50 protein-coding genes are annotated in these 57,671 nt (G+C 64.6%); 27 read left to right on the forward strand and 23 right to left on the reverse strand.

Annotated elements, in window-relative coordinates; all coding sequences use genetic code 11:
- Positions 1 to 2,684 (reverse strand): type I polyketide synthase (locus ACHQ4I_RS41745; RefSeq protein ID WP_420777463.1); only part of this gene is annotated, 2,684 nt, incomplete at its 3' end.
- A 413-nt stretch (positions 2,685 to 3,097) separates the two neighbouring features.
- Here ACHQ4I_RS41745 and ACHQ4I_RS41750 point away from each other — a divergent pair.
- A complete protein-coding gene (locus ACHQ4I_RS41750) occupies positions 3,098 to 3,667 on the forward strand; it encodes a hypothetical protein (protein ID WP_420777464.1) in 570 nt (189 codons plus the stop codon).
- A 334-nt stretch (positions 3,668 to 4,001) separates the two neighbouring features.
- Here ACHQ4I_RS41750 and sauS read toward each other — a convergent pair whose 3' ends face one another.
- Genes sauS through ACHQ4I_RS41770 form a run of 4 tightly spaced genes read right to left on the reverse strand, consistent with a single transcriptional unit; the run spans position 4,002 to position 9,970 of the window.
- Positions 4,002 to 5,444, reverse strand: coding sequence for an acylating sulfoacetaldehyde dehydrogenase (gene sauS / locus ACHQ4I_RS41755; RefSeq protein ID WP_420777465.1), 1,443 nt, complete (start codon positions 5,442 to 5,444; stop codon positions 4,002 to 4,004).
- Positions 5,445 to 5,472: 28 nt separating this feature from the next.
- The gene (locus ACHQ4I_RS41760; protein ID WP_420777466.1) at positions 5,473 to 6,792 is read right to left on the reverse strand and encodes an aspartate aminotransferase family protein; all 1,320 of its coding nucleotides are present in this window, start codon (positions 6,790 to 6,792) and stop codon (positions 5,473 to 5,475) included.
- 38 nt (positions 6,793 to 6,830) lie between these two features.
- Positions 6,831 to 9,308 carry an FtsX-like permease family protein gene (locus ACHQ4I_RS41765; protein ID WP_420777467.1) on the reverse strand — a complete coding sequence of 826 codons (2,478 nt, stop codon included), beginning with the start codon at positions 9,306 to 9,308 and terminating at the stop codon, positions 6,831 to 6,833.
- The gene (locus ACHQ4I_RS41770; protein ID WP_420777740.1) at positions 9,305 to 9,970 is read right to left on the reverse strand and encodes an ABC transporter ATP-binding protein; all 666 of its coding nucleotides are present in this window, start codon (positions 9,968 to 9,970) and stop codon (positions 9,305 to 9,307) included. The genes ACHQ4I_RS41765 and ACHQ4I_RS41770 overlap by 4 nt, the downstream gene beginning before the upstream one ends.
- A gap of 504 nt (positions 9,971 to 10,474) precedes the next feature.
- On the opposite strand from ACHQ4I_RS41770, the gene ACHQ4I_RS41775 reads away from it, so the two are divergent.
- Entirely contained in the window at positions 10,475 to 10,963 is a 489-nt protein-coding gene (locus ACHQ4I_RS41775) for a hypothetical protein (RefSeq protein ID WP_420777468.1), read from the forward strand.
- Positions 10,964 to 10,975: 12 nt separating this feature from the next.
- Here ACHQ4I_RS41775 and ACHQ4I_RS41780 read toward each other — a convergent pair whose 3' ends face one another.
- From ACHQ4I_RS41780 to ACHQ4I_RS41810, 7 genes are all read right to left on the reverse strand, one after another.
- Complete coding sequence (locus ACHQ4I_RS41780) at positions 10,976 to 11,170, reverse strand: hypothetical protein (protein WP_420777469.1); 195 nt, start codon at positions 11,168 to 11,170, stop codon at positions 10,976 to 10,978.
- A 180-nt stretch (positions 11,171 to 11,350) separates the two neighbouring features.
- Positions 11,351 to 11,779: a hypothetical protein gene (locus ACHQ4I_RS41785; RefSeq protein WP_420777470.1), complete on the reverse strand. Its 429-nt coding sequence runs from the start codon at positions 11,777 to 11,779 to the stop codon at positions 11,351 to 11,353.
- Between the two features lie 296 nt (positions 11,780 to 12,075).
- Positions 12,076 to 12,297, reverse strand: coding sequence for a DUF6374 family protein (locus ACHQ4I_RS41790; RefSeq protein ID WP_420777471.1), 222 nt, complete (start codon positions 12,295 to 12,297; stop codon positions 12,076 to 12,078).
- 112 nt (positions 12,298 to 12,409) lie between these two features.
- Positions 12,410 to 13,324: an SUMF1/EgtB/PvdO family nonheme iron enzyme gene (locus ACHQ4I_RS41795; RefSeq protein ID WP_420777472.1), complete on the reverse strand. Its 915-nt coding sequence runs from the start codon at positions 13,322 to 13,324 to the stop codon at positions 12,410 to 12,412.
- A 67-nt stretch (positions 13,325 to 13,391) separates the two neighbouring features.
- Positions 13,392 to 14,174, reverse strand: coding sequence for an aminotransferase class IV family protein (locus ACHQ4I_RS41800; protein WP_420777473.1), 783 nt, complete (start codon positions 14,172 to 14,174; stop codon positions 13,392 to 13,394).
- Positions 14,175 to 14,464: 290 nt separating this feature from the next.
- A complete protein-coding gene (locus tag ACHQ4I_RS41805; protein WP_420777474.1) occupies positions 14,465 to 14,836 on the reverse strand; it encodes a DUF397 domain-containing protein in 372 nt (123 codons plus the stop codon).
- 9 nt (positions 14,837 to 14,845) lie between these two features.
- Complete coding sequence (locus ACHQ4I_RS41810; RefSeq protein ID WP_420777475.1) at positions 14,846 to 15,703, reverse strand: helix-turn-helix domain-containing protein; 858 nt, start codon at positions 15,701 to 15,703, stop codon at positions 14,846 to 14,848.
- A 615-nt stretch (positions 15,704 to 16,318) separates the two neighbouring features.
- On the opposite strand from ACHQ4I_RS41810, the gene ACHQ4I_RS41815 reads away from it, so the two are divergent.
- The 8 genes from ACHQ4I_RS41815 (at position 16,319) to ACHQ4I_RS41850 (ending at position 20,536) form a co-directional block, all read left to right on the forward strand.
- Positions 16,319 to 17,308: a hypothetical protein gene (locus tag ACHQ4I_RS41815; protein WP_420777476.1), complete on the forward strand. Its 990-nt coding sequence runs from the start codon at positions 16,319 to 16,321 to the stop codon at positions 17,306 to 17,308.
- A gap of 26 nt (positions 17,309 to 17,334) precedes the next feature.
- Positions 17,335 to 17,646, forward strand: coding sequence for a hypothetical protein (locus ACHQ4I_RS41820; protein ID WP_420777477.1), 312 nt, complete (start codon positions 17,335 to 17,337; stop codon positions 17,644 to 17,646).
- On the forward strand, positions 17,646 to 17,846 hold the full coding sequence (locus ACHQ4I_RS41825) for a hypothetical protein (protein WP_420777478.1): 201 nt from the start codon (positions 17,646 to 17,648) through the stop codon (positions 17,844 to 17,846). The genes ACHQ4I_RS41820 and ACHQ4I_RS41825 overlap by 1 nt, the downstream gene beginning before the upstream one ends.
- 107 nt (positions 17,847 to 17,953) lie before the next feature.
- Complete coding sequence (locus ACHQ4I_RS41830) at positions 17,954 to 18,442, forward strand: hypothetical protein (protein ID WP_420777479.1); 489 nt, start codon at positions 17,954 to 17,956, stop codon at positions 18,440 to 18,442.
- Complete coding sequence (locus ACHQ4I_RS41835; RefSeq protein ID WP_420777480.1) at positions 18,439 to 18,939, forward strand: hypothetical protein; 501 nt, start codon at positions 18,439 to 18,441, stop codon at positions 18,937 to 18,939. Before ACHQ4I_RS41830 ends, ACHQ4I_RS41835 begins: the two co-directional genes overlap by 4 nt.
- Before the next feature lie 98 nt (positions 18,940 to 19,037).
- The gene (locus ACHQ4I_RS41840) at positions 19,038 to 19,520 is read left to right on the forward strand and encodes a hypothetical protein (protein ID WP_420777481.1); all 483 of its coding nucleotides are present in this window, start codon (positions 19,038 to 19,040) and stop codon (positions 19,518 to 19,520) included.
- Positions 19,521 to 19,640: 120 nt separating this feature from the next.
- The gene (locus ACHQ4I_RS41845) at positions 19,641 to 20,075 is read left to right on the forward strand and encodes a hypothetical protein (protein ID WP_420777482.1); all 435 of its coding nucleotides are present in this window, start codon (positions 19,641 to 19,643) and stop codon (positions 20,073 to 20,075) included.
- A gap of 50 nt (positions 20,076 to 20,125) precedes the next feature.
- Entirely contained in the window at positions 20,126 to 20,536 is a 411-nt protein-coding gene (locus ACHQ4I_RS41850) for a hypothetical protein (RefSeq protein WP_420777483.1), read from the forward strand.
- Between the two features lie 489 nt (positions 20,537 to 21,025).
- Here the strand turns inward: ACHQ4I_RS41850 and ACHQ4I_RS41855 are convergent, their stop codons facing one another.
- Both ACHQ4I_RS41855 and ACHQ4I_RS41860 read right to left on the reverse strand, forming a co-directional pair.
- Positions 21,026 to 21,994, reverse strand: coding sequence for a TRM11 family SAM-dependent methyltransferase (locus ACHQ4I_RS41855; protein ID WP_420777484.1), 969 nt, complete (start codon positions 21,992 to 21,994; stop codon positions 21,026 to 21,028).
- A gap of 47 nt (positions 21,995 to 22,041) precedes the next feature.
- A complete protein-coding gene (locus tag ACHQ4I_RS41860) occupies positions 22,042 to 22,746 on the reverse strand; it encodes a hypothetical protein (protein ID WP_420777485.1) in 705 nt (234 codons plus the stop codon).
- A gap of 456 nt (positions 22,747 to 23,202) precedes the next feature.
- Between ACHQ4I_RS41860 and ACHQ4I_RS41865 the strand changes: the two genes are divergently transcribed.
- The 7 genes from ACHQ4I_RS41865 to ACHQ4I_RS41895 all read left to right on the forward strand — a co-directional run bounded on the left by ACHQ4I_RS41865 (position 23,203) and on the right by ACHQ4I_RS41895 (position 34,014).
- Positions 23,203 to 24,195: a hypothetical protein gene (locus ACHQ4I_RS41865; protein WP_420777486.1), complete on the forward strand. Its 993-nt coding sequence runs from the start codon at positions 23,203 to 23,205 to the stop codon at positions 24,193 to 24,195.
- Positions 24,186 to 24,563, forward strand: a complete 378-nt coding sequence (locus ACHQ4I_RS41870; RefSeq protein ID WP_420777487.1) for a pilin — start codon at positions 24,186 to 24,188, stop codon at positions 24,561 to 24,563. The genes ACHQ4I_RS41865 and ACHQ4I_RS41870 overlap by 10 nt, the downstream gene beginning before the upstream one ends.
- 2 nt (positions 24,564 to 24,565) lie before the next feature.
- The gene (locus ACHQ4I_RS41875; protein ID WP_420777488.1) at positions 24,566 to 26,398 is read left to right on the forward strand and encodes a TrbL/VirB6 family protein; all 1,833 of its coding nucleotides are present in this window, start codon (positions 24,566 to 24,568) and stop codon (positions 26,396 to 26,398) included.
- Entirely contained in the window at positions 26,395 to 29,415 is a 3,021-nt protein-coding gene (locus ACHQ4I_RS41880; protein WP_420777489.1) for a TraG/VirB4 family ATPase, read from the forward strand. Before ACHQ4I_RS41875 ends, ACHQ4I_RS41880 begins: the two co-directional genes overlap by 4 nt.
- Positions 29,412 to 31,922: a type IV secretory system conjugative DNA transfer family protein gene (locus ACHQ4I_RS41885; protein ID WP_420777490.1), complete on the forward strand. Its 2,511-nt coding sequence runs from the start codon at positions 29,412 to 29,414 to the stop codon at positions 31,920 to 31,922. Before ACHQ4I_RS41880 ends, ACHQ4I_RS41885 begins: the two co-directional genes overlap by 4 nt.
- 71 nt (positions 31,923 to 31,993) lie before the next feature.
- Positions 31,994 to 33,016, forward strand: a complete 1,023-nt coding sequence (locus ACHQ4I_RS41890; RefSeq protein ID WP_420777491.1) for a replication-relaxation family protein — start codon at positions 31,994 to 31,996, stop codon at positions 33,014 to 33,016.
- Between the two features lie 20 nt (positions 33,017 to 33,036).
- Positions 33,037 to 34,014 (forward strand): C40 family peptidase, encoded by a 978-nt coding sequence (locus tag ACHQ4I_RS41895; protein ID WP_420777492.1) that lies wholly within the window; start codon positions 33,037 to 33,039, stop codon positions 34,012 to 34,014.
- Positions 34,015 to 34,072: 58 nt separating this feature from the next.
- Here ACHQ4I_RS41895 and ACHQ4I_RS41900 read toward each other — a convergent pair whose 3' ends face one another.
- A complete protein-coding gene (locus ACHQ4I_RS41900; RefSeq protein WP_420777493.1) occupies positions 34,073 to 34,447 on the reverse strand; it encodes a GNAT family N-acetyltransferase in 375 nt (124 codons plus the stop codon).
- A 186-nt stretch (positions 34,448 to 34,633) separates the two neighbouring features.
- Here ACHQ4I_RS41900 and ACHQ4I_RS41905 point away from each other — a divergent pair, with 186 nt between their 5' ends.
- The 5 genes from ACHQ4I_RS41905 to ACHQ4I_RS41925 all read left to right on the forward strand — a co-directional run bounded on the left by ACHQ4I_RS41905 (position 34,634) and on the right by ACHQ4I_RS41925 (position 42,450).
- Positions 34,634 to 35,665 (forward strand): hypothetical protein, encoded by a 1,032-nt coding sequence (locus ACHQ4I_RS41905; protein WP_420777494.1) that lies wholly within the window; start codon positions 34,634 to 34,636, stop codon positions 35,663 to 35,665.
- Positions 35,662 to 36,162, forward strand: a complete 501-nt coding sequence (locus ACHQ4I_RS41910) for a hypothetical protein (RefSeq protein ID WP_420777495.1) — start codon at positions 35,662 to 35,664, stop codon at positions 36,160 to 36,162. The genes ACHQ4I_RS41905 and ACHQ4I_RS41910 overlap by 4 nt, the downstream gene beginning before the upstream one ends.
- A gap of 1,075 nt (positions 36,163 to 37,237) precedes the next feature.
- A complete protein-coding gene (locus ACHQ4I_RS41915) occupies positions 37,238 to 37,648 on the forward strand; it encodes a hypothetical protein (RefSeq protein WP_420777496.1) in 411 nt (136 codons plus the stop codon).
- A 14-nt stretch (positions 37,649 to 37,662) separates the two neighbouring features.
- The gene (locus ACHQ4I_RS41920; RefSeq protein WP_420777497.1) at positions 37,663 to 40,827 is read left to right on the forward strand and encodes a tetratricopeptide repeat protein; all 3,165 of its coding nucleotides are present in this window, start codon (positions 37,663 to 37,665) and stop codon (positions 40,825 to 40,827) included.
- A 198-nt stretch (positions 40,828 to 41,025) separates the two neighbouring features.
- Complete coding sequence (locus tag ACHQ4I_RS41925; RefSeq protein ID WP_420777498.1) at positions 41,026 to 42,450, forward strand: cutinase family protein; 1,425 nt, start codon at positions 41,026 to 41,028, stop codon at positions 42,448 to 42,450.
- Positions 42,451 to 43,130: 680 nt separating this feature from the next.
- Here the strand turns inward: ACHQ4I_RS41925 and ACHQ4I_RS41930 are convergent.
- The 8 genes from ACHQ4I_RS41930 to ACHQ4I_RS41965 form a co-directional block, all read right to left on the reverse strand.
- Entirely contained in the window at positions 43,131 to 43,682 is a 552-nt protein-coding gene (locus tag ACHQ4I_RS41930) for a hypothetical protein (protein WP_420777499.1), read from the reverse strand.
- Between the two features lie 572 nt (positions 43,683 to 44,254).
- A complete protein-coding gene (locus ACHQ4I_RS41935) occupies positions 44,255 to 44,791 on the reverse strand; it encodes an SLATT domain-containing protein (protein ID WP_420777500.1) in 537 nt (178 codons plus the stop codon).
- A gap of 449 nt (positions 44,792 to 45,240) precedes the next feature.
- Positions 45,241 to 45,546, reverse strand: a complete 306-nt coding sequence (locus ACHQ4I_RS41940; protein ID WP_420777501.1) for a hypothetical protein — start codon at positions 45,544 to 45,546, stop codon at positions 45,241 to 45,243.
- 46 nt (positions 45,547 to 45,592) lie between these two features.
- Positions 45,593 to 47,287 (reverse strand): vWA domain-containing protein, encoded by a 1,695-nt coding sequence (locus tag ACHQ4I_RS41945; RefSeq protein ID WP_420777502.1) that lies wholly within the window; start codon positions 47,285 to 47,287, stop codon positions 45,593 to 45,595.
- Positions 47,288 to 47,315: 28 nt separating this feature from the next.
- Entirely contained in the window at positions 47,316 to 48,500 is a 1,185-nt protein-coding gene (locus ACHQ4I_RS41950; RefSeq protein WP_420777503.1) for an AAA family ATPase, read from the reverse strand.
- 913 nt (positions 48,501 to 49,413) lie between these two features.
- Positions 49,414 to 51,030: an AfsR/SARP family transcriptional regulator gene (locus tag ACHQ4I_RS41955; RefSeq protein WP_420777504.1), complete on the reverse strand. Its 1,617-nt coding sequence runs from the start codon at positions 51,028 to 51,030 to the stop codon at positions 49,414 to 49,416.
- A 234-nt stretch (positions 51,031 to 51,264) separates the two neighbouring features.
- Positions 51,265 to 51,990 (reverse strand): DUF8176 domain-containing protein, encoded by a 726-nt coding sequence (locus tag ACHQ4I_RS41960; RefSeq protein ID WP_420777505.1) that lies wholly within the window; start codon positions 51,988 to 51,990, stop codon positions 51,265 to 51,267.
- A 12-nt stretch (positions 51,991 to 52,002) separates the two neighbouring features.
- Positions 52,003 to 53,325, reverse strand: coding sequence for a hypothetical protein (locus ACHQ4I_RS41965; RefSeq protein WP_420777506.1), 1,323 nt, complete (start codon positions 53,323 to 53,325; stop codon positions 52,003 to 52,005).
- A gap of 8 nt (positions 53,326 to 53,333) precedes the next feature.
- Between ACHQ4I_RS41965 and ACHQ4I_RS41970 the strand changes: the two genes are divergently transcribed.
- The 5 genes from ACHQ4I_RS41970 (at position 53,334) to ACHQ4I_RS41990 (ending at position 57,266) form a co-directional block, all read left to right on the forward strand.
- A complete protein-coding gene (locus ACHQ4I_RS41970) occupies positions 53,334 to 53,981 on the forward strand; it encodes a hypothetical protein (protein WP_420777507.1) in 648 nt (215 codons plus the stop codon).
- Positions 53,982 to 54,120: 139 nt separating this feature from the next.
- On the forward strand, positions 54,121 to 54,564 hold the full coding sequence (locus ACHQ4I_RS41975; RefSeq protein ID WP_420777508.1) for a hypothetical protein: 444 nt from the start codon (positions 54,121 to 54,123) through the stop codon (positions 54,562 to 54,564).
- A gap of 37 nt (positions 54,565 to 54,601) precedes the next feature.
- Positions 54,602 to 55,120, forward strand: a complete 519-nt coding sequence (locus ACHQ4I_RS41980) for a hypothetical protein (protein WP_420777509.1) — start codon at positions 54,602 to 54,604, stop codon at positions 55,118 to 55,120.
- A complete protein-coding gene (locus ACHQ4I_RS41985) occupies positions 55,117 to 56,220 on the forward strand; it encodes a hypothetical protein (RefSeq protein ID WP_420777510.1) in 1,104 nt (367 codons plus the stop codon). The genes ACHQ4I_RS41980 and ACHQ4I_RS41985 overlap by 4 nt, the downstream gene beginning before the upstream one ends.
- A gap of 14 nt (positions 56,221 to 56,234) precedes the next feature.
- Positions 56,235 to 57,266: an FAD-dependent monooxygenase gene (locus ACHQ4I_RS41990; RefSeq protein ID WP_420777511.1), complete on the forward strand. Its 1,032-nt coding sequence runs from the start codon at positions 56,235 to 56,237 to the stop codon at positions 57,264 to 57,266.
- Positions 57,267 to 57,671: the final 405 nt, after the last annotated feature.

Consider the following 57,671-nt stretch of genomic DNA (forward strand, 5'->3'; position numbering starts at 1 on the left):
TCGACAGGCGCCCCCGCGACGTAGGCGTGGCCCACCGATTTCCAGAACCGATCCAGCCCACCCTCGTCACGACGCAGTGATCCGGTCACGGTCACCGCGGTCTCGAGACCGGCGGCGGTGTCTTCCATCGCCAACGCCAACAACGGGTGCGGACTGCACTCGATGAACGTGGTGAACCCGGCCCCGATCAACGACTGCGCGGCCTGACCGAACAGGACGGGTTCACGCACGTTGTCGAACCAGTAGCGGGTGTTCAATCCCGTGGTGTCGAACAGCTCACCGGTCACCGTCGAATAGAACGGGATCTTCGACGGTGTCGGGGTCAGATCCGCGAGCAGTTCGAACAGTTCCTCGCGCAGCGCGTCGACCTTGGCGGTGTGTGCCGCGAAATTGACCTCGGGCACCACCCAACGCAACACTTTTTGCTCGGACAGGGTGCGTTGGAGCCGCTCCAACGCGTCGGGGGAACCAGAAACGACAACCGACCGTGGCCCGTTGATCGCAGCAATGGACACCTCGTTGGCGAGGGGCTCGATCCATTGACGGACCCGTTCGACCGAATCGACGATCGACACCATCTCCCCCGCGCCCGACAACTGCACCAGCAATCGACTGCGCAGTGCCACGATCATGGCGGCCTCGCGCAGCGTGAGCGCTCCGGCCACATAGGCGGCAGCGACTTCACCTTGGGAGTGTCCGACCACGGCATCGGGAGTGACACCGGCCGATTGCCACATCTGTGCCAGCGACACCATGATCGCCCACAACACCGGTTGGACCACATCGACCCGGTCGAGCCCGGGAGCGTGGTCGGCCCCGGTGATCACATCGGTCAGCGACCAGTCCACGAACTCCGCCAACGCTTCCTCACAGCAGCGGATCTGCTCGGCGAACACCGGTGAGGACTGCAACAACTCCGCACCCATCCCGACCCATTGCGAGCCCTGCCCGGGGAACACCAACACAGTTTTGCCCGGTGTGGTGGTGCGACCGGTGACCACATCAGGTCCCGGTTGCCCCGAAGCCAACCCGGCCAACCCGGCCAGCAGGGCCTCACGATCAGCACCCACCACCACCGCACGATGCTCGAACACCGTACGGGTGGTCGCCAACGCAGACCCCACCTCACCGAGGTCGAGGTCCTCCTCGGCACGCACCCACTGCGCCAACCGAGCAGCCTGCCCAGCCAAAGCCTGAGCGGTCTTGCCCGATACCAGCCACGGCACCACCCCCAACCCCACACCCACACCCGAATCCGCTACGGAATCAGGGGAATCGAGGGCACCTACCGGTTCGAGGGTGTCGGCTTGTTCGAGGATGACGTGGGCGTTGGTGCCACTGATCCCGAAGGAGGACACCGCGGCCCGGCGCGGCCGACCGTCGCTGACCGGCCACGGTCGGGCGTCGGTGAGCAGTGACACCGCGCCGGTGGTCCAGTCCACGTGGGGGCTGGGTGCGTCGACGTGCAGTGTTTTGGGCATCGTTTCGTGCCGCATGGCCTGCACCATCTTGATCACGCCGGCGACACCGGCCGCGGCCGAGGTGTGGCCCATGTTGGATTTGATCGACCCCAGCCAAACGGGTCGATCCGTGGGCCGGTTCTGCCCGTAGGTCGCCAACAGGGCTTGGGCTTCGATGGGATCACCCAGGACCGTGCCGGTGCCGTGGCCTTCCACCACATCGACCCCGCTCGCGTCGATGCCCGCGCTGGCCAACGCGGCACGGATCACCCGCTGCTGGGAGGGCCCGTTGGGTGCGGTCAACCCGTTGGAGGCACCGTCCTGATTGACCGCCGACCCACGCACCACCGCCAACACCTGATGGCCCTTGGCACGGGCATCGGCCAACCGCTCGACCACGAGCACCCCGACGCCTTCGGAGAAACCGGTGCCGTCAGCGGCACCGGCGTAGGACTTGCAACGTCCATCGGCGGACAGGCCCCGCTGCCGGCTGAATTCGACGAACATCGCCGGGGACGCCATCACGGTCACACCACCGGCCAAGGCCAGGTCGCATTCCCCGGCCCGCAGTGACTGCACGGCCAGGTGCAATGCCACCAGCGACGACGAACACGCCGTGTCCACCGACACCGCCGGGCCCTCCAAACCCAACACATAGGCCACCCGACCCGACGCCACACTCGGGACCTGGCCGGTCACCCCGAACCCCTCGATGTCTTCGGCGGCGGCGCCGACCCCATACCCCTGGGCGAAGATCCCGGTGAACACCCCGGTGGCCGAACCAACCAGTGTTGTGGGGTCGATTCCGGCGTCTTCGAGTGCTTCCCAGGAGGTTTCCAGCAGCAGTCGCTGCTGGGGGTCCATCGCCAACGCTTCGCGGGGGCTGATCCCGAAGAACCCGGCATCGAAATCGCCTGCGGCATCCAGGAATCCACCCGAGCGGGTGTAGGACTTACCCGCCACGGCCGGATCGGGATCGAACAGACCCTCCACATCCCAGCCGCGATCGGTCGGGAAACCCGACACCACGTCGCGGCCGTCGGCCACCATCTCCCACAGGCCCTGCCCGGAGTCCACTCCGCCGGGGAACCGGCAGCCGATCCCCACGATCGCGACCGGCGCAGACTGTTCCGCAAACATGGTGTCGATGCGTGCCCGCAGGCGCTCATTCTCCTTCAAGGAGGTTCGGAGCGCTCTTACCAAATCGTCGTCATCAGAGGTCATTCGACGTTACTTTCGTTCAACGAATACGTTCGCGTCCAGGCCACCAACCAATTTCGGCGTCTAGCGAGCGCGAGATTTGCTGGAGTCCCCCGGTGAGCCTCGGATGCTCCCCGCGTCCATCTTGGCACGACGAGAACCTTTTGGGGAGACCAGAGGAACCGTTTCTGGCCGAATTCCGTGCTTTAGTCATCGCTTTGGTCTATAAGTGCCCGTGTACGAACGAATCGCGCAGCGGCTCGGCGGTTTTGAGTCGTGATAGTGCGCGAGGGCCTATCCTCGCATCGAGGGTCGGTGCAGTGAAGGTGGCGACGGGGTCCTGGCGTGAGGTACTGAACCGGCGTGAGGTCGTGACCACGGAGCAGATCGTGGTGTTGCGCTAACACATCGCTGGGCTGAGCGAACAGCGCGAGGTCGTGAAGCAGGGATTGTCGTGGGTGCAGATCACACGCGAGACGATGGACGAGATCCGCAGCGAGACTACCGAAGTCGGCAAACAGCGCACGAGAACGAGCGGACCCGAGTCTGACGGTGAGATGAAAGGTGCTGTGTCGCAGCATGTTCCTGCCGCGAGGCAGGATGATCAGGGCGGCGCTGGTGCCGCAGCGAGCAGCGGAATAGACCCGGAAGCGGCGCTACCGGAAGAACATGCGCATCGGAGCACCACCAAGATCTACATCTCGCGCCCAAGCGGATCAAGGAGGAATTCGAAGCCTCACGCGCACGTATTCGCTGGCAAGTCTCACGCCGACCGCTGCTACCACCGGTATTTGGCCGAGCTGGCCCGAACCAGGCCGCGGCAGCACCCCTACTACGGCGCCACGCGCACGCGCTGGCCCGACCGGCAGGCTGGGCGCCTTCGAACCCCTCGGGGTCCTGTTGTCGGCGAGTTCGACGGCCCGACCGATCATCAGGTCCCTGATGCTGCACCGCTTCCTGTACTGGGCTACGACTATCTGATTGAACGCAGGATCTCGAGCCTCTGACGCGAACCCGACGCTTCCCCGATCACAGCCGATCTGCCCCGATTCCTTACCACCGCAAGGTAACTCGGAATCAGCGAACGTGTCCGCTCGGCCACCGGATCCTAAACACCGGCGAGGTTGCTGATCCAGACCGGCGCCCGACTCGATCAGGTCACCGAAGTTGATCTCGACGAGCTCGCTGACACCTGTCGCGAACACCAACATCGAACCCTGGCTCATCAGCCCGTTCAACACCCTCAACGCAGCTGCCCAATTACGCTATGTGGCATTGACTCAGGCTGAGTCAACGATTCCCATCAAGTAGCTGTCCAAACCCACACTAATAGCCGAAACGCTAAACTGAAATCATTTGATTCAACCCCTCGGCCCCGAGATACCGATCGAAGAGCAGTGCTTCATTCGGAGCAGTAGCAGCGATCGTATGCACCAATCTGGTATAGTTCATGAAATGCCGGTAATTAATATTGTCGCAAGTGCTGTTGCCGGCCCAACTTCCACCACCTACAGACAGCGTGCATTCCAGCCCATTGTCATACGAACCGCTGTTCCCGATGACGTGTGGCTGGTTAAGGATTACGCGGGCGACCTTCAATGCTGCAGCAACCCTTTCGGCATTCTCGGCGCTGGACGTATGAATTCCACAAGAATGCCCTGCGCCCTGGAAGTCCAGAATTTCCTGGACACGATATAGCACCTCATCCATTGACTCAAAGGAATACAGCGAAACAATGGGCGACATCTTTTCACCGCTGAAAGGGTGCGCAGCCCCGTATTCACTCTGCTCAACCATCAGAAATTTCGTCGCCTCGTCGGAACTGATGCCAGCGGCCGCCATTAGCTCCGAAGCCGACTTCCCGACCAGCGCACGATTGAGCGAGCCATTGCTCCACATAGCGTCACGCAGACGACGCGCATCGACGGTATCGAGCAGTTGGCCCCCACGAAGCGATAGCGCGGCGATCACATCTCGGTATATAGACCGATGGATATGCAAACCGCTCTCGGACGAGCAACTTATTCCATTATCGAAGGTCTTACTACCTGCGATCTTGTCGGCGGCCGCGGAGATATCGGCATCCCTGCAGACGATGATCTGAGGATTTCCCCGGCCGACGCCGCTCACCGGGGTCCCGCTGCGGTACGCCGACCGAACATTTGCCTCAGAACCGGTGACAACCGCAAAATCGGAGAGTCTTACCAATTCATCCGAACGTGCCTTGGTAACCGGTTCGAGAAGCTGGACGAGATCGGTTGGGGCCCCAAGTGCTCGTAGTTCCGCCTTGATATATCCGATCAGCGCGCGACACGGGGATAGCGCGCGGGGCGACGGCGATATGATCACCGCGTTCCGACCCTTGACTATGTGCATCGCAATATTGGCCGGTGCGGCAGCAGCATTGGTCGACGGGCAGATAGCGGCGACTACCCCCATCGGTTTTGCGTACTCCACGATGCCGGCGTCGTCATCTCGACGGATCTCGCCGACGGAGCGTGCTCCAATCAGATCGGCCAGGGTACCGACGGTCTTCCTTCTGTTCTTGTCGAACTTGTCGGAAATATTTCCCATTCCGGTCGACTCGACAGCCAATTCTGCCAGCCTGCGCGCACGATTCGGCTCATATATTGCCCACGCAATCGCGGTAACTACGCTGTCCACCTCAGATTGCGTGAAGGACTCATATTCTAGCTGCGCAGCTCGAGCACGAGCAACAAGCTCAGAAACACTCGTTTCAATGGAATCTCGGTGATCGCTCTCGGTCAATTCCTGTACCGCCATACGACGACTTCCTGTAGAAAGAAGAATGTTACTTCTGGTCAATGCATCGATCGATTACCGAAACTGCCTTGTCGATTATCTCAAGCCCCGTTCCGAGTTCTTCGCGAGTGATAGTCAGTGGAGGGACGATATGGAGTCGATTCATCTGGATGAACGGCCACATCCCCAGCTCCAATAACGCCGCACCAAGTTCATGCATCGGCATCGCCGCATCACCCGTGGCATTGAACGGGACCAGCGGCGTGCGAGATACCCGATCTTTGACGAATTCAAGTGCCCACATCATCCCGGCACCGCGAACATCACCGATCACTGGATGCTCATCAAGCATTCGGCGTAGCTGCGGGCCAATGAAATCATCGCCATCGCGGCGGACCTTCTCGATAACTCCTTCGTCTTCGATGTACTCGATCGAGGCAACACCGACTGCGCACGCAAGTGGATGCCCGGAGTAGGTGAGTCCCCCCGGGTAGGTCCGCTCGCGAAAGGTCTCGACAATATGGTCGGCGATTATTACCCCGCCGAGGGGCACATATCCAGAGTTCACGCCCTTCGCGAACGTGATCAAATCCGGAACAACTCTCCATCTGTCTACAGCAAACCACTCGCCCAGGCGGCCGAATCCGGTCATCACCTCGTCCGCGATCATGACGATTCCATACTCGTCACACAATTGACGAATACCCGCCAGATAGCCATCCGGCGGCACGATCACACCATTCGTTCCGACCACCGGTTCGATAATTATGGCAGCGACGGTTTCAGGTCCTTCAAGTCGCAGCACTTCGGACAGATGGTTTAGCGCACGGACCGATTCCTCTTCCTCGTTGTCCGACAAGAATGGCGATCGGTATGGGTAGGGGCCAAGAAAATGCACTGCTCCCGTGACCGCAGGCTCATTCGCCCAACGCCGCGGATCGCCGGTAATCGATATCGCACCGGCCGTTGCTCCATGATAGGAGCGGTATGCGGATAGGGTTTTGAGCCGCCCCGTGTGTAGCTTCGCCAATCGAATGGCGTTCTCGTTTGCCTCCGCGCCACCGGAAGTGAAGAATATTCGACTCAGAGGCATTGGCGCATGGGCGGCTATGCGGCTCGCAAGCTCACTTCGGACACCATTGTCAAACTGCGGGGATACTGTGCATAGTATCTCGGATTGCTTCCGTAAAGCGTTCAGCAGAGCCGGGTTCTGATGACCCAGGTTGACATTAACCAGCTGGGAAGAGAAGTCGAGATATCGCTTCCCTTTACCATCCCAGAACCAGCTACCCTGGGCACCCGCAATCTCTGGCCTGACAGTCGTCGACTGGATGGACCAAGAATGAAACACCGGATCGTATTTGTTCATAGGTCAACTTCATTCTGGTAGCGATAAGTTTGCTGACTTCAGTCCAGCGCAATGGCTTGGGCGATATTCATACGGCCGGCGTATCTGGCAGGCGGGATGGCGCCGAGCAAACACAGGGCCAGCGCGCCAGCGGCGTACACGATTATCCATGGCGTGAGCGTGTAGGTGACCGGGATAGTCGCGATCGATTCGAACGCGCGGGTGCCGAGGTAGTGCGCAATCAAGCCGACCACGGTGCCGACTACTGCACCGGCCATGCCGATAGCTGCGGCTTCGGCGAGCACCATCCGAACCGCAGATTTTCGGCTCGATCCGATAGCGCGGAGGACTCCGATTTCTCTGCCGCGCTCCAGCACCGACAACATCAGCGTGTTGAGTAGCGCAACCGCGGCGACGATTGCGATGATCCATTGCACGCCAGCAAAGACGGCGGCCATCTGTTTTATTGCACCAGCACCTGCTTCTACGGCCTGCTTGCCCGTAACGACGAACACCGACGTCGGCACCGCGTGGCGGACCGCATCGGCGACGACCGCGCGATCGGTTCCAGGCGCCAAGCCGAGTTCGTAGTTATTCACCCCGGGACGGTCGTACCACTGCTGCACGTACGGCAGTGAGATCGCGATCGTACTGACACCGGACGACAACACATCTACGACCGCGAGCACCCGCACCCGCTTGGCGCCGGTCGGAGTTGGCAGTTCCAGGGTGTCGCCCGCATCGACCCGCCAGCTGCGCCCAAGGTCACGGGACAATGCCACCCCCTGGCCGTCGAAAAGCAGCATGCGATCGTGTTCGCTCATTGCGGAAGTGATAAGCGAGTTCGTCCCTGACGCGACACCCTGGAGCATTACCCGACGGTCCCGCATGGTTGCCCACACCCATAGGTTGGGCACGACCCTGGCGACACCGTCGATCTCGGTCAGGCGCTGTCCCGTGTCGGCGGGCAGGATGGGGCCCGCCGGCAGCTGGTCGGGCGGCGTCGTGCTTACCCCCAGGTCAATTCGCGCCACCGGCGCGAAACTCCTTGTCGCCGAATCGATCAGGTTGTTGTTGAGGCCAGTCAACGCAACGACCAATGATATCGCGATCGCTACGGTGACGGATGCCGCCCAGACCCGCCGCGGCGAGCGTTGCACCGACGCAGACCCGAGACGACCGGCCTGACCGAACAATACGGCCACGCGGGCAGCACTGCTGACGATCACCTCTTTGAGCGCCACGCAAAGCGGGACGCTCGCAAGGAACACGAACGGCACTGCGCTGGCTGCTACCAGGCCCTCACCCCGTAGCGCTAAGAACACTGCCACCGCGAGTAGAACGATCCCGACGACTGCCGCCGCGATCCGCAACGACGGGTTCATGCGGTCGAGCGACGAAACCTCTACCGGGGCAAGCGCTTCGATCGGCGACACCCGGTAAGCCTGCCGGGCTGCGACGACAGCCGCGATGGCCGCGGTACCCATGCAGGCCAGGATCGCCAGCGGGACCGCGTAACTTGGCATCTGGTAGACGATGCGGGCGTCGACTTGTTCGGTGATTAGTGGTGGCAATCCCCCCAGCGCCCAGCGCCCGGCCAGCACGCCGATCGGTGCTCCGACTAAGGCACCGGCCAGGCCGGTTGCCGCAGCTTCGACCAACAAATCCATGGCGACGTTCCGCCGCCGCCCTCCTAACGCCCGCAACATTGAGATCTGCGGCCGCCGCCTCGTGACGGTCATACTCATTGTGTTGAACACCAGGAACGCGGCCACGACAAACGCGACCCCCGCAAACGTCAGCAGCGTGGATTGGATCAACGCAAAGCTCTGCCTTGCCTGCTGCCCCTGGAAACCTGGGTTTGCGACCACCGCCCGGCCGCCGATCGCCGACTCGACGGCCGCGCGAACGTTGGCGCGGTCGGTGTCCCGCTTCGCGACTACTAGCACCGAGTCGATCCGGCCTACACGATCCGTCAACCGTTGCGCCAACGGCAACGGTGCCACAACGAATCGGCCCCCGTTTAGGTCTGTATCAAGGACCGCGGCGACGGTTACGGTACTGGTCCCCACTTGCACCCGCTGACCTCGCGACCACCCCATTCCACTTCCGACCGCGATTCCATCCGGCACGCTGAGAACTGCTGCAGGGGCAGCACCGGCCTTGGCTTGCAGGTCACTGCGCACAGCGGTGATCTCGGAAGTAATGCCGAAAAGCAAGTATTTGCTGCTGCCGGAGCCCTGTGCCTGCCACAGCAGCGGCACAGCCGCGGCAACGCCCGGCACTGCGGAGATCCCGGCTGTCAGCGACTGGTCAAAGCCCGTGTCGGTGATGCCGGCGACCTCGAAGTCGGCATCACCTGCGACACCCGCGGTCACCCTATCGACCGACCCAGTTAGCGAGCCATAGATGCCGGTAACCGCGACCAGCAGCGCTGCCGCAGCGGCGATCACGCAGATCGTCACGATGGATCGACGCGCATGGGTGCGGGATTCACGAAACGTCAACAGCTGCAATCGGTCCCACGTGACGGTCATGTGAGCGACTCGTCCGCGTCGATCCGTCCGTCACGCAGCGTGATGATCCGGTCGCTGCATTTCGCCGCGTCCAGATCATGGGTGACCATTACAACCAGCCGCTGCGCACCTTCGGCGTGTGCGATCTCGCCCAGCAACTCAAGCACCGCGGCGCCGGAGGCTGAGTCGAGATTGCCGGTCGGCTCGTCAGCCAACACCAACGGTGGATCCATTGCCAACGCCCGTGCGAGCGCCACGCGCTGCATCTGCCCGCCGGACAGCTCGGACGGGCGATGCTCGGCACGGTTGCTGAGCCCGACTAGATCGAGCAGCGCCAGCGCTGCAGGTTTGGCCTTCTTCAGTGCAACGCCGTCGAGCAGCTTCGGGATTGCGACGTTCTCCCAGGCTGACAGAGTCGGGAGTAGGTTGAAGAACTGGAATACGAATCCGACTTGGTGGCGTCGGAATTCGGATTGGCGGTCGTCATCGAGCGAGGCGATCTCTTCGCCGCCGAACCGGATCGAGCCCGAGTCAGGCGAGTCGAGCGCACCTAGCAGATGTAATAGCGTGCTCTTACCTGCACCAGACGGCCCGACGATAGAAACGAACCCGCCCCCGTCAAGAGTAAGGTCAATGTCGTCAACTGCACGGACTTGCTGGCCGCCGACCTGATAGGTACGCATCACACTGCGGAGCTGGATGCGAAACGGCTCGCTCGCGCGGATTCCCTTGGAATGTTCCATAGCGTCGTCCCCCATGGCGGCACATTATCACGAGTCGTCGCGGGTGGGCGAGATGACTTCAGCGCCAGTCATGACCCGGTTAGGCCTGGCGTGTCCCGCGTGAATGAGTACGGTTTTCGCTTGACTCTGTCATTGATCTTGTGAATCTCAAGATCAGCCTTTTGAGAGCCCGACACGACCGCGATCGGGAATTCCCTTCTGGACCAGGTGATTCTGGATCGCGGACCAGCTACAGCTGAACCGCTTCGGCGCACTCGGAGTCTCCCGGCGGTGGTCCCTACGCGCTGGCCATGCGCGTACAACGCGCCTGAACGCGCGAGCCGGGCGGTCGTGGTCAGCTCGCCCGCCCCGTTCGGCGATCACACGAGAAGCGAAGGGGCGGAAGGGGTCAAGCATTCTGATGGGCTGATGGTGTTGCGCCGGTTTCCGATTCTTGCGTGACCGGTGGCCGCGCAGATGGCCCGAGCGGTCCGCAAGCCTCGCGGTCTGTCGGCCTGGATCGCGGGGATGTCGCCGATCGACAGGTATCGAATTGCAGATGATGAGCTGCGGGGCAAGATCGCTGACAACATCCAAATGGCACTCAAGCAGGGCAGCCGAGGGGTCGCAGTGGACATGCAGGTGTTGTTCGCGCGATCATGGTGCTTCGATCCCGCCGATATCGCTGTCCCTGTCGATATTTGGCATGGGAGACGCGGACGCCAACCTTCCAACAGACGATGGTCGACGCCTCGCCCCCTGATCTCGAACAGTCGGCTCGAAGTAGTTCAAACGCTGGTCATCTGCTCTTCATCGATCGTGCCGACGATATCCTGGGCGCGTTGCATCGCGCCGCCCCTCCGCGAGATCGATGAGCAGTCACGGGATCTGGTGCAGATGGTGAGTCCAGTTCGGGTCGTAGTCGGCTTGATGACCGTACACGGTGAGCGCTAGGTAGAGGGCGGTTCACAGCGCCTTCTCGCGTGCGTCGGCTTCGACCCACTGCGGCGCGGCATGGTTGTCGCCGAAGATGGCGCAGACCTCGTCGAAGTCCGTGCGCGCTTGCTGGTACAAGGCGAGCACAGTGGCCTTCGCCTGCGTTTCGGTGAACCGGCGTAGCTGATCTTCGGCTGCCCCGTCGGGCGCCTGACGCTCCGCCATGAGCCTATTCTCGAGGAAGGATTCAGCTTCTGAAGGGAACGCAGGACCCGATTTGATTTGGAGGTACATGATGACCGCCTTCATAGTCGGTGCGAGTGAATCGAAATTCGGTTGGGAGCGTGCTCTTTTGCGCATTCTTCACGGTGGCCGGTTCGATGCCGCCGAGGCGATGTCGGCTCGTCACTGGTCGTCTTGTTCCGCGGCCGGATTGTCGAACTCAGCGCCACGTGCCGCGGGAGTCGGGCGGTGCACGAGATCCTGGCAGACTCGGCATCCTCTGATCATCGGCGCCGGGTTCGGAGATACAGGCGTGATGTCGATGAGCGCTTGAGGACGGCCACGTCCCTTGAGGCGAGTCCATCTGGCTTCCAACAGCATCCATTCGTCATTCGGTGAGAAGCGCAGGTGTGCTTGCATCTTCGCCTCGTTGCGTGCACCGGAGGCACGGGCATAGCAGGTTTCAGCGGCGAGAAGTCTGCTGTTGTAGTCGAATTCGGGTTGATGATGACGCCAGCCTGCGAAGGCTGTGTGGTCTTCGGCCACCCATTCGTGGACGAAGCCGCTGGGCAGGTCCACCAATGCCAGCGCGTGACCGGCCGGGATGGGCATGTGCCGGAATGCCAGTGTGCGCGGGTCGGCGCAGGCGGCGGTGGGATCTGTTGCGGATTCGAAGACGATCGCCCGGACCGTGCGGTCGGAACCGTAGCCGCTGGCTCGTGACAGGGACACCCCGAACCGGTGAGCCGGCGGTGAACCCTTGCGGCACGCCCTCCGCCCGATACAACCGACGATCTCAGCCCAGTTCTCCATAGCAATCACCCCGCAAGCGTCAACCCCCGACAAGGGGCAAGGTTCGGAATTCTCCAGACCAGCCACGAATCCACAATCCCTTGACCTCGCGACGGTCAAGGTGCCGATTGCGAGCTTGCTGAGCGATCGGCGGCCAGCTCGCATGCGCCGACTTCGACTGCAACGTCGAGTGCCCGCACTCCCATTGCTAGCTTGCTCGCCATACGTTCCAGCTGGTCGGGTGTGACGTGCTTGCCGAACGCCGCGGAGTCGAGCAACTGTCGGCGAACCTCATCGATCTGCCGCCTCGCGAACGCGACCGAACGACCTGCAGACATGGAGAGACTCTAACAGTAATCGAATATGTGTTCGATACTGGGATCTCGGCGATGCCGCCGATTCGACTCGTTGCCAGATAGCGCGCCGTCGACACGTCGACCCGCTGAACGTTCATGGGCTCAAAGACATTGTGATGCAACGGAACCCAGTGTCGTCGTCGAGCATCGCTTGGTCTGCGTCGTTGAGAGCTGAAGGCAGTGCGCGGTCGAACGGGGATGTGAAGGCGCTGCCTTTGAGTTCATAGCGGTCCGTGGTCGTGGAGGTTGCGCACCATTCCCATACGTTTCCGCACATGTCGTAGACACCGTATGGGCTCACGCCGCTCTTGTACCGATCGACCGGAGTAGTGGAATTCGGACCGGATCCGCGAACGTTGCACTTCGCGGGCGTGGGCTGGTTTCCCCATGGCCAAGCATTGCCGCGAGTTCCACGGGCGGCTTTCTCCCACTGCTGGCTTGACGGCAGTTCCTTTTCGGCCCAATTCGCGTAGGCGACAGCGTCATCCCACGTCACCCACACCACCGGGCGATCTGCGATGTCGTGCGAGGGAACCGAAGCATTCCAATGACGAGGCGGAGGATGGTTGGTTGCGATCACGAAACGTGAGTAATCGGCGTTGGTTGTCGGGAAGATGTCGATGTAGAACCCATCGGTCCAGAGCGGTTCGTTCTGAAGACCAGCCAGATAGATGCCTCGCGGGATCCAGGTCATCAGCTTGCCGTCGGCGGGATGACGAATGCTGGTAGGTGGTTCGGGGACGTCGACATCGCGGGATTCGCTGAGCACTCCAGGCCCGGCGAACTCGGCGAACCGGGTGCGCTCGTCGCCAGTCATTCGGGAGAAGGAGGTGTCGAGCGCAAGCTGGTTGACCGGCCGGGGGCAGGTATTGCAGCCGCCTGCTTCCCATTTCGACACCAGGCGGTCGCTTACGCCGAGATGGGCGGCGAACCCCTTGAGGCTCATCCGCCGTGCCTCGCGCAAGGCTCGGACTTCGGCTCCGGTCCAGCGCTTCACCACCGTGATCATTGCGCGTGTTCTCCCTTTCCCCTCTTGGTGGCAATTGAGCCTAGCCAACAGGGCATCGGGATGTGTGTCAGATCGGTTGTGGCGGTATGGATTCGTACTCCTTGCGGAGGATATCGATGAGTTCGTGTTCGACGGGCCATTGCGTGTCGTCGATCCGGGAGACAGGCCGTAGGCCGACGGCAGCGTTGGTCGCCACCGCTGCGGCGAACTGTGGAAGCTGAGCCAGGGTGATCGCCTGCGACAGGACTTCCTCATCACGGGTCTGGCTGATCAACCGCATGGTGGTTCCGGGGAGAACATCGGCTTGTGGCCAGATCAATTGTCCGTCGGCGCTGATGAATCCGATGTTGGAGGTCGCGATCTCAGTGACAGTGCCGTCTGCTGTTGTGAATAGGACATCGTCGAAGCCGTTGCGTTGCGCGTTGCGTCGTTGGTGGAGCGCGCCGAAGAGGCCGACGTGCTTCACCCGGGGCAGATCACGTGAGTACACCGCGGATTGCAAGCTGAGTGGGCCCAGTGGAGTGACCGGGGCTCGACGCTTGGTGACCAGCACATGGGGCTGCGCGTCGGCGCCGGGTTTGCCGAGTTCAAGGTTCGGGTCGAATACAGTCACCCGGACAATAACGGTTTCGTCCTTGCCACACAGGATTTGGCGGACGAGGTCTCGGACAAGGCCGGAATCGAGATCGGCCTCGAAAACCGTTCGGCAGTCGCGGATCAGTCGGTCCAAGTGCAGCTGCAGACCACGGACACCACCGCCTTCGACGCGCATCGACGTGAAGTGCCCATATCCGACCAGTCCCAAGGCACCGATCTGATCGACCGTAACCGGGACTCCGTTGAGTTCCATAGCGGTCAGTGTTTCACCCGCAGCGCTCGACGCAATGTCCCGCAGTGCCGAAAGTTCGGTGAAAGGGCGGTGCAACGCGCTGTCACGGCAGTTCCGAGCTCACGCGGCTGCGTCAATGCTGACCGTATGGACGAAAACCAGCGAACCGCCTGGACGACCTGCTCGCCACCGGAGAGCTTTCCCAAGTGAAGACGGGCGTGGGTGTGCAGTTGACATTCGGGCGTCGCCGAGTTGTGGCGCTGCTCAACGCACCAACGCACATGATGGTGAGCAAGTGCTGCCGGCCTCGATCAGGCGGCTGCGAACTCCCCGTCCTGAACGCCTGCGGTGAAGGCGGTCCATTCGCCCTGGGTGAAGGTCAATGCTGTTCCGTCAGTTGCTCGGACGACCACTTCGCCCGATGGTTGCCGCTCGATCGTGGGAATCCGGTACTCGGTATCCCTGTTTTCACCCGCCGCCGCGGCAAGGAATGGAGCCCAGTCTTCGGTGCGGATCGCGATCATCGGTTGGTTTGCGGGATCGTTCGCAGGGTTGCGCCGGTATTTGCTGTCGCGGATCAACAAAGTGTCGGACTCGGCGTCGAACGCTACCTCTACGCACTGTCCACCGTTCGTGCCGCTGTAGCTGGAGGTCCGCCAGGTCAGGCGGTCCTGGGAAATCATTCGATGCTCCTACGCTCGTTCAAGACGATCGACATAGCCCCGGATGACCTGGGCCGACTCGTCGGCGGTCAAGGCCAACGCCTGAAGTCGATCAGCAATCATTTTATACAGCGCGACTTGGTCCGGATCCTGCACGTATACCGCGCCGGTTTGGTACTCGATATAGCCGATGCTCTGGGCTTCGGCGAAGCTCAGCAGCGTGAAGTCGCCGTCGAGACCGACGTGGACCGCGACGTTCTTCGGCATGACGTTCAGCTCGACGTTGTCTCGCTCCATCAGCCGGAGCAGATGGCGGAGCTGCGCCACCATCACCTCGGGACCGCCGACCAACCGTCCGAGAGTGTCTTCCTCGATTACCGCTTGCAAGCTCAGAGGATTCGATTCATCGGTCAGTCTCTGCCGTGCCAGCCGAGCCTTGATGGCCTGCGGCAGATCCAACGGTGCGATCTGCAGACCACCGCTGAGCAAGGCGGTGGCGTATCCCTCGGTCTGGAGCTGGCCGGTCAGAGCCATCGCCTGATACGTGAACTGGCTGGTCGCCAACGCTTCAAGCCCGGCAAAGGTGCGAAACCAGTCGGGCAGTACCTCACTGTATGGAGCCAACTGGGTGCCTTCGTCGGCACGTTTCGCGAGCGACTCTATGCGCTCGATCTGGTCCGGCGTGGCGCCGTAAAGGCGCATCAGCTTCGCCACATCCTCCGGTTGCTGCTGATACTTGCCGGTCTCGATGTTGTTGATCTTCGGCTGCGTGCAGCCGAGTTCTTGGGCCGCAGCGGCTTGGCTGACGCGTGCGCGGATCCGCGCCGTTCTCAGTTCATGCCCGATCAGGAATCGCAGCGCGGACGGGTGCGAGCGGCTGACGGTCACTGTCGGTCCTCCAGCGGGTCGATGTTGGCCGTCCAAGTATTCACCACTCCCTGAGCCTACCCACCGATCGCTCCATATTGGCTGTTGTATAAGCTTATATATTTGCTTATGATCGGACCACGGCGGATGCAGCCGCAACGGACGATCGGGAGCGAGGACCAGAGATGGCCGTTCTCCAAGGCTCGACACTGATACACAGCGACCAAACCGGGCACCAAGCTCGAAGCGTCGGACAGGGCGGCTGGGTCGTCAGCTTCCTGCCCGGCCGCACCCTCACTGAGGATCAAGCAATCGCAGCCCTCCGCGCTGCCGATGGCGTCCTCGAAATCCAAAGGTATGCAACACTTCTCGGACTGACAGCGCTTGAAGTTGTCGGGCTCGCCGCCACAGAATCCCCATGGCTGCCCACACCGCGACCTGCATCAAAACGCTGGCCTTGGTCGAGGGGAGCTTCGCAATGATGCTCGGCTGGGCACTGGTAAGCGGGTGCGCCGGTATGGGCGGAACGGACATCGCACCGCCGCCATCGACCGATGAGCGATCTGGGTACTGGGCCTGGATGCGGCAGGCGGGCTGGTGCCACCGACGCGAATTGATGTTGGCGGTGAGTCGGCGATGACCGCTCGCATGTACGGATATCTACAGCTGTCGCTGGTCGGAACAGGAAAGGCGCTCGCCGAGCAGCAGATCGAGGCATTCGCTGCCAGTCGGGGCGGTGTCGTCGACAGGTGCTTCTATGAGTTGGCACCGCGGGTTGGTGTGTTGTGGTCTCTGCTGGAAGCGGTGGATCGCCGATCGAGTGAGCCGGTGGCGCCCGCGCTCGCTGAGGTCGCGCACCGGCAGGGAATCAGTCTGGACCGGTTGCTCGACAGTCCGCCTTCGACGGCAGCGTTCTGGGCGGCGGTCGCGGAGCTGGATCGGGTAGGCGGCGGCTACATCATCACACTGTCGCCGGAGCATCTGGATGGGCTTGGCGCGCCGAGATCCATACTGCTAGACCGGATCTCACGGACGCATCCCTCGATCGAAATCCTGTATGCCACCGCCATCACCGAACCGGCGCGACCAGACGAGCGGCTCGCATCGAATCGGAGGGAAGTCGTTTCGAGCAGTTCGGGGGTGGTGGGTGAGTTCCATGTGGCGGCGCTGGGGTGTGCTGTGGAGGTCGCCAGTCTGACCGTGCACATGGATTTGTCGCGGGCCGGGCTCGTGGACATGGTCGACCATGTCGATGCGTTGCTGCGCGAAATCATCGGCAGTGCAGTGGCATTCGATGCCCAGACAGTGCCCGAGACTACGAATCAGTTGTCGATCCGGCTGGTTCGCGATCACCAGCGGCTGCGGGTGCTGGTCCACGAGACCCGAGAACACGCCCGCGAGCCGATCAGTCACACCGTTGAGGCGCTGTGTGGTTTGACGGGCCGGGCTGTGCGGACCAGATCAGCGAGCGGCGGGACCATCACCTGCTGCGAGTTGCCGCTGGAGGATTACGGCGGGCCCGTCGAGCGGGTTCGGTCCGATCTGCCAGGCGAGGATCCGCACGATCATGCACCTGCGTTGCGCGGGCGGAGTCTGCCTGGTTCGAGCGTTGGGCGTCGGTCGTGACAGGGCGGGCGCGGGCGTACGGGATCGTGAGCAGGGACCGATCCGGGGAACATGCCTCCGCCGAAGTGGCGACGATCCGTGAGGCTGCTCGCTACGCCAGGCTGGATTTGCGTGCAGTCTCGGTCGTGCGTTCGGCGAACCTCAGTGTGCTGCTGGCCAGCTTCGCGACGTCGGGAATCAATGTGGTGATCGTGCCGAGCGTGTTGCATCTGACCGGATGGCTCGATGCGGTGCGCCGTGACTGCGATGTGTGGACATTGTCTCCGCCCGGCTACTGGCCCCGCATTCATGCTTCGGGGCTGCCGGGTGAGTTCATCGCCAGCTCGGGATTGTGCTGATGAAATCCCCACGCCGTGTCCGGCATATCCACATCGAATCTGGGCCGCTCGCGCTGGATTTCCAGGGCAGCGCTGAGCAGATCGGCAGTGTCGCCGCGCAACTGGCCACCGCCGCTGATGCCGTCAACCTCACTTTCACCGTGGACAACGAAGTCGGCCCGGACCTTCCCGAACTCCCCTGCGGCGAGCTCTGGGAATAGCCGCCCACCGGTCGCGAAGCGACCAGTTCCCCCTCCACGGCACGAAGTCGTTCTACCCGCGCGGTACGCGCAGCCCGTGAATTCCGATCAACGAGAGGCAGATCCACATGGCCACAGCGACAATTTCCATCCCCGCGACCATCACTGAAACAACCGCCGAGAGCGAACTCGCGATCATTGATGAGCGCCGCCGGGTGTATCAGGACGAGTTCGGGTTCAACACCTTCCGCGACCCACGCACCAACGCGATCACGATGGTCGCCGGGCGCGTGTCCGCGGTGATCACAACAAACACCCTCGGCCCACAGGTCAGAACCCTGCTCGACGCCGCGCCGGTGCCGGTGTTCTCGGTCGGGCATCGCGTGTGGGTGTTCCTGACCGACAGTCCGACACCGACGGACAACACCGCCCAGCTGAGCGTCGAATTGTTCAAACACAGTGCGGTCCCGCTGTTCCCGGGCGCTCTGATCGTTCTGCCGACCCCAGGCAACGAGAAGCGGTGCTGGCTGCACCTGCCCGACGGTAAAACCCGGCCGTCTTTCACCGCCGTGGTCGATGCGGTCGAAACCGCTGCGGCCCAGGCGGGTTCGCAATGAACACCGCCGATTCGACCACGCCGCGCCGGTTGCTCGATGACCAGCTCGCCCCGGCATGGATGGAATGGCTGGCCCATAAGACCGACGCCCTCGACCGATTCTTCACCCACGACGTGCCACAGATGCCGCCGGACCGATACTCCGAGAACGGAATCCGTCTCGCCGAACACGCGCTGCTCACCCGATTCACCGTCCTGGGCACCGCCGATCCCGACGATCCGCTGCTCGCGCGGTTCGGCTGCTACCTCGGCGAAGTCTTCACCCAATCCCTCGACGGGTACTGGATCAACGAGCCCTTCCCCAACCCTTGCCTGCCCCGGGCGACGGTTCGGTTCCCCTACACCGACCTCCGGCTGTGCGTCCAAGAACAGGTCGCACTTGCCCTGCACCACCGATCCGGCACCTGCTGGTCGCAGACATACCTCGCACTGTCCGGTCTGTGCGCGGCGTGGTGGGAATCCGGACACAGCCGCCGGTTAGAGCGGCACACCCTGTGACGCCGCGACTCAGAACCGCCTTGGGCGGCACAGATTCACGGCAAACCACATTCGAACTCGGAGGAGCTGGAGAGAGTTATGGCTGAGGGAGCCATCAAATGGTTCGACGCAACCAACATGGACCGTTTCGCGTCACCGCCACCGACCACACCAGAAACACCCGCACCGTCGAACACCCCTGGGGGAGTGAATCGCTGATGTTGCGGTCCAAACGCAAACCCGTCTCCGAGCCGCGTCCGGTCGTCCTCGGCTACATCAATGCCGCCCGAATCCCTGCCGGGCAGAACGAAATCCACGTCGGCGCGCCGATGCGTGCCCGCGCCGCCGAGTGCGGATACACCTGGGGCGGAACCTATCTCGACCGGGGCACGCATGGTGAAACCGTCGCCGCGCTCACGCGCGCCGCTAACGCCAACCCGGCCGTGGTTGCGGTGATCGTCCCCGACGACACCCACCGACCGGGCGGCCAACAAACGATCACCGCCAGCACACGCCAGATCCGTGTCGTCACCACCGACACGATCGACGCAGCGCCCAGCGCCCGGACCCGCCTCGACGAGGAAGCCGGTCGTGATGGCTGACGACACCGCCCGAACTCCCTCGATAATCTGCTCTCCCGCCGATTCGGCAGGCAGTCGGATCAGCGATCCGCTCGCTGTCGCCGACGCCGCTGGCCAGTTACGTGTTGTCGGGGATTGCGGGTGACCGGCCTTCCCGACAAGGACATGCTGCTGGCCGCGTGCCGAGGGGTCCCGGTCATCACCGACCACCCGATGCTCGACGCGGCCGGGGAACTCGCTGGCCTGCACGAGACCCGAGAGAACACTCCATGGTGCGCACTCGAGGACATCGATTGGCACCGCGCCAGGTTGATGCGCGACATCGACCAGTGGGTCCAGCTCGCGACACCGGTCCCCTTCCCCGCCGCCAAATTGCACACCCACACGATGGGCCAAGTCGTCGACCAAATCGCGCAGCTGACCGCCCAAACCTATATCGCACTCGCCGCCGCACCGGACCAGCTGTTCGACGACGCCCGCACCCAACTCGACGAACTCGGTGACGCCTACCAGGACTTGGCCGACGACCTTGCCCGCGGTATCCGTCGCCTTCCCCAACTCACCACACCGTGGTGACAAGCACTGTCCGCCAACACCTTCCCGGCCAACAACGACAGGCGATTGTCATGAACGCTGTAATCCCACCCGGACCCGACGATCTGCGGCAACCAGGCCACGCCGAGGGAGCCATCTTCGGTGACTGCCTCACCGACCCCGGCGAACTCGGCACCAACGACGCGATCCACGCGATGAGCGTCCACCACAGTTGCCCACCACAGTGCTTGCCCCTCGGCCGGGCGATGGACACCCTCAGCGTCGAGTTCGTCTCCACCGCGATGCCATCACCGGACCTGCTCACCGGCGGCGGGTCCGCACAGCAATCGGCCACTGAGGCGCAGCCATCGGTCGAGATCGACGAGCAAGACCAAATCCTCGCCGACACAATCCGTTCGCACCAACGGCTTGCCAGGCCGCGCCGAGCCGACAACCTGGCCGGCCCGCACGCTATCCACACAAACTCGGCCACCAATGAGTAATCCGGCATATCTGCACCCCGGCCCGAGTCGAATATCGACAAGGCCGACCCACACCCCGACATCCCTTCGTATCGCGGCCCGCGCCCCATAGGACGCGGGCCGCGATACGAAGGCGAGACCGGTTGCGTCAGTTCAGGTGTCGCATGGGTCGTCGCCGAGGCGAGCGGCCATGAGGCTGGACAGATCACCCTGGGGCCAGCACCCACGGTGTGGGCTGTGGTGGGTCTACTGTCGCAGCCCACCTCATCAGACGCGTTTGCAGCAGTAGCGCGGGTCGTCGCACCGGTGGCCGTCACAGTCGTCGAACGGCCAAGGCGGCCAGTACCGGGAGGCTGCGATCGTTACGTCGATGGTGCTGTGAGGCGCGGGTGCCACAGCCGTGGCTAGAGCCGTTCCACTGATCGAGCCGAGTGCGATTGCCAGGACGGCGGTCATTTTGACCAACATGTCAGAACCCTTTCGATGTGCTGGGTTTCGGAGATCGCGTGGTCACGCGGCCAGGGTGGTCGGGGTGTGCGGATAGCGCGGAAGCCCATGAGTGGAAATGGCACTGCGTTCGCCGGTGCCCGCCTCGGTGTTGGCGCGCGGCGGCACCCTGAAAATCAGCACGTCCTCATGTGCGATGAGGTGCACCGGCAATCCCGCCGCCCGTTGCTTCACGACGAAGTCGCGTTGGAAGAAGCTGCTGCGGCCGATGATGTCGTCCTCGGCCAAGCGTCCGAGCAGGGCGACACAGCGTTCGACGGGGATGAGCCCGGCCAGGGTGCCGCAGGTGATGATGTGGGCGGGCAGGTCGATGAGTTCGGCGTGCTGCCGCCACGGTCGGGCGGTGACGATCACGTGTCCGCCAGGGCGCAGCAGTGTGGTGGTGGCGGTGAGGATGCGGGTGAATCCAGTCAGCAGCCGTCCGAGGCCGAGGTTGGCGAGGTTGCCGCGGTCGAGTGTCGCGCCGTAGCGGTGGTTGTGTTTGTGCACGCCCTCGCCGGGGCGGACGGAGACGTGGCCGTGGGTGGAGTCGCCGTATGGGGGTGAGGTGATCACGAGGTCGACGGCGCCGAGATAGTCGGCGGGCACCACGGTGCTCAGTCGTCGTGCGTCGCCGGTGAATACCGCGGCGTCGTGCTCGATGCCCGCTTCGCGGGCGAGCTGCAGGTTGGTGCGGGCAACGTTCACCCAGCGCGGCTCATACTCGACGCCGATAGCGCGCCGACCTTGGTGAAGGGCCTCAATGAGGGTGGTCCCGATTCCGCACATCGGGTCCAGCACGAGGTCGCCGGGCTTCGTGTAGTGGGCGATGGCATGGGCGGCGATGGCAGGCAGCATTTTGGCGGGGTGTGGGGTCCCATCAGGGCTGTAGCGGCCCAAGCGCTGCTTGGCGGGTGAGGATTGCGCGGTCGCCCACACCGACAGCGGCAACATGGGTGTGGCCGAGCCGGAGTGGGTGTCGGGGGTGCTCATCGTGAGCCTTCTTCCTGTCGTGGGGACGCGGCGGCGAGGGCTGGCGTTTACGGGAGAGTTCGCGGGTTGAGCTGGAGAACCTGCTGGTCGCGGTCGTTAGGTTGGGTAAACACCAGGACGTCGGTATGGACCCGGTCGTGGCCGCGTCGTCGGGCTGCGGCGGTCGGCGTGGTGGTGTCGGCGACGATGGCGTCGCCTCGGATCGCGACAGCGGCGATGTGCTGGAGGTAGAGCAGGTCCGCGGCCTGGGCATCGGCGACGATCGCTCCGGTGGGATCGTTGAGGACACCGTGGGTCCAGTCGCAGCGGGTGAGGACGACGAGTACCCCGCCCGCCCGCAGCCGGGTCGCGGCGAAGCCCATCAGACGAGGGCCCGCGTCGGGGTTGTGGTGGCCGGGCATCTGGGTGGTGATGATCAGATCCACGACGGCCGGATCGCCGACGGACGGGTCGAGGATCCGGACGGATCGTCCGAAGCCCTGGATGTGGCTGAGGGCGTCGGTGATGTCGGATCCGCAGCGGCCCGTGGCCTCGTGCGGGTGGGTGGGCCAATCCAGCAGCAGAATCTGATCACCGGCGGTGCTGAACTCACCGACTGCCCTGGCGACGATCGAGGTCGGCCACAGGTGGGCCGCGTCGATCGGCTCGGTGCCAGCAGCCCAGATGGTCGTCGGGATCACCTTCTCCGGCCGGATGTACCCCGGGCCGGTCGTGTGGCGGCGTGATCGGCGGGCGGGTCGGGGTGCGGTCATGAGAAACGTCCTCTCCCTGGAGTGAATAGTTCTGCATCTGTCCACTCCGCCCGCGAATTCGTTTTTCAACACACGAATCCGAAACGGTCGAAAATAAGAACGACTCGAAATATCAGCCGGGCACCAACGGCTGAAACACTCGCCGGACTCAGGGCAAGAAAATTCTTCGGCACGTTTGCAAGAGACAACCCCTCAGATCACCCGTCGCGCCAGGGAGGGCGCGCCACCGAATCGCCACCAGATCTACACATCTCCTGATAGATGCCCTAACCGACACCCTGACCCAGTCGCCGACTTCGGCGGCGAACCGTGGCCTCGGCGGACCTGAAGTGGCGGCTGAACGGGTTCGGAGGTTGTTTGGAGGTCGTTTGGAATTAGTTCGGTGGCGTTTTGGTGGCGGCGGTTCTTTTTCCTTTTCTCAACGCTTCTTCTCGCGTCGAGCAAAGGAGTCCGGCAATGAATTCTTTGAATACCGCAGAACTGTCGCTGGGTCGCGGGCCGTGTTCGCCGTTGGATGTAGTGCGTGCAAGTTTCGAGGCGATGGCCGCCGAGCCGGTCATACGCGAAGCCGTCCTCGCGGCTGGTTTGGAGTTACGGGAGCTACGCCTGGATGGGCTGCGGGATGTGCTGCTCGATCCGGGGTTGCCGATCGCGACGGTCGATGCGGTGTGGGTCTGTCTGGTTGAGCGGTCGCGTGTCCATGGCGGGAACGCGACTATGGCGTGCGCGGGCCTCGCACTGCCGGTGCTGGCCGCGATCTCGGCGCGGCTGTCGTCGCGGTGGGCAGGTGATCGCGCCGATATCGAGGCGGCGGTGTTGTGCGGTTTCCTCGCCGAGCTGGGTCGCATCGATCTGTCGCGGCCGTGGGTGCTGCACCGGTTGCGGTGGGCGGCCTACCGCAGCGGGTACGCGTGCATGCGCGAGCGCCAGGACGCCCCGGCACCAGCCCATTGGGTAGGCAGGCCCACCTCCGACGAAAGCAGCACACGGCAGCGACGGCTGATGCGTTCGCCCGACGGGCACCCCGAACTCGTCCTGACCCAAGCCGTCGATGCCGGGGTCGTCACCAGCGCTCAGGCCCGGCTGATCGCCCTCACTCGGTTACAGCGGCGCTCTCTGACTTCAGTGGCGGCCGAGCGCGACACCTCTTACAAGGCGCTGCATCAAGTGAGGCGCCGCGCCGAGCAGAAGTTGGTCGCCTACCTCGCCGAGCGTGCCCGCGACCTGGATCCGACGCGGACCAGCACGGTCGAAGCGCAAGTCCTGATCTCGCCGACCCGCGCGGACCGGACTCGCCGGCCTGTCGTCGGCACTGGTCGCGGCGGTCCAGCTACGTCACCGGTTCGCGGGCCGCTGTCGAAACCAGCCCGCAAATCGGGAGTGAAGGTGCGCGGGAGCGCATCGGCCGCCCCCGCATACCCGACCTCGGAGGTGCCCCGATGCGCGTAAACCGTTTCCCTCGCCTGTTGGTTCACCCGACCGCGCGGCTGCGCCGTGGCGTGTTGATCACGATCGGCGGGTGCGTCGTGCTGGTCTGTGTTGCCGGTTCGGCAGCGGCGCAACCGATTTCGAACCTCGCGGTCGCCGGATCGATCGAGGAAGTCCTCGACAATCTACGCAACTGGATCGTCGGCATCCTCGCCGCCGTCGCCACCGTCTGCCTCACCGTGGGCGGTGCCCGTTACCTCATCTGCTCGGGCGACCCGGGGGAGGTCGAGAAGGCGAAGTCCGCGTTGCGGGCGGCGATGATCGGCTACTGCCTGGCACTGCTCGCGCCGGTCATCGTCAGCGTCCTCAAATCGATCGTGGGTGGTTGACGATGACACCGACCACGCTTTCGGGCGGGCGGGTAATTCACCCGTCACCACCCTCCTCGATAGCGACCAAGCGCCAGTGGTGGCGGCTGCTGTGGGCACTCGCAGTCATCGCGACCATCCTCGGATCGGGAACCGCGATCGCCGCCGCCGATCCGGTAGTGACACCGACTCAACCTGCACCGTCACAACCGCCGACGGTATGGCAGACAACCCCGCCAGCCCCCACACCGGTTACCCCGACACCAGCACGGCCCGGGGACCCGACGGGTCCGGGTAATGGCGGTAGTGAGGATCCGGAGTGCGGGGTCCGCCATATCAGTGGTTGCGTCGCCAAAGCCATCGACGGGTTCTTTCAGCGCCTGGTCGATTCCGCGCTGAACCCGCTGCTTGATTTGCTGTCGCAGACGTTGCTGACCACTCCGGAACCGCAGTCGCTGCCGAGGGTCGGTGAGTTGTGGCAGTCCTCGTGGCAGCTGGTGCTGGCCTGCTACGGGCTGATCGTGGTCGCAGCCGGGGTGCTGCTGATGACCTACGAGCTGCTGCAGACCCACTGGACGCTGCGCGAGCTCGCACCACGGCTAGCAGTGGGATTCATCGCCGGTGCCGTGAGCATGCTGATCGCGACGAAGGCCATCGCGTTGGCCAATACCCTGACCACCGCCATCGGCGGCGACGGCCTCGACCCGGACTCCGCCGGCGCCGCGCTCAAACACCTCGCGGTTACGAGCTCGGGGTCGGGCGGGATCTTCACGGTCTTGCTCGCGAATGTGCTGGTGGTGATGGTGACCGTGCTGCTGGTCACCTATGTCGTGCGGGTCATCGTGACCATCGTCCTGGTCGTTGCCGCACCCCTGGCGCTGATGTGCCACGGGCTACCGCAGCTCGAGTCGATCGCATGGTGGTGGTGGCGTGCGATGTGTGCCTGCCTGGCGATCCAGGTCGTGCAATCGATGGTCCTGATCACCGCCGCGCGGGTGTTCCTGTCCCCCGGCGACGAGACCGGATTCCTCGGCCTCAAGGGCCCGATGGTGAACCTCATCGTCGGGCTCGCGCTGATGGGGATCCTGGTCAAAACACCGTTCTGGCTGCTCTCGGCGCTGCGCATCGGTCACGGCCGCTCCATGATCGGCTCCCTCGCGCGAGGGTTCATCGCCTACAAGACCTTCGGACTACTCAGCGGCCGCAGCAGTCGACCTGGCCCGCGACGTACACCATCTGGACGCGGCCAAGCCTCGCCCACCGCGGCCGGCGACCCCGACCCGTATGCGCGGGTGCGTTCCACCCGCGACGGACAGCTGATGCTGCCGCTGTCGGGGGTGCGCCGGATCAAACAGACCCGATCACAGCAACCGCAACCGAACACCGCACCGGCGGCCAGCTCAGCGCTGCAACCTAAACAGCAACCGAAGCAGCGGCGGGGCCGGCAGTTGACGTTGCCGTTGTGGCCGCGCGAGCCCGCACCACTTGTCGGTCGTGACGGTCAGTACCGGCTGCCGATCACGGTGGCACGCGTCCCTTCCGCCCGTCGAGCCAAACCGCCGACGCCACCGGCACCGAGTCACCGCGGACAGCTCGCGTTCGATTTCGACCCCGACCCGTATCGCGGCAACCGGCCCACCCGCAGCGGCCAATATCCGCTGCCGCTGGAGGTCCGTCGAGTTCCGGCCCGGCCGCCGACCGCTCCGACATCGCCTCATGCGGCGGCACCGGTCGGGTCACCACCACCGCCTCCCCCGCCGCGCCAACCGCGCCGCGCCGGTCAGCAACTGCTGCTGCCGTTTCCGAATTTGCCCATCAAACCCCGCGCACGTCGTTCTGGAGGTTCGAAGAAATGACCACTCCGATCCGCATCCCCGCCGATGTCGAGCGCCGCGACCGCATCATCGGTCCGTTCACCGCCCGCCAACTGGTGATCCTCGCGATCACCGGCATGCTGGCTTATCTCGCCTGGATCACCACCCGCACAGTGATCTCGCCACCGGTGTTCGTCGCCGTCGCTGTCCCGATCGGCGTCACGGTCGCGGTCACCGTCCTCACCACCCGCGACGGGCTCGCCGCCGACCAACTGCTGCTCGCCGCGATCCGCCAACGCCTGGCACCACGCGATCAAGTCCTCGCCCCCGATGGCATAGATCCGGCACCTAGCTGGCTGACCAAGCGCGCGACGGAAAGCAAGATAGCTGTTGCACCGCAACCGCTTTCGGCTCACGACCTGCACCTCCCGGAGAGGGTCACACCGGCTGGCGGCGACCAGATAGGGGTGGTCGACCTCGGCCGCGATGGGCTGGCAGTGATCGCGGCGGCCGGAACAGTCAACCTCGGGTTGCGCACACCGGAGGAACAGGAAGGTCTTGTCGACGGCCTCGGCCGCTACCTGCACGCGCTGTCGGGGCATGGGGTGCAGATCCTGATCCGCACCGCCCGCCTGGACCTGCACACCCGCATCAGCGAGCTGCACGCCGCAACCGGGGCGATGTCGCCGGATCTGGCGACGGCGGCCCTCGATCACGCCGAGCACTTGCGTGACCTCGGGACCGAAAGTGACCTGCTGTGCCGTCAGGTGCTGCTGGTGTTCCGCGAAGCCTTGGACCTGTCCGCTGTTCCGGCAGCTGGGTTGGGTGGCCCGTCGGTGGGTGCGGCGTTCGGGTGGTTGGCGTTTGGGCGTCGCCGCGCCCGTCACCAGCACCTGACCGCCACGGTGCGGCGCGCGGCGGAATCTCGGCTGCTGCGTCGGGTGAACGAAGCCCGCGAGCTCCTAGCCGCAGCCGAGATCACCGTCACCGCACTCGATGACGCGCAAGCTCGCACCATCCTCCGCAATGCCGCCAACCCCGGCAGCCTCGTCCCCACCTCAGCCGATACCGCCTCGGCAATGGCGATCATCACCACGGGCGGCTCCGAGTTCAGCGGTGTCGAACTCGGCAGCGACACCACCTCCGATGAGGCGAGCACCGTCGCCGATCGCCGTGGCGTTCGGTGGTTTTCCAGGCGGCGCACGGATCGCCGCAGTGTTGGTGCCGAGTTCGCACCCGACTCACTGACCATCGCAGCACGGCATCTCGAGGTCGGGGCCGACCATGTTGCCACCCTCGCGGTCACCGGGTATCCGCGTGAGGTCCACCCCGGCTGGCTGGCACCGCTGCTGACTCACCCCGGCCGTCTGGAGCTGGCCCTGCATATCGAGCCGGTCGACCCGGTCACCGCGGCGGCACGGTTGCGCCGCCAGCTCGGGCGCCTCGAGGCCACCCGGATGCACAACCTCGAGCACGGCCGCCTGGCCGACCCGCAGGTCGAGGTGGCGGTCGAAGACGCCCACGACCTGTCTGCTCGCGTCGCACGCGGCGAGGGCCGGTTGTCCCGAGTCGGGATGTATCTGACGATCCACGCGTCCTCGGCGGCTGAGCTCGCCGAGGAGGTCGCCGCGGTGCGCGCGTTGGCGGCGAGCCTGCTCATCGACACCTGCCACGTCAGCCACCGCAGCGTCCAAGGCTGGGTGTCAACGCTGCCGCTGGGCCTGGACCTGGTGAAACTGCGCCGCACCTTCGACACCGCCGCGCTGGCGGCAGCGTTCCCGTTCTCCAGCCCGCAACTGCCCGCCGAGGACCCAGTCACCGTCACCACCCCGACCGGTGTGCTCTACGGACATGACGCCGGGGCGGGACTGTTGTTCTGGGACCGCTTCGCCACCAGTGTCGACAACCACAACGCTGTCGTCCTCGGCCGCTCCGGAGCCGGCAAGTCCTATTTCCTGAAAACCGAACTCCTGCGCTCGCTCTACCGCGGCATCGAGGTCATCTGCATCGACCCCGAGGACGAATACCGGCGCCTGGCCGAAACCGTCGGCGGCACCTACATCCACCTCGGCGCAACAGGCGTGCGGCTCAACCCGTTCGACCTGGAAGTCCACATCCGCCCCGATGGACGCCGCGCCGCACCCGCCGATGCGCTCAACCGGCGGAAACTGTTCCTGCACACCGTCCTTCGCGTCCTGCTCGGTGAGCCGACACCCGCGCAACGCGCAGTCCTCGATGCCGCGATCGCCGCCGCCTACACCAGCGTCGGCATCACCGACGACGCCACCACCTGGACCAAACCTGCACCCACCATGCGCATCCTGCGCGAGCAACTGCTCGAATGTGGAGCAGGAGTCGGTGTCGAACTCGCCGCCGCTCTACGGCCCTACACCGGTGACGGCGCGTTCGCGTGCCTGCTGGACGGACCGACGACCACCGTCCCCGAGGGCGCGATGATCGTGTTCAGCCTGCGGGAGCTGCCCGAAGAACTCAAGACGATCGGCACCCTGCTCGCCTTGGACGCCACCTGGCGGCGGGTCTCCAACCCCGCGCAGCGTCGCCCCCGCCTGGTCAATGTGGACGAGGCGTGGATCCTGATGCGCCAACCCGCCGGGGCGGAATTCCTGCTCAAGGCCGCCAAGGCATTCCGCAAACTGTGGGCGGGTCTAACGGTCGCAACACAGGACTGCGCCGACGTCCTCGGCAGTGACCTGGGCAAGGCGATCGTCGCGAACTCCGCCACCCAGATCCTGCTACGCCAAGCCCCGCAAGCCATCGACGAAGTCACCGCCGCGTTCGCGGTCTCCGACGGCGAGCGACGATTCCTACTCGCCGCCGCACGCGGGCACGGTCTGCTCGCCACCGGCCAGCATCGGGCCGTGTTCGCTGCGGTCGCCTCGACCGCCGAGCACGACCTGATCACCAGCAACCCCGGCGAGCTCGCCGCGGTCGAGAACTCCACCGATGTGTGCCTCGACGTCGCCGAGGGCTTCGAGGAGCCACACGATGTCACCGACGACAGCGGTGACACCTATATCGATCTGTCGGACGCGGCATGAACACTGTTGCCGCCGTGGGGATCCCACCGCACCGCGCGTGGCTGCCCGACTACCTGCGAGACCCCGGTAGCGATATCGGCCACCACCTCTGCCACATCGTTAGCGTTCCGGGTCTGGTGGTCGTGGCAGCCGGGGTGGCGCTGCTCGCCACGATCACAGTGCTCGCCCGCACGCATCGGCGTCGCCGGCTGGCCGCGGGTGCCCGCGAGGTCACCGTCCTGGCCCCACCCACCGTCGATCCCGCCGCCGCGGCCGGGCTGTGGGCGCACCTGATCGGGCTGACCCGACCAGCCTGGAAACGAGCGGTGTTCGGGCAACCGCATCTCGGGTTCGAGTACCGGATGACACCGCAAGCGGGCGTCACGATCGCGGTCTGGGTGCCCAATGCGATCCCGCCCGGTTTGGTCGAGCGCGCCGTCGAGTCGGCCTGGCCGGGAGCACGCACCCATACGATCGAGCACGCCAGCCCACCGCTGCCCAACCCTGCACCGGGGCACAGGCGATTATTTGTCGGTGGTGAGCAGCGGTTGGGTCGGCGCGAGAGATTGCCGATTCGCCTGGACTACAGCGGCGGTGATCCGGTCCGGGACCTGATCACCGCCGCATCCGACCTCGCCCCTGGGCAAGGCGCGTGCGTGCAGATCCTCGCCCGCCCCGCCACCGGAGCCCGAGTGCGCCGCATCACTGTCGGCACGGGCCGCCGCTGGTTTACCGCGCTGCTGGCTGATCTGCTCGACTTGATCACGCCGGGCCCGGTGAATTCCACTCGCTCCCCAGCTCGCACGCGCCTCGCGCAGACCGACCGGCAAGCCACGATGGAATACACCACCCAATCGCGGGCGGCGGCCACCAAAGCCCGTGGGGCGCACTGGGCGACGGTGATCCGCTACGCCGTCAGCACCGAGGTCCCCGCCGATGCCGACGGTGCCGCCGTCGGTGCCGCTCGCAGGGTCGCCCGTGGACGCGCGCATGCCCTCGCGGCGGTATTCGCTGCCTGCACCGACCACAACTACTACCGCCGCCACCGCCGCTGGCGACTCGAAAAGGCCCTCACAGGACGGTATCTCGCGCGTGGGGATCTGTTGTCGGTGCCCGAACTGGCCGGGATCGCGCATGTGCCCACCGATTCCGACATCCCGGGTGTGGCACGCGCTGGTGCTCGCGCGATCGCCCCCGCACCCGAGGTCGCCACCGGCGGCCCCTACACCAAACCCCTCGGCGTCGCCGACACCGGCAGGGGACGTGCAGTCGCGTTGAAGGTGACCGACGCCCGTCATCACCTGCATATCCTCGGGGCGACCGGTGTCGGCAAGTCCACGCTTTTGGGGCAGATGATCCTGGCCGACGCCGATCACGGGCGTGGGGTGATCGTTGTCGACCCAAAAGGCGACCTCATCACCGATGTCCTCGACCGGCTACCGCGGCGCCACGCCAGCAAGGTCGTGCTGTTCGACGCCGACTCCCGCTCCCGTCCGCCGTGCCTGAATCCCCTCGACGCCGATCGCGCTGACCTCGACCGCACTGTCGACAACCTCGTCACTGTCTTTCGCCGCATCTACTCCCAGTACTGGGGTCCACGCACCGATGATGTCCTACGAGCGAGCCTTCTGACGCTGTGCAGCCAGCCCGGTATCGCGACCCTCGCCGATCTGCCGCGCTTATTGATCGAGCCCGCCTACCGAGCCAGAGTGACTGACCCGGTGACCGATCCGGTGCTACGCGGGTTCTGGGACACCTACGAAGAGCTCTCCGGCGCAGGCCGCAACCAAGTCATCGGACCGCTGCTCAACAAATTGCGTGCCTTCTTGTTGCGGCCGTTCGTGAAAGCCGCCATCGCCGCGGGCCCATCCACCGTTGACCTCGCCGAGGTCCTCGACCACGGCGGTATCTGCCTTGCCCGGCTGCCCAAAGGCTCTCTGGGTGAGGAGACGACCCGGTTGGTCGGGTCGTTGATCGTGGCCCGCACCTGGCAGGCCACCACCGCCCGCGCCCGTACCCCCGCCGTTAAACGCAACGACGCGGCCTTGGTTTTGGACGAGGCACACAACTTCCTCAACCTGTCCACCCCGGTCGAGGACATGCTCGCCGAGGCCCGCGGACTGAAGTTGTCGCTGGTGCTGGCTCATCAGAACCTCGGCCAGCTGCCGCGGGAGTTGCGTGACGCGATCTCGGCGAACGCCCGCAACAAGATCACCTTCACCTCCTCCCCCGAAGACGCTCGGGAGCTGGCCCGCCACACCGCCCCTTACCTATCCGAGCACGACCTGACCCACCTCGACGCCTATCACGCCGCCGCGCGACTGCTCGTCGGTGGTCAGCAAGCGCCTCCGTTCACGCTCACGACGACACCGTTGCCCGCGCGCATCCCGGGGCGTGCCCGCGAGATCCGGGCCATTGCCCGCGCCAACCACACCGCAACACCAGCCAAAGGCCCCGCCGCTGTGGGCCCCGAGCCGTCGTCGCGGCCCAGCACGAAGCCGTCTCTGCGCGACCCGCGTCTGTCCTGACCAGACCCCGCGGCGAGGCATGCTTCCTCACCTCTATCCGCCGGTGCCGCAACCGATTTCGGAGGTTCCCGATGATCATCAAACCGACGCGATCTACAGACCTACGTGCGCCGCGATCCGATACCCTCCCCGGTAACGGCCTGCAGCTGGCCGCGCTGGCGGCGCGGCTGACAGACCGCGACCGATGGCTGTTGCGGATGCTGCACGAGCACCGCGTGCTCACCACCGACCAGATCACCAACCTCGGGTTCGACTCCGTGCCGGTCGCGCGCCGTCGCATGCTCAAGCTCCACCGCTACGGCGTGGTCGACAAATTCCGGCCGCAGCGAGCCCTCGGCAGCTACCCGAGCCACTACGTTCTCGGCCCTGCCGGGGCGGCGGTCCTGGCCGCCGAGGTAGGTCGCGACGTCCGAGAGCTGGGCTACCGCCGCGACCGCGCGATCGGCATCGCCCACCGCCTGCACCTAGCCCACACCCTTGGAGTCAACGAATGGTTCACCAGCCTCACCGCCGCACCCCTGCGCCACCGCTGCGACGGCAGCCGACTCCTGGCGTGGTGGTCGGAGCGCCGCTGCGCGGACCTGTGGGGAGATCTGGTGCGCCCCGACGGCTACGGCCGCTGGACCCGCGCCGGAGCCCGCATCGACTTCTTCCTCGAGTTCGACCTCGCAACCATGGCTCTGGGCGAGGTCGCCAAGAAACTCGCCGGCTACGCCGAGCTCGCCCGATCCACACAGATCGTGACACCCGTCCTGCTGTGGGTGCCCACCGCGCGTCGTGAGACCAACGCTCGCCGCGCCATCGTCGAAGTCGCTGCCGCCCTCGATGATCCCGGCTCGGTTCCGGTCGCAACCGCCGCCGCCGACCTGCTCGACCCCACCAGTACCCATCCCAGCCCGGCCGACCGAGTGTGGTTACCCCTGCACAACCCGGACGGCACCGGCCGACTCGAACTGCACCACCTCAGCTCGACCTGGCCGCGGGTAACGCGATCGTCGGCCATCACCAGCGACGACCCGACACCCCCAACCAGCAAGCAGACCGTCCTTCCCGCACCCTCACCGACACCGCCGACGAGAGCGGGTGATCGGTGATGCTCCCGAAAACCCTTGGCGTGGGCACAGTCTCGGTCCTGTTTTCCTCCGTTGTCATCAGTGCAATCACCGCCGCCGTCGTCGCCTTCGACCACACCGTCCCCACCGTCACACCGCCCTCGACCAGCGGCAGGGCACCCAGCCCCGAGGCGGTCTCCGACATCCCCGCCGACCGGCTCGCCCTCTACCAGCGCGCCGCCGGGGTCTGTCCCGGCCTGGACTGGGCGGTACTGGCAGCGATCGGGAAAATCGAATCCGACCACGGCCGCTCCCCGCTGCCGGGCGTCACCTCGGGGGAGAACTTTGCCGGTGCGGGCGGGCCGATGCAGTTCCTGGCACCCACCTTCGACGGCGTCGTGGCACAGCATCCGATACCGCCCGGTGGTGCGAGCCCGCCCTCGCGATACAATCCGTCCGACGCCATCCATGCCGCCGCCTACTACCTGTGCGACTCAGGCGCACCCGCTGATCTGCGCGCGGCGATCTTCGCCTACAACCACGCCGACTGGTACGTGCGTGACGTCCTCGAACAAGCCGCCCGCTACGGCGTCTCGGCCCAGCCACCGGCCACCGGCGGCGACTGCCACAACATCCAAGCCCTAGACCCCGCCGCCTACACCGCGATCGCGTTCGCCTGCGCGCAGCTCGGACAACCCTATGTATGGGGCGGCAACGGCTCAGCCGACGGCGGATGGGACTGCTCCGGGCTCACCAGGGCCGCCTACGAGGCCGCCGGGATCGGGTTGCCCCGCACCGCCGCCGAGCAGTTCCACACCGGAACACCGATCGCCGAGGACCAACTGGCCCCCGGCGATCTCGTCTACTACGGCACCGCCGCAAACATTCACCACGTCGGCCTCTACATCGGAGCCGGGCAAATGATCGACGCGCCGACGTTCTCACAGCCGGTACAGATCGAAGGCTACCGATATCCCGGTGATGACTACTTCGCAGCTACTCGCCCCATCAATCTGTCGACTGTAGGTTCTCATGACTGATTGCGTCTTATCAGTCATTTTGCGTCGATCTTGCGTTTACGCAAGATCGGTGAGAATCCTACGGAGAATCTACCCTCCGCACGGGTTCGGTCTTCGCATAAGCGAGGGTGCGGGCATACGGTTGAAATCCCATGCTGCGGTAGAGTTTCTGCGGAATCGGATACGCCTCATCACCTCTCGGCGAGACCACAGCCGTGACGGCACCAGCCTCACGCAGAGCCTCCAGTGCGGCCAGGCATACTGCGCGAGAAAGACCCTGGCGGCGGAACATCGGTGCCGTACCAACGGGTTCGATCAGACCTACCCGGTTGCCATCGTCGTACCAGATGTGGCAGTTGGCGACGAACTCACCGTTTGGTGCCTCGATGACCCAGTCCAGTTCGGACCGGTACGGCCACGCGTTCATCAGATTGCGATAGGACTCCTCGGTCACGCGGGTGGAGTCCCACGCATTCCGATGTACGGCAACGCGATTGCCGAGATCCTCCAGTCCCCGGACAGCGCGTGCAACGAAACCCTTCGGCAGTTCCGGCAGGGGAAGGTCCAGCAGAGACCGGGCGTGGTAGGTGAAGAAGGCTGCGCCATTCCGAAGTCGGTACCCGTGGCTCACCAGCGCCTGATGGGCCCCCGCGACACATACCAGGAAAACGATGTCGTGGTGTGCGGCACCCTCGCCGAGTACGCGGTCGCGTGGCAGCGCGCGGAAGCGATCACCGGGCCACACGCGACACTGTCGCCCGAGCTGAAAACCCAAGACGGTCACATCTTCGCGGTCGAGATCGATGAGCTCGACGGCTACGACAACGGCATCACCAGCGGAGTTGTGTACCGGTTCACCGCAGGCGACGACGTGATCGAGCACCGCATCCCAGACACCGCACGCCCAACCACCGACGCCGCCGCGATCACGGGAACTAGCGAGCACTTCGACGAGGTGCTGATCGCTCGCCTGGACGAGTCCTTCACCTATTTCGACACCGGAGAACGAGTACAGGCCACCCGCGATGTCCACCTGCGCGTCGTGCCGCACACCGTTTGTGACCACGACAACGGCACCATCTGCACGACATGCGCACCGACCTGGCAGCTCGACCACGACTTCGACGACCCGTTTCCATTCCCGCGCACCAGACGAGTCACCATCCGCGAACTACTCGACAAAGGGAAACTCACAGCAGGCCAAACCCTGACAATGGCCGATTCTCATCTCACAGCCGTCGTCACCGGCGAGGGTGGCCTGATGCTGTCCGACGGCCGTGTCTTCGACAACCCGTCGGCCGCCGCCAACGCGATCACAGACTCAACCCGAACCCCGCCTCGAATGTCCCTGGGAGACTTAACAACACCCGATGAGACAACGACCGGCACACCGCCCAGTCCGTCCCCGATCAGCGTGCCCGAGATGCTGCCCGGCAACTGGGATGTCGAACGGCTCAGCCACGACCCCGGCTGCCCCGACCGCGACCGAGTCGTCGTCGTAGCCATCGACGCCAGCAGCGCCGAACAAGCCGAGCAACGAACCCTCGCATGGGCCCGCCACCCCAGCAGCCCGCTCAGCGAGCGCATCGACGAAATCACGGCCAAAGCCATCGATCAAATAGGCCCGAACCGCTGGACGGTAGCCCTGGCTCCCAAAGGGGATAACCGATGAATTCCACAACGGACGAATCCGCGAAGGACACCCAGCAACCCGGTCACAGCCGCGCGGCATCGGAAACCCTCACGCCGACACTCCGGCAACCGATTTCGGGGCGCGACGCCGCACTGGCAGCAGCACTGCACGAGGTGTTCTCCGCAACCGCTCACGGGCCCGACAGCATCGAGTTGTGGCTCGACATCGCCCAGGAAGCGACACAACAACTCACCGCACCCCAACCCGATAGCGCCTCGGCGGTACCGATATTCGCCATCTACCGCAACGAACGCACCGACGCCGTATTCGACCCCGACACCACCACCGTGCACGTGGTATCAGGCCCGCTGACCGGCACCCAGTACCGCACACCGTCCGAAGCGGCCCAAGCGATCGTGGCGCACGCGATCGGTGACGACCGCCAATGCGTAGTACCCGGCTGGACGACCTGGCGGCTGCACGACGGGCACCAGCTGGCCCTCTCCCGCCACCATCCGAACAGCCCCAGCACATAACCAGACCATCAAGCCACCGCCAGAGAGTAGATGCCGGGCGGTCCGAGACCCCACGTCTCGGACCGCTCTGCACTTCTAGTCCACCCGATCATCGATCGTCAACCTCGCCGCAGTCGGGCCGTCGGCGCAGTCGTCCAACCCGCTCGTCACGGTCGGCGGCGTTGACACAGCAAGCGATCGATCCCCCGAGGGGAGCAACCCAGCGTGGTGCCGCAGCCCCTCGATGTTGCGTCTGGCGACTGGGGCACTTCGTGTTTCGCTCTCCGGCTCTCAATCCCCTTTGTCAACGCACTGGCACAGGTCACGTGCGCACCGGTCGAATGGTGGGGTGAGCATCGGGGTTCAGGATAGCTGGGAATCGCACCCACGCGACTAGGTTGTCCTACTAGAACCAGGGCGTCCGATCGGGCATTGCAGACGCCACCGTGGACGGCCTGGCCGAGGTCGAGAGCTCGGCATTCCCTGTGCGCGAAAGGGATTCGCGTGACCATCCGAGCTGTGCCCCGTTGTCGCATGCTAGAGTGATGGGTTCTGGCAAACCGGCTTCGAAGTGGTCCCTTCCCTGGCGGCCGACACCGTGACGGCCGGTTCTACCGACGACGTGCGTTCGGCATAGCTGGCGGGCACCTTTGTCGGCCAACGGATCCGGCCAACCCACGCTGAACGCCTGTGCAGCGATTTATCGGGCGTGCTGTTCTTGCTCGGGCTGACAGTCGTCTGGACAGACCACCTTCCGCTGGCGAGGACTGATCGGCGGAGAGCGGTTGGAGTAGATCAGCTCGACCGCCTCCATTGGACCGATCACCCGGTCGCGCTCGAGGGCCAGCACACGGTCCGTTCACTGGCTAGGGGTCCGGCCTTGTCTAGTGGCATACACGACTTGACCCTCAGTGCTGCGCCGCGGTGGCAAGGCCGAAGCCAAATTCAGCGCCCAGGAAGTCGTGCCTGAACTGCAGTGCGCTTACCGATATGAGAGATCGGATTGCGTCGCACTGCGGATTCAGCGCCTCCACTGCCGCATACGTTTCGAAATCGTTCGTCGTTGCCGATGGCGAATGCAGTTGATACTGAACAGATGCCAGGAAAGACGTGGGGCCTTGTGCTCGGTGCGCTCGGGACAATCGGCGTGGGTGCGTGGGTGTTTGTCAGGCTGGGTTTGGACAAGGGCGACAAGCTCGCAAGCGTTCTGGGTCTCTTCGTTGGGCTGGCGGGACTAGGAGTAGCCATCTATGGCGTCGTTCAGGGAGTCCGGAACTCACGTGCACTTGCCACGCGGTCCTCGATCGGTGGAGCGGTCAGCGACGTCGGCGAGGTCAAGAGCGATCTGACGATCAATACTCAAACACCAAATCCTCTTCCACCTACGCTGCCACCCGGCACGCCGCCCACAGGCGGCGAGGCAGACGCCATGGTGTCCGACAGCTGGGTTGGAGGTTCCGTGCGGCGCATCCGCAAAGTCGGCGGCAAGCTGGAAATCAACGAATGAGGTAGACGTAGCCGATGAAGCTTCCCTGGAGGAGGCGTGGTGAACTATCGATCGACAACAGTGTCGTACTCGGCTCGGTGCTCAGCATCGCCGACGTCACTGGCGATGTGGCGGTGACGTTTGGTTCTGGGCACTCCTACATGTATTGGTGCCAACGCATCCCGAGGTCGGAGACGTTGCCAGCCGAGAAGGCTCGCAAACAAGCATCAGCGATTTTGCAGCCTAGGTACGCCGTCGCCCCGGTAATCGGTCGCGACGGCGAACTCGATGATCTGCTCAGATGGATGAACACGCCCGAACCACTTGCGGTGCGACTGATCCACGCATCCGGCGGACAGGGCAAGACGCGATTGGTCAGACGCCTGTGCGAGCTTGCCGCCCCCGCCGGATGGGTTGCCTGGCGGGCTTTTCGAGTCATAGAAACCGTCGATCGCGCTGGCACGATCGAACTCACCGACCAACATGAGCTGCTGCTCGTGGTCGACGACGCGCACCAGTGGGGCACTCCTGCGCTGAAAGCGCTGCTCGACAACATCCACTCAGTCGCCGCACGGTCCGATATCAAGATTCGTGTATTGCTGCTGGCCCGTGCGACTGGGTTTTGGTGGGCAAGCATCGCAACTCATCTCGATGATCGCGAAGTCGCGTATGACGCAATGGAACTAGCTCCTTTGGGACTGCGCTACAGCCGACGGCAGGTGTTCGACTCCGCCGTTGGAGCTTTTGTCCGCACGATGTACAACCCGCCGCCCCATGTCCGCCAAAGGGATCCTGCCGAATACCGCTCCAATCTCGACCTCAGTGGGGATCGATTCGAATCGGTGCTGTCTCTTCACATGGCAGCGCTTGCCGCCATCCACGCCCGTCGCCAGGGGACAGCCCTGACGCTAAGTTCGACGTCGGTGTCGGCCTACCTGCTACAGCATGAGTATGCCGATTGGAACAGCCAATTCGATCAGGGACTAATCACAACAACAACGGAAACACTACGACGAGTCGTGTACCTCGCGATCTTGACTGGTGGCCTGGCGCGAGCCGATGCTCGAAGCCTTTTGACGAGAGTGATTGGGGGGCTGGATTTTGCCCGACTCGAGCGAATCATTGACGATCACGGACGTTGTTACTCCGCCCCCGTCGACTCACATTCCGTGCTCACGCCGCTGCAGCCCGACCAGCTCGGCGAAGCGTTTATTTCCCTGATTATCCCTGGCCATCCGGAGCACCCACCTCAGGCCGCGGCGTCCGACCCCTGGGTGGTCGACGCAACGCATCGTCTGCTCGCCCCGGAAGGCGGAACACCACCCCAGTGGGCACCCACCGCACTGACACGGCTGGTCGAAGCAGCCGAACGTTGGCCCCACATCACCACGAACGTTTTGTGCCCGGTCCTCGAGCGCACTCCGGCAATCGCAACATGCGCGGGCGGAGTTGTTCTCGCCCGCCTAGCCGACCTGACCGGTATGCCCCTGACGATATTGCGAGCCATCCGCCGTAGTCTGACTGACTCGCCTAGCACAGACCCCGATATGGTCGCCGCTGTGCAAAGCCTCGATGAGGCTTTGCTCCCGCAACGCATCGCCGACTCCGACGAACCGGTCAGTAAAGCCGACTTGAGCATGCGCTATGCGACACGCCTCGATGCGAACAACCTTCCCCACCAAGCACTTGAAGTAACGAGGCAGGCCATCCGGCTGTATCGGACGGCTCCACAGTCCACCTCGGCCAGTCAGCTTGCCAAGATCGCCCGGGCAGAGATCGCGCTCAGCCGCCGACTCAACCGCGTGGGCAGACCACCACAGGCGGTCAAATCCGCTCGCAAGGCCGTCGCCCTGTATCGACTGGCAGTCGAACAGGACTCGAGCACTCATATCTCTGGCCTCGCCGAGGCACTCGACAACCTCGCAACATGCCTGGAGCATGCACGAAGACCACTCCAGGCCCTCGATCCCGCCTTGGAAGCCGTCGAGCACTATCGCGACCTGGCTGCAACTGATTCCAACGCGGCCGTCGCGAATCTCGCCTCGACCCTGAGTAATCTCTCCGCGGTACTCGTCAAGCTAGAGCGACTCGACGAGGCAGTCAAAATTCTGCATGAAGCAATCGCACTCGATGGGCAGCAACTCGGCAAGCCAACCGCCGCGGTCGACGTACCCAACTACGCTCGACGACTCACCAACGTCGGTGAACTGCTGGGACGAACGGGACACCCCAGGGAAGGGATCGAAGCTTCCCGTGAAGCAGTCGCCTTGCAGCGGCAACTTGCCGAACGGGACCCGCGTGCCAACCTCCACGACCTCGCCTCCAGTCTAATGAATCTCGGCCGGCTGCTCGGTCGTCTAGGCCAACCGCAGGAGGCACTTGATGCTACCCAGGAAGCCGTCGATCTACGTCGACGGTTAGCCGATATTGAACCCGATACCTACACTGCTGAACTTGCGCAAGCTGTCCACAATTTAAGCATTGATCTCACGAACCTGGGAAAGCCCGAACAAGCACTCGACGCGGCCCGCGAAGCAGTCGGACTCTATCGCTCCCTGACCAAGAAAAAACCACAGATCCACATTGCAGCGCTCGCCAAGGTATTGTTCGGCCTCGCCAACCGCCTTGGAGATCTTGGACAGGCTCACAAGGCTCTCGAACCCGCCCGCGAGGCAGTTGCGATCTACCGGCGGCTGGTCAAAGCAAATACCGACATCCATCTACCTGAACTCGCTGTGGCACTGTCGAACCTCAGCGTGTGGCTGGGCACCACGGGACAGGCAGAGGAAGCGCTCGAGAATGCGCAGGAATCAGTCGCCCTACTCCAACGCCTTTCCGACATCAGTGCCGATGCATACCTCGCAGATCTGGCCCATGCAATGGGGAACGCAGCAGTCCAGCTCAATGCGGTGGGGCGCCCTAGAGAGGCACTGGAAACTGTAGACGAAGCAATCGTCCTTGGCCGGCGGTTGGTCGAAAAGCACGGCACCCATGTGCCCAGACTTGCTCGCATGCTATGGATATGTGCCGAAATTTCAGCACAACATGGACTCGAACTGCCTCGGGCTCTGTCAGCGATTAGCGAGGCCATCAAACTGTACGAGAACCTCGCTGACCAGGTACCGGCGGCGTTCGACGCCCAACTGGCCACCGCCCGCGCAGCACGAGGCCGTGTGCTGCAACGGCTTTCAGCAATCTAGTCACTCTCCGCTAGGCCCGGCTGCAACGCTGCGGCGGCCGACGAAGCAGGTCGCTACGCAGTCGGATCGTTCAAGCCATCGCACGCAGAATGCCAGAAAGATCGGTATCTCGGTTGTTGAAGAACCGCCCCGAGATCGGAGTCCACGGGTGCAGGGAGAACCACCCTGCATCGGACTCGAACACTCTTGGAGGCAGCGATGGCCAACAGCCGTACCGGATCCCGACCAGGTAACCGCGCCCGCATCCACCGGCGTCGGGGTGCGGCAACGCTAACCGCGTGCACGATCGCCTGCGCAGGAACCCTCTCACTCAGCGCCGCCGCCGGGCACGCCGGTGCGGACCCGGGTGGCGTCGGGGCATGCCCGCGCTGGACGGCCGTGCTGGTTCCCGGCACGGGCGAAACCAGCCCCACCGCCGACCCGACCCAGCCGGCCGGGCTGCTGCGCCCTATTGGTGACGGCCTGACCGCCCGATACGGCACCGACATCGCCGTACGGTATCTGCCCTACACCGCTGCCCCCGTGCCGTACGTGCCGTCGAAAACCATTGGCGTAGACAGGTTGCAGACAATGCTCGCAGGCTTGTGTGAGTCCACTCAGGTGGTACTCGCCGGCTACAGCCAAGGCGCCGACGCCGCCGGTGAGGTCGCCTCACAGATCGGCCGCGGCGCCGGACCGATCCCCGCCTCGCGGGTCCTGGGGGTCGGGCTGATCTCCGACCCACACCGAAACCCCGAGACCCCGCAGCTCGGCGGGAACACCACCGGCGCAGGCATCGGCGGACCACGCCAAGACTTCGGACAACTCTCGGGGCGAGTACGGACCGTGTGCGCGCAAGGCGATCTGTACTGCGCGACCTCGGACCAGGCTTCACCGGTGATCGCAGCGATTGGACGCGCGTTCACCGGCAACGGCGCACTGATCGAACAAGGCTCGCCGAGCTCGTCAGGATTGAATCCGGCCTCGGTGGTGCGGCAGGTCGCGATCGTGGCGGGTGGCTTGACCGGCGTCGCGGCCAACATCCCCGCCATCCTCGACGGCCTCGCCCAGCTCCCCCAAGCCCTCGCCGCCGGGGACATCCCTCGCGCGCACCAGATCATCGGTGATCTCAACAACGCGTTCAACCCGTTGGTGCGCATGGCATCCCAAGTCGACCTACACCTCGTCGCGCAAGCGCTGTCGATGGCAGCCCCGCTGGACTCCTCGGGGTCGACAGCGGTCGCGGCTCAGGTGGTCGACATCCTCGCCCGCGTCGATATCGCTCGCGTCGCCACCAATATCGGCAAGGGACAAGAGGTCGCGTGGCGGGCGGTCGAAAAGGCCAGCGCCGGAGACTGGCTCGGCGGCGGGCTCGAGCTCATCGGCCTCGTGCCGATCACCGCGGACCTCGCCGGCGCGGCAGCAAAAGCCCTCACCGGACCGGAACCCAGTCAGCTCGCGAGCCTGGCCTCGAACCTGACCAGCACCACCGGCACGGCTACCGCTGCCGCACTCGCCGATCTGGCCCGCCAGGGCAGCGACACAGTCGCGTTCTACGACTCCCGCGTCCACCAAACCGGATACACCGAAGGCGTACAGCAGGTCCTGAACTACCTGACCGACAGCATCGACCGCGCTAACTGAGCGGAGTCGCGCCAATAACAGGGCCCAGGATGGTCGCGCTCCAGAAATCATGTCTCCGGGGCGCGACTATCGGATTGGCAGTGCCTGCTCGGGTCGATGAACGCCACGTGGGACGCTCAAGAGACAGGATGATACGGGCGCCACCCAGTTCGTTCTGGCCGACAACGGCGGACCTAAAGCCGCCGCAGCGATCCCGATGTCGGAATACGCCGCCGCCCACAATGCCGCGCTGCTACTGGGACACGTGGATGCGGGCATCCTTGAACCGGTCGAATGCGGACCCGCCACCACCGTGATCGAAACCGTCTTGGGCACAGACAAACTCGACCAATGGCGCGCGATCTGGCGGCAAGCACACGCGGTCGCCGATGACGACGCGACGACGATGCTTGAGTTGGGTCGGCGTTGGTTCGATGTCGTCGGATCCGACCCGCACGCCGACCCTGATCCCGGTTCGGCGCTGTCAGGCGCGGTCGCTGACAGGGTGGCCAGGGTGGCGCGCACAGTCGACGCCGTGGTGATCGAACTCGACCCGGCCGAGGCGGCAGCCCAGGGCAGAGGCCGAACGCGAACGGCACAACTTTTTCCGGGTCGACCCGATTTCGGCACCGCTCCGTCGATCGAAGCTATTCGGGCCGGACCACGGTATTCGGCATCTGGTGCGGTTCCTGCGGCGCGGTTCACGATGCCGGCATATCGGGGGATGGAAGCAATGGGTTTGTACTCGAGTTCGCCGCACCATGAGACTTTTCGCCATCGAACTGGAAAATGCTCCGCCACAAGGCGATCGCTGCTTGCGGGTCGACGATTTCGGCCGCTCGTCGCGCGATATCCGCCACCCGGGCGACCGAGTCTGCCGCCACCGCCGCAATGCTGGGGGATCGGCACGCCCCGACGGTGCCGCCGGTTTCCGGGGTGGTCAAGTCCACCATGTCGGCACCGGATCCCACAGCCACAGATCGGAGATACTCTCCCAACGAAGTCAGCAGCTCGGGGATGTCGGTGATCAACCGGCCGGGCGACCGGCGCGTCCACTGCGAACCGCAGGCTTCGACGATCTCGGCGATGCTGGCGGCTCCGTAGGATTCCGAGCCTTCCAGCCAGCGCAGGCAGAACACCTCCACGAAATACGACGATAGAGGAATCGACCGGCGATATTTGACCAACTTAACCAGCCGGATCAATTCGCGCGATGAATAGTCGAGCCCACCGGTGGCCGCGGCGAGCACCATTCTGTGCAGACTCGGTGAGGTACCGAGCCAGCGTTCACCATTGGCCGGGAATGCAACCTCGACCAGAGCGGACGTAGGTCTCGATCCGGGGTGGTCCCACAGCACGCCGGCGGCGATACCCGGGACGATCTCGACGGATGGCTCGTCGCATAGGGTTTCGAAACGAACAGCCGGTGGATCGGCGACCGGCGGCGCGAACGATCCGGTCGGGGTGAGTGCGGCCAATGCGCGCGACACCAACTTGAATGCTTTCGCGGCCGATACCGCAGATGGTGTCGGAAGACCTCGGTCCAGTGCGCGATGCAGTTTTCGGGCAGAATACGGCAGAATCGCGTCGCTACCGCGATCTCCCAGCGGGTCCTGAAAAACCGCCAGCATGTCGACATCGCTGTATCCGATGATGCTGGTGCCGCAGGAACTTGATCCGACCGGCATCCAACTAATCGTACCGAGTGTTGAAAGCCGATCGGTGGCCGCGGCGAGCAGGAGCGTTCCCTCCGGTCCGAGCTGCACCGATCCGGCGGCCCCGCGATCGACCTCGCGAAGGTACTCCCGCAGCGATGTCGTCGACTTCACGCGGTGCCGTCGTGCGTATCTACCGCGTACGTCTGGCCACCGGCGGCAATGTTCTTCGCGCCGCGGTGGTATGCCCATCTGCCCGGCGGATCTGTCGCCTTGTTTTGATCGTCGCGGCGACGGGTCAGATCCGCCAGCATCGCACGAGCCTCATCGACCGTCTGAAAAGGCAGATCGACAAGCCTCGCTTGCCGCGCCGCGGTTTGGATCCCGAGGTAGGCGTTGGCCGCCGAAGTGGCCTGACCGGCACGGTGGGCGGCATTGAGGGTCGTCAATACGGCGCCCACCGCAGCCGCTGCCAGCGCGAGAATTCCTGAGGTCGTGCGACCCGAAACCGCCGCCAGCGATGCGGCACCCGAGACCGCGGCGAGAATGCTCGCTCCCGTTCCGAGGAGCAGGTGAATCGTCCGCCACTGCTTCGCAGCCTCGAACTGCCCCTGCGCGCTGTACATCGCGCTCTCCTCCAACCGGAACAATTCATCGACGACCATGGCTCGCCTGTCCCCGACCCCCGCCCCGCTCTCGCCCGCCATCCAGCCATTACAAACGATTTCGAGGAGTCCCACCGGCGTTTGCGCCGAATTAGCCCATCGCAGGTCACCGCGATCACCACTACGTCCATGCCGTCCACCAGCGCAAGCTCCGGTCGAGGGCTGTATCGCCAAGCCAGCGACCTCATGGCGGCCTTGGACGGTCACCTCACTGCCGGGCCGACCACCAGGCGGTGGACCGCCGCCTACAAACTCGCCCGTCACCCAGACATGGCGATAAATGTGATGAACAGGGTGCTACCGGAGACAACGACATCGCTGGGCCACTCAGGCCGGTCGTCACCAGGGGTCCAGGCCGCCGGTTGTCTGATGTGGGGGTTACCTCCGTCGGCAGCGACCCATTCGATCTCCTCGGGCGTATATTTCGTTCGCCGCAATAGATGTAGGTGGTGGCCAGCAGTGCGCCGACGGCGGCGACGACACGCGATGACTCAGCGGGCGCGTAGTGGGGCTCCGTGTTGGCATCGGTAGATGCGGCGTTCATCGGTGGCCATGAACGGGAACGGGTATACCCGCGTGCTGGGCTGGCCGTCCCACAGTGTGATGGGGTGCGCGGCTGGTACGTCGCACCACCACGAGTCATCGGTGAACCCGATGTCGCGGTTGCCGTCACCCACGTCGAGCACGTGGCGCACCTGTTTGCCATGGTCGAGCCGGCATCCAACGACGAGCGCACCGGCTGCAACAGTGGTCGGTGTATCGCCAGCGGCGGTGGCGGATTCGATCGGATCGGTCATCGCTAGCTCCTCGTATTCGCCCCGGGGTATGCCCCGAGTAGGTGCGTCAGGCGGTGCGGACGGCGGTGGTGGCGGCGCGGCCGATGGCGTGGGCGGTGGTGGCGGGGTCTGCGATCACGTGCACGGTGATGCCCGACAGCGGGGTGCTGTCTTCGTCGTCGGGTGCCAGCCACAGCACCGCGCAGCCGCCAGCGCGGAGTCGGTCGATACGCTGTTGGGCCTTGCTGCGGTGCTGGTCGTAATAGATGCCGTCGGAAATGACCACCAGCAACCGGGTGTTCTCGGGGCGGGACAGTCCGAGCGCGCCGTCGAGTGCGTCGATGGCCTTGTCGATGGCGTGGTCGTAGTCGGGGCAGGTGAAGTCGGTGACTTTCGCGGGTGCGGTGCCTGGGTAGGTGATTGGGGTGACGGTGTGTCCGAAGGTCACGGTCGCGGTGTCGGCGGGCATGACAGCGAGTTCGGCGGCATGGGCGATGATCCAGGCGGCCGAGGCGACCGGCCCGGCGTAGTCGGTCATCGATCCGGACACGTCACAGGCGATGCCGACCCTCAACGGCGGGATGGGGGTCGCGCGACGGATGGTGCGGGTGAACGGCTCAGCGGTCGGGATCGCCCCAGCGGCACGCTGAGCCTCCCGCGCCAGCGCCCCACGCATCCGCAACCGGCCCGGCGGCAGCGCCGAGGTGGTCTTAGTGATCGCGCGTTCGCGTTGGCTGGCGGTATTGAACGCACGCGCCAACACCCGCGCGGCCACACGTTCATCGGCTTTCGGGGCGCGGGTAGTCCTGGCCAAGGACGTGGCGGGTGCGCCACCGTTGCCGAACACCTTGCCCGCCGTGGCGGCCGCCGTCGCGGCATGAGCCGACTCCGCGCGCGCCGTTGCCGTAGCCGCGTCGGCGGGATCTACCGGAACCTCTTGTGCGGCAACAGCATCCGCGACATTTGCTACGGTCGCACTGATCGCGGACGACAACACCGAGCCGGGGTCGGGATCGGCGTGCGGGTCGGGGCCGACGATATCGAGCCAGCGTTGCCCCAGCTCGAGCATCCCCGCACCGTCGTCGTCGGCAACCGTGTGGGCTTCTTGCCAGATCACCCGAAGGTCGGCGAGCTTGTCGGCACCGAGGATCGCCTCGATCGCGGCAGCGGCGGGCGCACACTCGGCGGGCTCGAGGATGCCGCCATCCACCCGCCCCAGCAGCAGCGCGGCGTTGTGGGCGGCGGCGTAATCGGTGGCCGGAAGCTGCGCGGCAGCGGCGGCTCCCCCATTGTCGCCGATCACGATCTCGGTAGCGCTGGCGCGCAACCAATGCCGGTCGGCGGGCCGGCGGCGGATGTGGGCCGCCTCGATGCGAGATTCCTCCAATAGCATGGCGGCCTCGACGACGGCCGGGTTCGCGACCGGGGGCGGGTCCCAGCGTGAATGCTGGGCATGGGCGCATTCGTGGGTGAACGCGCCCCACGTGCCCGCGTACCGGGCGCGGTCGCTGTTGCGGTCCGGGCGCGCGGTGGCAGGGTCGATCCCGAGGCGGGTGCCGTCGATCTCGATCGCGGCACTGTGCGGCATGAACACCGCCGGGTGCCCGTGCGCCGCGCCCGGTGCGATGGTGACGATCAGGTCATCCCGGTCGGCGATCGGCGGAGCTTCATCGGTGAACGCGGCCGACAACGTTTCCCATCCGGTCGCGGTCGGCGGCAGCTCAGGTGTGGCGGCGGGGTCGGCGATCACGTGCGTGTTCATCGCGAGATTCCTTCCGGGCGGGGTGGTTTCAGAGCCGGGCACCGAGGGTCAGGGGTTCGAGCCGGGTACCGAATACGGTTTTGACCACGTCGGCGACGATGGCGCGGTCATCTTCGGGGGCGGTGCCGATCAGGTTGGCGGCGGCGGTGTGGGTGTCCGTGGCGGCGGCGATCTTGCTGAACGCCAGCAGCTCCCGCAGTTGCGGTGCCCACCCGAGCTCCCCTTGGTCCTTGCGGGTGGCCAGATTGCGCGCCACCCGCACCGCTTTCGGATCGACCCCCAACTGACCGGCGAGGTCGTAGTCGCTGCCCACCTGTACCTGGAACGCGAACCGCGACGCGAGGGCATCGGACAAGATCGCCCCATGCACGCCCGGGTTGTGCCCCGCCACCACGAAGAACCCCGGCTCGGCGGTCACGATCTCACCACTGTTGGCCTTGATGACGATCTCGCGGCGGCCGTCCATGGCTGGGTACACGCACGACAAGATGGTCGGCGGGATCAGGGTGGCATCGTCGATGAACAGCACCCGGCCCTCACGCATCGCGCGCACCAGCGGGCCGTGGACGAAAACGTAGGTGCCGTCCGGGTTCTGGGTGTATTCGCCCACGAAATCAGCGACCATGGTGTCGCAATCGCCCTGCACGGTCAGCAAATCACCGTAGGCGGCCTCGATCAACGACGTCTTGCCGGTTCCGGGCGGGCCGTACAACAACACCGGGACCTCGTTGTCGCGCATCGTCCGCAACACGTCCACATCGGCGCGCCCCGCCAACTTCCGCAGGTGATACAACTGCCCGTTCGGCCGTGCCACAGCCCTACCCGGCGCGGCAGTCGCAGCGGGTGCGGGCTTGGTCGTCGCCTTACCCGCCCGGCCAGCGGCCCGCGTGGACGCGGTCCCGCCCGACGGGGCGGCGGCCGGTTTCGCACCCGGAGCCGGAGCCGGGGTGGGACCAGGAGTTGCTGTGCTGGTGTGTGCGGTGTCGCGGTAGCGCAGGGGTTTGGTGCTGGTTTGTTGGGCCTGCCCGGCAGCGGTCAGCGTTTTCAGCGCGTTACCGATCGCGCCCGACGAATGACCGGTGAGTTTCGATATTTCACGCGGCGTGTATTCGGTGCCGGGATTATCTGCCAGCACACGAGCCACCATACGACGCAACTCACCATTACCGAGCCGAGTCCCCGTCGCGGGTGCTGGTGTCGCGGGTGATGCCATCTCGAAACTCCTTCGTAAACAGTAGCGCCCCCGTTCACACCGGATCGTTGCATACGGGTGGCGTCATCGGAATTCAGGGTTGGATGGTTCCGAATTTTCCGGGTACGTGTCGACGCTATCTCGACTCGTCACTACAATTCAAGCGAATTCGCCAACAATTCAGGCGATTATTCACCCGAATTCGAGACTCGCTCGCCCGAAACAGGGCAACAGAATGGGAGCTCGCGACCGCACACACCTGTCAATTTCAACGCAGGCAAATGCACCCAAACCGAGAGGAAATGGATAGTCACCAAAGTTCGAAATCGATAGTAAAATTACATATCTGGAATAGTCAGGACCGCACCTTTGGGTCAACTCGCACCTGCCGCACATTCCCCGCCCCATGTATCTATGCCCCGCCGGGGGTTCACCCTGGACACACACGGGCCACCATAAATCTGCATCTACCTGCGTCTCCAGCCACCCTGCGTGCCGCGTTCTCAACCACACCACAGAACGCCCAACCGGATACACCAAGGAACAAACCACCGATGAGACCGCCCTCTTTGCGCCGAGTAACTCCACTCAACCAGTTGCGGAAACACATGTTTCAACCTAATTGGACATGCGCCCATCTAGTTGATAAGACGTCGACGAGAAACTGGAATTTTAAATGGATGCAAGCTAACGCTCCAACTGGAACTAATTGTAATGCAACCATTTTTTGGCGCGTTCTTTTCGATTTTTCCCGAACAGCTGCAATGATTGATATCGAGTGGTCGGTGTAGAGTCTCAGATATGTCCTTCCGAGGACTGTGAGCGAATGCCGGTGAGCGTGGCGCGCACTATCCACTTCTACGTCCGTATCAAAGCAACCTGGAACCAGCCGAAGCACGTTGCGCAAGGTCGTGGCTCCACAATCGAGGCTGCATTAGTCGTTCTTAGCGTGCCGAAGCCGTTCGGCCAACTGCTGCGTTTCGGTCGTCGGTTGTTCCCCGATTTCGGTGAGTCGCCGGGTCAGCAGAGCCATTGTTCGGTCGATGGCGTCGTGTTCGCCGAGGCGGGCATGCAGACGCAGAATGTCCCGATAGATCAGTTCATTATGTGGGTCACGCACGATGGCGGCTTCGAGCAGATCGAGGGTTCGGCGCGGGCTATCGGCGACGAGGATGCGGGCCAGCGCGGCCAAGGCGTTGACGGCATCGCGGTGTGCCGCCACACGGATCGGCTCGATCCAATCAGTGTGCAGATCCTGCGCCAACGCTCCGCCCGCAAGGGTAACGATCCGGTGGTAGCAAGCGGCGCGCGCCTCGTCGGTAGTGGCCCGGCGCCGCGAGTCCACAGCCTCGCTGAATTGCCAGTAGTCCACAGTGACGGTAGCTGGGTCCAGCCGATATCGGATCCTGCCATCGACGATAACGTTGGCTGCCGCGCCATCGGTCGCAGCGTTGAGGGCGGCGCGCAAGCGACTCATGGCCGTGGTGATCGCGTTGGTCGGCCTGGCTGGTATGTGTTCACCCCAGAGTGAGTCGATGAGTGCGTCTCGGGTTACGCCGTCAGGGTGCACGGCCAGCAGCGTCAACAGTTCGCGGCTGCGTGGTTGCAGTCTGGCGGTGATGTCGACCCCACCGCCGGAATCGGCTGGGTCGTGCCAGATGACACGCAACGGCCCGAGAACATTGACGGCAAGCGTGGCACCCGCGAGATCTGAATCCTTCAAGGGCGTGGGCGTCTGCGGCCTCGTCGGAGCCGTGTCGGATGGGTGGTTCACAAGCGAGGCATGGCTAGCTGCGGTGATCTCCAGTTCGACATCGCTCGCGCTCGCTTCCTCGCCGCCACCGGAGTGGGCCAGCGCGCGGCTGTTGTCCGCAACCGCAGGAGCGTGCTGGTTCAGTATGTGTCGTTGGAGCCGATACACCGAGGGCGCGGCATCGCCGCGAGGTAGGCAAGCTTGCCACCACTGTCTGGCCCGGCTCTCGTCGCAGCGACCTGGCGGACGGAGCGAGGACGCTGGTTGGTCGGCGACGAGCTGGGCTCGCAGCGCGGTCGCGATCTCTCGTGCCGCAGCCGCGAGTGTGCCGCGGCGTCGACCGACCTTGTCGCCCTGCAGGATTGCGCTCGCGCCCCGGGCATCTCGAGGTAGGCGTCCCATCACTGGTACTCCGAGTTCGGCAGCGAATTCACCGGCCTGATCCGAGCCCACGAGCAGCACAGCCCGGCAGCGAGCGGCCCACCCTGCGATCTCTGCGATCTGCCGCTTCGCCGAGCCGGGGTCGGCGAGGTCGGTGCGCACGAGCACGATCAGAGCATCCGAGCCCTCCATGATCGGCCTCGCCGCCGAGTTCGGATGAGCCGTGCCGCAGTCGGCGATCACCACCACATCCCTGTCCGGCGGCATCCCTGGAGGAGCCACAACACCTATCTGCGTCGCGAGCGTCGCCTGTGCCTGCTCGGCGAGCGTGGGAGCGGTGATTACCGGAACCCCGGTCGGCAGCAGCTGGGCGTTCTCTATCAGCTGCGCCAACCCGCAAGCCCCTGTGCGTGCCATCGCGGCGAGGCTTGCCAACCCTGGACTCGTGTCGCCAACGATGAGGTCGGTCAGCTGGCCACCATGGGGATCAGCCTCTACCAGGACTGCGGTTTCGGGTCCTGGCCATGTGGTGGCCAACGCGACGGCGGCCGTGGTCACCCCAGCCCGTATACCAACACCTGTCATGGCGATTAACACCGTCGTACCCCCGCTCTTCCCTCGGGTTGTTCGATTGGTGAACTGCTCGACGCGTCAGACGGCAGCGATAGAGGTGATCATGGCGTGCCCGTCGATCTCAATGGTTGAAATCCTTTGCCGCCAGGTCATTCCCGCCTGCCCGGGACGTATTTCGGTGAGTTCGACCAGGTACTGCCCCGACTCCAAAGGATGGATCTGCACGCAGTAGGTCGTCCCCGGTGGTACCGAGTCGATCCCGGCTTGGATCTGGTCGATGCTCGGCACCGCCGCGTCCGAAGAGACCACTGCGCGCGCTTGGCCTGCGTCGCGTGCGACGTAGTACGACGCTTCGAAGGCCGTGATCGCCTGCGGTCCACTGTCGTTCAGCACTAGGGGCTGAACGGCATCGGCAGCATCGGTGTCGCGCCAGCAGCACAGCGGTGCATTTCCGCTCACAACCGGCGACACCGCCTTCGTACCGGATGGGCGGGGAATCGTTGCCGCTTCGGCCATCGATGGGTTGCCGCCGGTACCGTGAGCATCGTCGTTGCCATCGACGGCGATGAAGGTGCCGATTCCGAGCGCTATCACTGCACTCGCCATCGCAGCAACGCGGCGGCGAGCGTACCTGGCTGGGGCCCAGCGCTGACGAGGCAGCGCAGCGAGCCATCGCGGCTCGGACGTTCCGGCTACGTTTCCAGCGACAGCGGCAAGCCACTCGGCAAGCCCAAATGTCCGGCTGGCCGCTTCCTCGACGATGACCACCTCTGGGTCCGACTTGGATCGATCCTGGGTTCCCATCGCGTTCTCCGATCAGTCCATGGCGGGAGCCAGCAGCGATCGCCGCCCCTGAATTGCTTCCGGGATCTGCTCGCTAGCGAAGATATCCACGGGCGGAACTACCGTCGATGTTGGAATCTCCCACTGCGGCAACGACGATGCCGCAATTTCGGTCAGTTCCGTCACACTCGGCATTGGGGCTTCGCCGTCACTTGGTCCGACTACCGCGCCGAGATCAGAGAGTGCTGTCAGAGCCGCGCCCGAGGCCGCGACATCAAGAAGCCCAGCCCTATTGAGGTAGTCCGCACCCGCACCAATCAACGCGCCTGCCCTATCCAGCTCGATCGTCGCTTGGTGAGCCAGATACTCGTTCCAGGCATGCTCGGGCCCTGCCAGCTCTCGAGGCAACCAATCCGGTCGCGGGATCGTCTCCGCACCAAGGCAGAGGGTGCTGTCATCGAAGCCATTTGCTGGTTCTTGGTCGGGTGCGTCATCCCAGTCGGGCACCGGTGAAGACGGTTGCGGGAGATACACGGTCACCGTCGAGTCTTTGTGCGGAGTCGGATTCACGGATACCGGTGGCCTCGTCGTCACTCCCGCTTGTCCGGAGCCCGGTGTCGCGATCACCCCGGCCTGGCCGCCCGGGTCCGCGTGTCCGGTCATCGCGCAGAAGATGCCGACGATCGGTGTCATCGCGATGATCGCCGTCCGCCGGAGTGATCCCGCTCCGAGGAAGCGAGTGAACCGTCGGGGGCGAGCGGAGCTGCGATCGACACCGGTGAGCGCGGGAACGATGCCGCCGCAGCCGCTGGTACGCAGGCAGGTCCACAACGCGCCTTCGAGCGACGCCGACACATAAACCGCCTCGGCGACCAGCCCCGCCGCCTCGGCCTGCTCGCAGATCACATCGACGCGACCGATGACCGCTCCCGCGACTCGGGTGGGCGCGACCGCAACGACCACGACCTGCTCCGCGCCGACTGGGATGTAGGCCGGGATCGCGATGTTGAGCCTGGTGATCCACTCCCACGACATCACCTGACGCCTGTGGAGCCAGACGAGCCATATACCAACTGTCGTGTGCTCGCCGCCCGCCGCACGGGCGGCAGTGACCAATGCCAACTCCACCAATTCAGCTGAACGCTTCGTCTCTGACACAGTCATCGCCATCCTCCGTTCGCTGTCGGTCACGACCAGGATGGTCACAATCCCCACTCTGTCGTGAGATTCGTAACCAGAGGTTAGCGCATTAGAGGAAGTTTTCAAGAAGAAAACGGCAAATTCCAAAGCTTTTCTTCGTCTTGATGCACTGAACTGGGCAAAAATCATGTATTTTTTGTGATATCTGTCGTACATTGGAGTGCATGGCAGGCCACGATGAGTTCTTCGCGACCGTGGTGCGGAAGCAGCGCGAGACGCTGGGGCTCACGATGCTCGAACTCAAGGAGCGCGGAGGCCCCGCGGTCCCGACCCAGGTCGAGGCCGAGCGAGGCGAGCTGCGCGACAACGTCCGGCCGAGCACCTTCCGCAAGTACGACATCGGGCTGGGCTGGGTCATCGGGTCCGCGGCTGCCGCCTACCGCGAAGGTCGCCAGCCCGTCGAAGCCGAGCCCAAGCCCCCCGATGCCTTCGAACCCGGGGCAACGACTGTGCCGCTCAAACTAGAGCAACTGCTGCCCCTGCTCGATGCGCAGCGCGAACTGCACGCCATCGCGATCGCGGAACCGGTCACCGGACTGCCGAGCGCTCTGGATCGGCTCGCCCGCGCAGTCGCGACGATCACCGGCCCGTTCGTGACCGACATCCTGGAACGCAACCGCAACCACCAGACACACCCCCTCATCGAGATCGCGTTCGCGGACGCCCTGTCCGCCCCCGTCTCGGCACTAGACCCTGACGCCGAGGAAAAGCTCTATCGGCGGTGGCTCATCGGACGCGCCGACAGCCTCGACGACGCGACTTCTCGACGCTTCGAGCAGCGGTACCAGTCACGTCCAAGGGGGGAGACATGACCGGCACGTTTTGGAGACACCCGCCTCAAATACGGTCCGTCGTTGATCGACCACGGCTACAGTTTCGCGCGGGACCAGCGCAAACAGAATCGGTCGTGGCCCGAATTATCGGGAGGCCGACACGACAGGGGAGGCGATGATGACCGACAACGACGCTCCGCGGTTGAGCGTTCGGCTCAACCGGTTATTCGACACCTTCCATCAGCGGACAGTCCCCGAACAAACCAATGACGTTGTCGCACACTCGGTGAGCATCATGGTGGACCGAGTCGTCCCTGCCGACGAGATCGCACGGATCAGGTCGGGGCTGTTCGACAACCACCAGGCACCGGACCCGGTGCTGGTCGAGGCGCTCGCCCGGCATTTCGGGGTGCCACCGGAGTATCTCGCCGAGTCTGGCGAGCGAGTCGAGGCGATCGATGCCTACCTCCGGCTGATCGCCGCCGCACGCGACGCCGGGGTCAATGGCCTAGCGCTACGCGGCGATGATCTGGACTATAGCGAACTCGCCAGCATCTTCGCGAAACTCACTCAGCGACAAGCCGATCCCACGCATACTCCGATGAAACCCCTGCCCCAGTAGCTCGATCCACACCCATATCGACGCAGGAGGCTCGATCGTGGACAAGCCGTTGATCGTTGCTCCCGCAGCCGGTGTGCCAGCACGCTATTTCCTGCTGCGCCGTCGCCTCGCACGGATTCTGCGTGAGCTCGGCGTCGACGCCACCGATGGTCCCGACGCGATCATCGGCGCGCTGGCGTGGCGACTCGGTAAGCCGATCGAGGTCCATCAGCACGTGTTTCGTGTTCCAGGGTACTTCGGCGCTACCGTCGCCCAGGACGACGGGTTCCATATCTTCGTGCAGGCCGCGACCAGCCGTGAACACCAAACCCATGTGGCGATGCACGAGATCGCCCACATCCTGCTCGGCACGCTGGATTCCGCTGCGGCAGCGATGATCTCGGGAACACACCGCAGTGGCGACTACGACAACCCCGAAGAACGCGACGCCGAATTCGTGGCCCGAGTCATCACCGCCTGGGTCAATGTCGCGCTCGACGCTCGACTCGTCGAACAAGCCAATGAACGCGCCGCATCGCTGGCGCGTTCTCTGGAAGACAGGATCGCGTGGTCATGAACGGCCTCACACTCCACGAGTGGTGGCTGCGCTCAGGCATATTCGTGCTGATCGCCGTATGGCGGATCCACCAATCGATACGGCGTCGCCCGTCGACCGCGTCGGTGCTGATCACCATCGCCTTCATCGCTATCGCCGCCAACCTCGTCTTCGAAGCACTCGCTCACGTGGAAAGCCAACAAGTCGACGGACGTCCCTACACCATCGTCACCGTCCAAGCACTCGCATTGATGATCGCGTGGTGCGCGGCGTGTGCCTACTACGCCCACGCCGACAACAGCACCCTCGCCAAGCGAATCCTCATCGTCGTATTCAGCCTGGCCGCAGCGACATTCGTGCTCCTCGTCGCTACCGGACGCGCGGTGCCACCCGGTGTGCGACTCAAGGACTACACCCAGCCCGAGGTGGTGCGATTCTTCGTTCTCGAAATGCTGTTCTCCACCGCGGCGCTCGCCACCGGTGGGTTTCTCGCCGCTCGAGTCGCACGCCGATCACGTGGATCCCTGCGTGCCGCGATGGCATTGGCGTCGCTGGGCCAAGGCATGCTCGCGGCGGTGCTGCCTCTGCTGTTCGTCGAGGTCTGGGGCCAATATCGTGACATCAGAGTGCCCTCTGTCAGGCCGCTGTGCATAGCCCTGTACCTGCCTGGTGGAGTGCTGTGGCTTCTCAGTTTCGGTGCGGTCGCCGCGGCTCACCGAACCAAACAACTCACCGCCATGCGCCGGGCGATACGCGACAACCGCACCCTGCGGAATCTCCTGCACGACCTCGAGGCCATCTCGCCAGCCAAACTGAGCTACCCGCGCACAGGCTGGACACCACTACTGCTGCAACCACACTCCGCGCTGCTACGCACCCGCATCGAATGCCGCGACCGGCTGCTGACCCTCAGCCCGCAACTGGGCACCGAACTCACCCCGCACGACCGCCAGCAGCCCGACGCGATCGCACGCGCGCTCGTACGGCTGCGCGCTCGCGGCCTAGCCCACACGCCCGCCGAACCCGCTCACCCGATCGCGATCCTTACCGCCGACGGATCGCCGCACAAGGACTGGCTGACAGAACTCGCTCATAGCTATACCCGTCTGACCCGACCCTAGAGAGGCAGCACGCCATGGTCACCATCATCGGCGGCGGAATCGCCGGAACGGTCCTCGCCGGCGCACTCGCCCGCAACCAGCACCCGGTCACCGTCTACGAACGCCAGACCACCACCGGCACAGGTGCATTCGTGGTACTCGATGGCCACGCCCACCAATCGATGGTCGAACTCGGCGTCCCCCTCGACGCCCTGCACGCCGCGTCACATGAGGTGCCAGGCTTCCGGTTCCACTACCTCCCCGACGGCCGCAACGCTGTCCGCAGCCAAGGACACCGCCTCTACGCACGGACAGAACTCATGCGAGTACTCAGCGAATTCGCTGCCAGCGCAGCCACAGACATCCGCTACGACACCCCGATCACCGACCTCGACCCCACCACCGCAACCATCTACTCCGGCACCACCCCCATCACCAGCGACGACCTCATCATCGCCGCCGACGGCATCGACTCCACCGCCCGCGCACGCCTCGAGCCCGACCGGCAACCGGAATACGCCGGACAAGTCGTCATCTACGGATCCATCGACCAGCACGTCGACCTGCCCAGCGAACCCTCACTGCTGCACTTCCACGGCCAACTCGGCACCGGCCCCCTGCCCACAAGCACCTTCGGGCACATGTGGAACGACCACAGTGCCTACTGGTTCACTCGCATCACCCAAGCCCCAATCCCCCAGGAAGACATCGGCTTCCACCCCACCGAGCGCTGGGCACAAACAGTTCGCACCGCCGACCCCACCGCCACCGAACTCATCGACACCATCCTCGCCAACACCGACACCGTACATATCTCCAACGCCCGCAACGTCGCCTTCACCGATGCCCGAGAACCACAACTTCCGGTCGTACTGTGCGGCGACGCCGACCACGCCATCACCCCCGCCGCCGCCCGCGGAGCCCGCGAAGCCATCGAAGACGGCGCAGCCCTTTACCGGGCGATCATCGCCGGCGACTCACCTGCCGAGGCCATGGCAGAACGCCGAACCCAGATCACCACCGAACGCGACCAACTCGCCCGCGTATACAGCCGCGCCCGCGCCTGATCGACCTCACCGAAGCGCTGGAGTCTTAGATCACGCAGGTATTCACCGAGGCCTCCAGATTCGGGCGGAACCTGGGGCGGCGTATGAGGAACTGTCGATTCCGGTGAGACTCGAACGGACTCGACATCTACTATCCTGCAGCGGCCACAAGTGTCGGTGCGAGGCGTTCGACTTCGTCACATGAATTGAATGGGACAGGGTCCAACCAGCTGGGCTCTGCGGAATTGCGTCGGGTGCGGCGCCTTTCGAGACGAAATGGAGGTTGACGCCGATGATGTGGGCGTCGTTGGCCGTCGGTGTCGACTGCGGCCGGTAGGTGAGCTACGGCCTGCACGCCATGCTGTTCGCCTCGGCCGGGCACCGGCCAACGGCCCTGGCCACTGTCAATCCGCTGAGACCGACCCA

This window comes from Nocardia nepalensis (assembly GCF_048910785.1).
GTDB classification, from domain to species: Bacteria; Actinomycetota; Actinomycetes; order Mycobacteriales; family Mycobacteriaceae; genus Nocardia; species Nocardia nepalensis.

Bases quoted from the DNA above. Each gene is read 5' to 3' on its own strand.
- sauS (WP_420777465.1), bottom strand. From the start codon at position 5,444: ATGGCGGTACAGGAATTGACCGAGAGCGATCACCGAGATTCCATTGAA.
- ACHQ4I_RS41760 (WP_420777466.1), bottom strand. From the start codon at position 6,792: ATGAACAAATACGATCCGGTGTTTCATTCTTGGTCCATCCAGTCGACG.
- ACHQ4I_RS41765 (WP_420777467.1), bottom strand. From the start codon at position 9,308: ATGACCGTCACGTGGGACCGATTGCAGCTGTTGACGTTTCGTGAATCC.
- ACHQ4I_RS41770 (WP_420777740.1), bottom strand. From the start codon at position 9,970: ATGCGTACCTATCAGGTCGGCGGCCAGCAAGTCCGTGCAGTTGACGAC.
- ACHQ4I_RS41780 (WP_420777469.1), bottom strand. From the start codon at position 11,170: ATGGCGGAGCGTCAGGCGCCCGACGGGGCAGCCGAAGATCAGCTACGC.
- ACHQ4I_RS41785 (WP_420777470.1), bottom strand. From the start codon at position 11,779: ATGCCCATCCCGGCCGGTCACGCGCTGGCATTGGTGGACCTGCCCAGC.
- ACHQ4I_RS41790 (WP_420777471.1), bottom strand. From the start codon at position 12,297: ATGTCTGCAGGTCGTTCGGTCGCGTTCGCGAGGCGGCAGATCGATGAG.
- ACHQ4I_RS41795 (WP_420777472.1), bottom strand. From the start codon at position 13,324: ATGATCACGGTGGTGAAGCGCTGGACCGGAGCCGAAGTCCGAGCCTTG.
- ACHQ4I_RS41800 (WP_420777473.1), bottom strand. From the start codon at position 14,174: ATGGAACTCAACGGAGTCCCGGTTACGGTCGATCAGATCGGTGCCTTG.
- ACHQ4I_RS41805 (WP_420777474.1), bottom strand. From the start codon at position 14,836: ATGATTTCCCAGGACCGCCTGACCTGGCGGACCTCCAGCTACAGCGGC.
- ACHQ4I_RS41815 (WP_420777476.1), top strand. From the start codon at position 16,319: ATGACCGCTCGCATGTACGGATATCTACAGCTGTCGCTGGTCGGAACA.
- ACHQ4I_RS41825 (WP_420777478.1), top strand. From the start codon at position 17,646: ATGAAATCCCCACGCCGTGTCCGGCATATCCACATCGAATCTGGGCCG.
- ACHQ4I_RS41830 (WP_420777479.1), top strand. From the start codon at position 17,954: ATGGCCACAGCGACAATTTCCATCCCCGCGACCATCACTGAAACAACC.
- ACHQ4I_RS41835 (WP_420777480.1), top strand. From the start codon at position 18,439: ATGAACACCGCCGATTCGACCACGCCGCGCCGGTTGCTCGATGACCAG.
- ACHQ4I_RS41840 (WP_420777481.1), top strand. From the start codon at position 19,038: ATGGTTCGACGCAACCAACATGGACCGTTTCGCGTCACCGCCACCGAC.
- ACHQ4I_RS41850 (WP_420777483.1), top strand. From the start codon at position 20,126: ATGAACGCTGTAATCCCACCCGGACCCGACGATCTGCGGCAACCAGGC.
- ACHQ4I_RS41855 (WP_420777484.1), bottom strand. From the start codon at position 21,994: ATGAGCACCCCCGACACCCACTCCGGCTCGGCCACACCCATGTTGCCG.
- ACHQ4I_RS41860 (WP_420777485.1), bottom strand. From the start codon at position 22,746: ATGACCGCACCCCGACCCGCCCGCCGATCACGCCGCCACACGACCGGC.
- ACHQ4I_RS41865 (WP_420777486.1), top strand. From the start codon at position 23,203: ATGAATTCTTTGAATACCGCAGAACTGTCGCTGGGTCGCGGGCCGTGT.
- ACHQ4I_RS41870 (WP_420777487.1), top strand. From the start codon at position 24,186: ATGCGCGTAAACCGTTTCCCTCGCCTGTTGGTTCACCCGACCGCGCGG.
- ACHQ4I_RS41875 (WP_420777488.1), top strand. From the start codon at position 24,566: ATGACACCGACCACGCTTTCGGGCGGGCGGGTAATTCACCCGTCACCA.
- ACHQ4I_RS41880 (WP_420777489.1), top strand. From the start codon at position 26,395: ATGACCACTCCGATCCGCATCCCCGCCGATGTCGAGCGCCGCGACCGC.
- ACHQ4I_RS41885 (WP_420777490.1), top strand. From the start codon at position 29,412: ATGAACACTGTTGCCGCCGTGGGGATCCCACCGCACCGCGCGTGGCTG.
- ACHQ4I_RS41890 (WP_420777491.1), top strand. From the start codon at position 31,994: ATGATCATCAAACCGACGCGATCTACAGACCTACGTGCGCCGCGATCC.
- ACHQ4I_RS41905 (WP_420777494.1), top strand. From the start codon at position 34,634: ATGGGCCCCCGCGACACATACCAGGAAAACGATGTCGTGGTGTGCGGC.
- ACHQ4I_RS41910 (WP_420777495.1), top strand. From the start codon at position 35,662: ATGAATTCCACAACGGACGAATCCGCGAAGGACACCCAGCAACCCGGT.
- ACHQ4I_RS41915 (WP_420777496.1), top strand. From the start codon at position 37,238: ATGCCAGGAAAGACGTGGGGCCTTGTGCTCGGTGCGCTCGGGACAATC.
- ACHQ4I_RS41920 (WP_420777497.1), top strand. From the start codon at position 37,663: ATGAAGCTTCCCTGGAGGAGGCGTGGTGAACTATCGATCGACAACAGT.
- ACHQ4I_RS41925 (WP_420777498.1), top strand. From the start codon at position 41,026: ATGGCCAACAGCCGTACCGGATCCCGACCAGGTAACCGCGCCCGCATC.
- ACHQ4I_RS41930 (WP_420777499.1), bottom strand. From the start codon at position 43,682: ATGGTGCTCGCCGCGGCCACCGGTGGGCTCGACTATTCATCGCGCGAA.
- ACHQ4I_RS41935 (WP_420777500.1), bottom strand. From the start codon at position 44,791: ATGGCGGGCGAGAGCGGGGCGGGGGTCGGGGACAGGCGAGCCATGGTC.
- ACHQ4I_RS41940 (WP_420777501.1), bottom strand. From the start codon at position 45,546: ATGACCGATCCGATCGAATCCGCCACCGCCGCTGGCGATACACCGACC.
- ACHQ4I_RS41945 (WP_420777502.1), bottom strand. From the start codon at position 47,287: ATGAACACGCACGTGATCGCCGACCCCGCCGCCACACCTGAGCTGCCG.
- ACHQ4I_RS41950 (WP_420777503.1), bottom strand. From the start codon at position 48,500: ATGGCATCACCCGCGACACCAGCACCCGCGACGGGGACTCGGCTCGGT.
- ACHQ4I_RS41955 (WP_420777504.1), bottom strand. From the start codon at position 51,030: ATGGCACGCACAGGGGCTTGCGGGTTGGCGCAGCTGATAGAGAACGCC.
- ACHQ4I_RS41960 (WP_420777505.1), bottom strand. From the start codon at position 51,990: ATGGGAACCCAGGATCGATCCAAGTCGGACCCAGAGGTGGTCATCGTC.
- ACHQ4I_RS41965 (WP_420777506.1), bottom strand. From the start codon at position 53,325: ATGTACGACAGATATCACAAAAAATACATGATTTTTGCCCAGTTCAGT.
- ACHQ4I_RS41970 (WP_420777507.1), top strand. From the start codon at position 53,334: ATGGCAGGCCACGATGAGTTCTTCGCGACCGTGGTGCGGAAGCAGCGC.
- ACHQ4I_RS41975 (WP_420777508.1), top strand. From the start codon at position 54,121: ATGACCGACAACGACGCTCCGCGGTTGAGCGTTCGGCTCAACCGGTTA.
- ACHQ4I_RS41985 (WP_420777510.1), top strand. From the start codon at position 55,117: ATGAACGGCCTCACACTCCACGAGTGGTGGCTGCGCTCAGGCATATTC.
- ACHQ4I_RS41990 (WP_420777511.1), top strand. From the start codon at position 56,235: ATGGTCACCATCATCGGCGGCGGAATCGCCGGAACGGTCCTCGCCGGC.